This is a genomic window from Rhizobium sp. BK619, from assembly GCF_014195245.1.
Taxonomy (GTDB): Bacteria; Pseudomonadota; Alphaproteobacteria; order Rhizobiales; family Rhizobiaceae; genus Rhizobium; species Rhizobium acidisoli.
The window spans coordinates 394055-451170 of the sequence record NZ_JACIBH010000004.1; the positions used below are offsets into that span (position 1 = coordinate 394055).

The 57116-nt window shown below is 59.8% G+C and carries 52 protein-coding genes (2 of these 52 running past the window's edge); 21 read left to right on the forward strand and 31 right to left on the reverse strand.

What is annotated here, in order from left to right:
- On the forward strand, positions 1-291 hold the 3' portion of the coding sequence (locus tag FHX14_RS10025) for a bifunctional 2',3'-cyclic-nucleotide 2'-phosphodiesterase/3'-nucleotidase (protein ID WP_003587054.1). Its footprint begins 1698 nt before the window's first position; 291 of the gene's 1989 nt are visible here — the last part of the coding sequence; its start codon lies off the left edge, out of view; its stop codon occupies positions 289-291.
- A 37-nt stretch (positions 292-328) separates the two neighbouring features.
- On the opposite strand, the gene FHX14_RS10030 is transcribed toward FHX14_RS10025, so the two are convergent.
- Positions 329-1297, reverse strand: a complete 969-nt coding sequence (locus tag FHX14_RS10030; protein ID WP_003587057.1) for a LysR family transcriptional regulator — start codon at positions 1295-1297, stop codon at positions 329-331.
- A 137-nt stretch (positions 1298-1434) separates the two neighbouring features.
- On the opposite strand from FHX14_RS10030, the gene FHX14_RS10035 reads away from it, so the two are divergent.
- The gene (locus FHX14_RS10035; protein WP_003587059.1) at positions 1435-2049 is read left to right on the forward strand and encodes an FMN-dependent NADH-azoreductase; all 615 of its coding nucleotides are present in this window, start codon (positions 1435-1437) and stop codon (positions 2047-2049) included.
- Between the two features lie 52 nt (positions 2050-2101).
- On the opposite strand, the gene FHX14_RS10040 is transcribed toward FHX14_RS10035, so the two are convergent.
- Positions 2102-2677: a TetR/AcrR family transcriptional regulator gene (locus FHX14_RS10040; protein ID WP_003587061.1), complete on the reverse strand. Its 576-nt coding sequence runs from the start codon at positions 2675-2677 to the stop codon at positions 2102-2104.
- Positions 2678-2785: 108 nt separating this feature from the next.
- Between FHX14_RS10040 and FHX14_RS10045 the strand changes: the two genes are divergently transcribed.
- Positions 2786-3562 (forward strand): SDR family oxidoreductase, encoded by a 777-nt coding sequence (locus FHX14_RS10045; RefSeq protein WP_003587063.1) that lies wholly within the window; start codon positions 2786-2788, stop codon positions 3560-3562.
- A 40-nt stretch (positions 3563-3602) separates the two neighbouring features.
- Here FHX14_RS10045 and FHX14_RS10050 read toward each other — a convergent pair whose 3' ends face one another.
- The 4 genes from FHX14_RS10050 to ilvA form a co-directional block, all read right to left on the reverse strand.
- On the reverse strand, positions 3603-4793 hold the full coding sequence (locus FHX14_RS10050) for an MFS transporter (RefSeq protein ID WP_003587065.1): 1191 nt from the start codon (positions 4791-4793) through the stop codon (positions 3603-3605).
- A gap of 180 nt (positions 4794-4973) precedes the next feature.
- A complete protein-coding gene (locus FHX14_RS10055; RefSeq protein WP_080589092.1) occupies positions 4974-6245 on the reverse strand; it encodes a GGDEF domain-containing protein in 1272 nt (423 codons plus the stop codon).
- Positions 6246-6499: 254 nt separating this feature from the next.
- Positions 6500-6826 carry an HlyU family transcriptional regulator gene (locus FHX14_RS10060; RefSeq protein WP_003587069.1) on the reverse strand — a complete coding sequence of 109 codons (327 nt, stop codon included), beginning with the start codon at positions 6824-6826 and terminating at the stop codon, positions 6500-6502.
- A gap of 37 nt (positions 6827-6863) precedes the next feature.
- Positions 6864-8114 (reverse strand): threonine ammonia-lyase, encoded by a 1251-nt coding sequence (gene ilvA, locus FHX14_RS10065; protein WP_184376988.1) that lies wholly within the window; start codon positions 8112-8114, stop codon positions 6864-6866.
- Between the two features lie 192 nt (positions 8115-8306).
- Here ilvA and FHX14_RS10070 point away from each other — a divergent pair, with 192 nt between their 5' ends.
- Positions 8307-8663, forward strand: a complete 357-nt coding sequence (locus FHX14_RS10070; protein ID WP_184376989.1) for a VanZ family protein — start codon at positions 8307-8309, stop codon at positions 8661-8663.
- A gap of 480 nt (positions 8664-9143) precedes the next feature.
- Here the strand turns inward: FHX14_RS10070 and FHX14_RS10075 are convergent, their stop codons facing one another.
- The 3 genes from FHX14_RS10075 to FHX14_RS10085 all read right to left on the reverse strand — a co-directional run bounded on the left by FHX14_RS10075 (position 9144) and on the right by FHX14_RS10085 (position 14071).
- On the reverse strand, positions 9144-9362 hold the full coding sequence (locus FHX14_RS10075; protein ID WP_164009146.1) for a hypothetical protein: 219 nt from the start codon (positions 9360-9362) through the stop codon (positions 9144-9146).
- A 25-nt stretch (positions 9363-9387) separates the two neighbouring features.
- Positions 9388-11319 (reverse strand): hypothetical protein, encoded by a 1932-nt coding sequence (locus FHX14_RS10080; protein WP_184376990.1) that lies wholly within the window; start codon positions 11317-11319, stop codon positions 9388-9390.
- A 757-nt stretch (positions 11320-12076) separates the two neighbouring features.
- Positions 12077-14071, reverse strand: coding sequence for a hypothetical protein (locus FHX14_RS10085; RefSeq protein WP_184377033.1), 1995 nt, complete (start codon positions 14069-14071; stop codon positions 12077-12079).
- A gap of 379 nt (positions 14072-14450) precedes the next feature.
- On the opposite strand from FHX14_RS10085, the gene FHX14_RS10090 reads away from it, so the two are divergent.
- From FHX14_RS10090 to FHX14_RS10115, 6 genes are all read left to right on the forward strand, one after another.
- On the forward strand, positions 14451-15227 hold the full coding sequence (locus FHX14_RS10090; protein ID WP_184376991.1) for a competence/damage-inducible protein A: 777 nt from the start codon (positions 14451-14453) through the stop codon (positions 15225-15227).
- 108 nt (positions 15228-15335) lie between these two features.
- Complete coding sequence (locus FHX14_RS10095; RefSeq protein WP_184376992.1) at positions 15336-16178, forward strand: universal stress protein; 843 nt, start codon at positions 15336-15338, stop codon at positions 16176-16178.
- Between the two features lie 226 nt (positions 16179-16404).
- Positions 16405-16899, forward strand: coding sequence for a xanthine phosphoribosyltransferase (gene gpt / locus FHX14_RS10100; RefSeq protein WP_003587084.1), 495 nt, complete (start codon positions 16405-16407; stop codon positions 16897-16899).
- 190 nt (positions 16900-17089) lie between these two features.
- Positions 17090-17680 carry a hypothetical protein gene (locus FHX14_RS10105; RefSeq protein WP_184376993.1) on the forward strand — a complete coding sequence of 197 codons (591 nt, stop codon included), beginning with the start codon at positions 17090-17092 and terminating at the stop codon, positions 17678-17680.
- A gap of 590 nt (positions 17681-18270) precedes the next feature.
- Positions 18271-22086 (forward strand): vitamin B12-dependent ribonucleotide reductase, encoded by a 3816-nt coding sequence (locus FHX14_RS10110; protein ID WP_184376994.1) that lies wholly within the window; start codon positions 18271-18273, stop codon positions 22084-22086.
- 196 nt (positions 22087-22282) lie between these two features.
- Complete coding sequence (locus tag FHX14_RS10115; protein ID WP_184376995.1) at positions 22283-22942, forward strand: hypothetical protein; 660 nt, start codon at positions 22283-22285, stop codon at positions 22940-22942.
- 358 nt (positions 22943-23300) lie between these two features.
- On the opposite strand, the gene FHX14_RS10120 is transcribed toward FHX14_RS10115, so the two are convergent.
- From FHX14_RS10120 to FHX14_RS10130, 3 genes are all read right to left on the reverse strand, one after another.
- Positions 23301-25751: a tetratricopeptide repeat protein gene (locus FHX14_RS10120; protein WP_184376996.1), complete on the reverse strand. Its 2451-nt coding sequence runs from the start codon at positions 25749-25751 to the stop codon at positions 23301-23303.
- The gene (locus FHX14_RS10125) at positions 25748-26596 is read right to left on the reverse strand and encodes a hypothetical protein (RefSeq protein ID WP_184376997.1); all 849 of its coding nucleotides are present in this window, start codon (positions 26594-26596) and stop codon (positions 25748-25750) included. The genes FHX14_RS10120 and FHX14_RS10125 overlap by 4 nt, the downstream gene beginning before the upstream one ends.
- 811 nt (positions 26597-27407) lie before the next feature.
- Positions 27408-28295 carry a LysR family transcriptional regulator gene (locus FHX14_RS10130; RefSeq protein ID WP_184376998.1) on the reverse strand — a complete coding sequence of 296 codons (888 nt, stop codon included), beginning with the start codon at positions 28293-28295 and terminating at the stop codon, positions 27408-27410.
- A 135-nt stretch (positions 28296-28430) separates the two neighbouring features.
- Between FHX14_RS10130 and FHX14_RS10135 the strand changes: the two genes are divergently transcribed.
- Together FHX14_RS10135 and FHX14_RS10140 are read left to right on the forward strand one after the other, a co-directional pair.
- Positions 28431-29540, forward strand: coding sequence for a mandelate racemase/muconate lactonizing enzyme family protein (locus FHX14_RS10135; protein ID WP_246713371.1), 1110 nt, complete (start codon positions 28431-28433; stop codon positions 29538-29540).
- A gap of 13 nt (positions 29541-29553) precedes the next feature.
- Positions 29554-30489 carry an NAD(P)-binding domain-containing protein gene (locus tag FHX14_RS10140; RefSeq protein ID WP_184376999.1) on the forward strand — a complete coding sequence of 312 codons (936 nt, stop codon included), beginning with the start codon at positions 29554-29556 and terminating at the stop codon, positions 30487-30489.
- Positions 30490-31725: 1236 nt separating this feature from the next.
- On the opposite strand, the gene FHX14_RS10145 is transcribed toward FHX14_RS10140, so the two are convergent.
- Together FHX14_RS10145 and FHX14_RS10150 are read right to left on the reverse strand one after the other, a co-directional pair.
- Positions 31726-32994 (reverse strand): patatin-like phospholipase family protein, encoded by a 1269-nt coding sequence (locus FHX14_RS10145; protein WP_184377000.1) that lies wholly within the window; start codon positions 32992-32994, stop codon positions 31726-31728.
- 87 nt (positions 32995-33081) lie between these two features.
- Positions 33082-34413: a hypothetical protein gene (locus tag FHX14_RS10150; protein ID WP_184377001.1), complete on the reverse strand. Its 1332-nt coding sequence runs from the start codon at positions 34411-34413 to the stop codon at positions 33082-33084.
- Positions 34414-34728: 315 nt separating this feature from the next.
- Here FHX14_RS10150 and FHX14_RS10155 point away from each other — a divergent pair, with 315 nt between their 5' ends.
- Complete coding sequence (locus tag FHX14_RS10155; protein WP_184377002.1) at positions 34729-35199, forward strand: MEKHLA domain-containing protein; 471 nt, start codon at positions 34729-34731, stop codon at positions 35197-35199.
- Positions 35200-35249: 50 nt separating this feature from the next.
- On the opposite strand, the gene maiA is transcribed toward FHX14_RS10155, so the two are convergent.
- The 4 genes from maiA to hppD form a co-directional block, all read right to left on the reverse strand.
- On the reverse strand, positions 35250-35882 hold the full coding sequence (gene maiA / locus FHX14_RS10160; RefSeq protein WP_184377003.1) for a maleylacetoacetate isomerase: 633 nt from the start codon (positions 35880-35882) through the stop codon (positions 35250-35252).
- Entirely contained in the window at positions 35879-36904 is a 1026-nt protein-coding gene (locus tag FHX14_RS10165; RefSeq protein ID WP_179610726.1) for a fumarylacetoacetate hydrolase family protein, read from the reverse strand. Before FHX14_RS10165 ends, maiA begins: the two co-directional genes overlap by 4 nt.
- Before the next feature lie 18 nt (positions 36905-36922).
- The gene (hmgA, locus tag FHX14_RS10170) at positions 36923-38284 is read right to left on the reverse strand and encodes a homogentisate 1,2-dioxygenase (RefSeq protein WP_184377004.1); all 1362 of its coding nucleotides are present in this window, start codon (positions 38282-38284) and stop codon (positions 36923-36925) included.
- Positions 38285-38348: 64 nt separating this feature from the next.
- Positions 38349-39458 carry a 4-hydroxyphenylpyruvate dioxygenase gene (gene hppD / locus FHX14_RS10175; RefSeq protein ID WP_184377005.1) on the reverse strand — a complete coding sequence of 370 codons (1110 nt, stop codon included), beginning with the start codon at positions 39456-39458 and terminating at the stop codon, positions 38349-38351.
- Positions 39459-39587: 129 nt separating this feature from the next.
- Here hppD and FHX14_RS10180 point away from each other — a divergent pair, with 129 nt between their 5' ends.
- Positions 39588-40088 (forward strand): Lrp/AsnC family transcriptional regulator, encoded by a 501-nt coding sequence (locus tag FHX14_RS10180; protein ID WP_003587110.1) that lies wholly within the window; start codon positions 39588-39590, stop codon positions 40086-40088.
- Positions 40089-40124: 36 nt separating this feature from the next.
- On the opposite strand, the gene FHX14_RS10185 is transcribed toward FHX14_RS10180, so the two are convergent.
- On the reverse strand, positions 40125-40586 hold the full coding sequence (locus tag FHX14_RS10185) for an Lrp/AsnC family transcriptional regulator (protein ID WP_012557411.1): 462 nt from the start codon (positions 40584-40586) through the stop codon (positions 40125-40127).
- 124 nt (positions 40587-40710) lie between these two features.
- Between FHX14_RS10185 and FHX14_RS10190 the strand changes: the two genes are divergently transcribed.
- Positions 40711-41502: a phenylalanine 4-monooxygenase gene (locus FHX14_RS10190; protein ID WP_003587114.1), complete on the forward strand. Its 792-nt coding sequence runs from the start codon at positions 40711-40713 to the stop codon at positions 41500-41502.
- Between the two features lie 47 nt (positions 41503-41549).
- Here FHX14_RS10190 and FHX14_RS10195 read toward each other — a convergent pair whose 3' ends face one another.
- The 7 genes from FHX14_RS10195 to FHX14_RS10225 form a co-directional block, all read right to left on the reverse strand.
- On the reverse strand, positions 41550-42557 hold the full coding sequence (locus FHX14_RS10195; RefSeq protein ID WP_052636364.1) for a L,D-transpeptidase family protein: 1008 nt from the start codon (positions 42555-42557) through the stop codon (positions 41550-41552).
- Between the two features lie 72 nt (positions 42558-42629).
- A complete protein-coding gene (locus FHX14_RS10200) occupies positions 42630-43520 on the reverse strand; it encodes a hypothetical protein (protein ID WP_003587118.1) in 891 nt (296 codons plus the stop codon).
- Positions 43521-43628: 108 nt separating this feature from the next.
- Complete coding sequence (locus tag FHX14_RS10205; protein ID WP_003587119.1) at positions 43629-43943, reverse strand: hypothetical protein; 315 nt, start codon at positions 43941-43943, stop codon at positions 43629-43631.
- A gap of 91 nt (positions 43944-44034) precedes the next feature.
- A complete protein-coding gene (locus FHX14_RS10210) occupies positions 44035-44616 on the reverse strand; it encodes a BA14K family protein (RefSeq protein ID WP_184377006.1) in 582 nt (193 codons plus the stop codon).
- Complete coding sequence (locus FHX14_RS10215; protein ID WP_003587121.1) at positions 44613-44780, reverse strand: hypothetical protein; 168 nt, start codon at positions 44778-44780, stop codon at positions 44613-44615. Before FHX14_RS10215 ends, FHX14_RS10210 begins: the two co-directional genes overlap by 4 nt.
- Positions 44781-44827: 47 nt before the next feature.
- Positions 44828-45646: a DUF1236 domain-containing protein gene (locus FHX14_RS10220; RefSeq protein ID WP_184377007.1), complete on the reverse strand. Its 819-nt coding sequence runs from the start codon at positions 45644-45646 to the stop codon at positions 44828-44830.
- A 111-nt stretch (positions 45647-45757) separates the two neighbouring features.
- The gene (locus FHX14_RS10225; protein ID WP_184377008.1) at positions 45758-46156 is read right to left on the reverse strand and encodes a DUF1236 domain-containing protein; all 399 of its coding nucleotides are present in this window, start codon (positions 46154-46156) and stop codon (positions 45758-45760) included.
- A 200-nt stretch (positions 46157-46356) separates the two neighbouring features.
- Here FHX14_RS10225 and FHX14_RS10230 point away from each other — a divergent pair, with 200 nt between their 5' ends.
- Positions 46357-46653, forward strand: coding sequence for a hypothetical protein (locus FHX14_RS10230; protein ID WP_054185739.1), 297 nt, complete (start codon positions 46357-46359; stop codon positions 46651-46653).
- Here FHX14_RS10230 and FHX14_RS10235 read toward each other — a convergent pair.
- The 3 genes from FHX14_RS10235 to FHX14_RS10245 all read right to left on the reverse strand — a co-directional run bounded on the left by FHX14_RS10235 (position 46642) and on the right by FHX14_RS10245 (position 51324).
- Positions 46642-49416, reverse strand: coding sequence for an EAL domain-containing protein (locus tag FHX14_RS10235; protein WP_184377009.1), 2775 nt, complete (start codon positions 49414-49416; stop codon positions 46642-46644). The two genes, FHX14_RS10230 and FHX14_RS10235, sit on opposite strands and share 12 nt — an antisense overlap.
- The gene (locus FHX14_RS10240; RefSeq protein WP_184377010.1) at positions 49413-50363 is read right to left on the reverse strand and encodes a FecR domain-containing protein; all 951 of its coding nucleotides are present in this window, start codon (positions 50361-50363) and stop codon (positions 49413-49415) included. Before FHX14_RS10240 ends, FHX14_RS10235 begins: the two co-directional genes overlap by 4 nt.
- A gap of 118 nt (positions 50364-50481) precedes the next feature.
- Positions 50482-51324, reverse strand: a complete 843-nt coding sequence (locus tag FHX14_RS10245; protein ID WP_184377011.1) for a methyltransferase domain-containing protein — start codon at positions 51322-51324, stop codon at positions 50482-50484.
- Positions 51325-51486: 162 nt separating this feature from the next.
- On the opposite strand from FHX14_RS10245, the gene FHX14_RS10250 reads away from it, so the two are divergent.
- From FHX14_RS10250 to FHX14_RS10260, 3 genes are all read left to right on the forward strand, one after another.
- On the forward strand, positions 51487-51663 hold the full coding sequence (locus tag FHX14_RS10250; protein ID WP_003587132.1) for a hypothetical protein: 177 nt from the start codon (positions 51487-51489) through the stop codon (positions 51661-51663).
- 63 nt (positions 51664-51726) lie between these two features.
- Positions 51727-53115 (forward strand): sensor histidine kinase, encoded by a 1389-nt coding sequence (locus FHX14_RS10255; protein ID WP_003587135.1) that lies wholly within the window; start codon positions 51727-51729, stop codon positions 53113-53115.
- Between the two features lie 2 nt (positions 53116-53117).
- Positions 53118-53738 (forward strand): response regulator transcription factor, encoded by a 621-nt coding sequence (locus FHX14_RS10260; RefSeq protein WP_003587137.1) that lies wholly within the window; start codon positions 53118-53120, stop codon positions 53736-53738.
- A 31-nt stretch (positions 53739-53769) separates the two neighbouring features.
- Here the strand turns inward: FHX14_RS10260 and FHX14_RS10265 are convergent, their stop codons facing one another.
- The gene (locus FHX14_RS10265) at positions 53770-54273 is read right to left on the reverse strand and encodes a hypothetical protein (protein ID WP_184377012.1); all 504 of its coding nucleotides are present in this window, start codon (positions 54271-54273) and stop codon (positions 53770-53772) included.
- Between the two features lie 308 nt (positions 54274-54581).
- Between FHX14_RS10265 and FHX14_RS10270 the strand changes: the two genes are divergently transcribed.
- Both FHX14_RS10270 and xth read left to right on the forward strand, forming a co-directional pair.
- Entirely contained in the window at positions 54582-55076 is a 495-nt protein-coding gene (locus FHX14_RS10270) for a hypothetical protein (RefSeq protein ID WP_184377013.1), read from the forward strand.
- A gap of 9 nt (positions 55077-55085) precedes the next feature.
- Entirely contained in the window at positions 55086-55877 is a 792-nt protein-coding gene (gene xth, locus FHX14_RS10275) for an exodeoxyribonuclease III (RefSeq protein ID WP_184377014.1), read from the forward strand.
- Between the two features lie 13 nt (positions 55878-55890).
- Here the strand turns inward: xth and FHX14_RS10280 are convergent, their stop codons facing one another.
- Positions 55891-57116 carry the 3' portion of an FAD-binding protein gene (locus FHX14_RS10280; protein WP_054185732.1) on the reverse strand. 859 nt of this gene lie beyond the right edge of the window, so 1226 of the gene's 2085 nt are visible here — the last part of the coding sequence; the start codon falls outside the window, past its right edge — the gene reads right to left on this strand; it ends in the stop codon at positions 55891-55893.

Genomic DNA, 57116 nt, shown 5'->3' on the forward strand with positions numbered 1-57116 from the left:
AACAACTACCGCGCCGGCGGCGGCGGCAGTTTCCCGGAGATTTCAGCTGATAAGGTGATCTTCCAGGCGCCGGACACCAACCGCGACGTCATCGTCCGCTATGTCCACGACCAGGGCACGATCAATCCTTCGGCCGATGCGAACTGGACCTTCAAGCCGCTGCCGGGCACGACGGCGACCTTCGAGAGCGGCCCGAAGGCCAAGCAGTTCCTCGCTGCGGTCAAGAGCGTCAAGATCGAGGATGCCGGCGACGGTGCCGACGGCTTCTCGAAGTTCAGGCTGGTTCTCTAACCGGAAGAAATACGAAGGCGCGTCGGCCGCGCCTTCCTTATTCAGCCGCGAGCGGGATTGCGGGTTCACGCAGTTCCGCGATCTGGGCGTGGAAATCCGCCTGGCTCGGGCAATGGGTAAGCCGGGTGCGGAAGGCGTCGATCATCCAGGTGGCGGCAGGTCCGGGCGGGTTGGCGAGCTGGCGCATCGAATAGATGGGATACTCCCCCTGTTCGTAGGCATCGAGATCAAGATGGACGAGCGCGCCGCTCAGGAGATCGTCATGGATGAGCGACGCCGGGAGGCCGCCCCAGCCGAGGCCGGCCTTGATCAGCTGATGCTTCGTGGTGATATCGCTGACGCGCCATGTCTTGTAGGACAGCACGTTGAAATCGCGCCCCTTCGTCAGGCCCGACGCATCGGTGACGACGAGCTGCACCTCATCGCGCACGTCGCCGAGCGTCAGCGACCGGTCGAGCCCGGCAAGCGGGTGGTTAGGCGCGGCGACAGGCATCATGAAGGAGTGGCCGATGCGCTCGGTGACGACCGAATCGTCCTGCTTCAGAACCGCTCCGCCGATCCCGATCGTCGCCTTGCCGCTCATGACCAGATCCATAACCATTCCGAGCTCACCGACATTGAGGTTCAACGAGACGGACGGGAACATCTCACGGAATTCGTGGAGCACGTCGACCACGGCCTTTGACGGCACCATAACGCTGATGGCGACGGAAACCTCCGCTTCGAGCCCTTCCTTCAGGCTCTTGACGCGCGCCCGCATGACCTGCAGATCGCCGAGGATACGGCGCGCATCCTCCAGCATCGCCTTGCCTGCCTCCGTCAGCTTTGGCTGGCGGGCGCCGGAGCGCTCGAAAAGCGGCACTTCAAGCTGCGCCTCCAGATTGGCGATCGTATAGCTGACCACCGACTGAGCCCGGTTCAGCGCCCGCGACGCAGCCGAGAAGCTGCCGGTCTCGGCAACGGTCAAAAACACCTGCAACTGGTCCAGGGTTGGGTTCGGAAGCATATCCATCCATTCCATCGATAGTTTCGATCGACATTATCACCGTTTTTTCGATAGCAAGCCAGACCTATTTTCCGCTTCGAGACTGCGGCTCACCTCCCAAAACGGGCCGACAAATCCAATTCGAAAGGAAATGCACCATGTCGTCCATCCTTCTTCTGACGTCCAGCCCGCGTGCCGAATCGCTCTCGACGCCGATCGCCGTCGAACTCGCCGAGAAGCTGAAGAACCAGAATCCGGGCAGCGTTCTCGTTCGCCGCGACCTTGCCGCCAGCCCGCTGCCGCATATCGACGACCTCTTCACCGGCGCGATCCGTAAGCCGGCCGAGGCCCGCACCGCCGAGGAAGTCGCCGCCGTCAAGACCTCCGACGAACTCGTCAATGAACTCTTTGCCGCCGACACGATCGTCATCAGCACCGGCCTCATCAACTTCAATATCTATTCGTCGCTGAAGACCTGGATCGACAACGTCGCCCGCGCCGGCCTGACGTTCAAGTACACGGAAAGCGGCCCGGTTGGCCTGCTCACCGGCAAGAAGGTTTACGTGGTGCTCACCTCGGGCGGCGTCTACTCGCAGGGACCGGCTGCCCCCTTGAACCACGCCGTACCGTACCTGAAGTCGGTTTTCGGCTTCCTCGGCATCACCGACATCGAGACCATCTACGTCGAAGGCCTCGCCTTCGGTCCTGAAGCTGCCGAAAAGGCCATCGACGCTGCCAAGACGCGCGTCCAGGAAATTGCGCTGGCCGCTTAATCGGTTCTTCAACGCTTATTATAGTGCAGCGGCCGGCATTCGCCGGCCGTTGTCATTTGTCGATAGCAGCGACAAAATCCCGGACCGTCTCGAGGATTTCGGCCGACAGAGCCTCATCGGAGGAAATCCTCGCAAGACCGACGCCGCCGGCCATCATCGCGAAGGCGATTATCGCCTTACGTCGACTTTCGCCTTCGTCCACTCCCGCGGCCTTGCTTGCCAAAGCTTCGAAATTACGCCGGATCCCGGCAGTCGCGATCGCCCTCGCCTTCTCGCCGCTGCGGGATAGATCGGAGGTCAGCGCGGCAAAAGGACAACCTTCACCGGGATTGTCGCGATGATAGGCGCTGACATACCGATCGGCGATATCGGCCGCGGTCATCTCCGCCGGGTTCACACCTTCGGCCTCAAGCCCGCGTCCCCATGAATCGAAGGCGAACTGGACTGCCTCGGCGACGAGATCGTCGCGGGAGGCGAAGTGCTTGTAGAAGCCGCCGACAGTCAGGCCGGCCTCCTTCATCAGGTCGGCGACGCCGATACCGTCAAGCCCCTCCTCGCGCAGCCGCCTCGATGCGGTCTCGACGATCTTCTCGTGCGTCTTCTGTTTTTCCAGTTGCGAACGCCCCATCGGAATTCTCCTCCGCATTGCCTCTTGACTCATGTAGATTACAAGCATAATCCTTGTAGATAACGATCATAATCCAGATCGTTGCCATTTCCAAGAGGAGCATGAATCATGCGTCTAAGAAACAAGGTCGCGCTGATCACCGGCGGCAACAGCGGTATCGGTCTTGCGACTGCCAAGGTCTTCATCGACGAGGGTGCAAAGGTCGTGATCACCGGCCGCAATCCCGAAACGCTTGCCGCGGCCGAAAAGGCGCTTGGGGCGGGTGTCGTCGCGCTGAAGGTCGATGTCACCGATGCCGCCGCCACCGAGAAGGCCTTTGCGGAAGTCGCCGCAAAAGTCGGCAAGTTCGACATCGTCTTCGCCAATGCCGGCATCGGCGGCGCGACACCACTCGGTGACACGTCGCCGGAGCAGTTCAATCAGATCATCAGCACCAATCTGACGGCCGTCTTCTTCACCGTGCAATCAGCCCTGCCGCATCTCAGCGACGGCGGTTCGGTCATTCTCAACGGTTCGGTGCACGCCGTGCTCGGCGCTCCCGGCTGGTCGGCCTATGCGGCGACGAAGGCCGCGGTCCGGGCGATGACGCGCAACATGGCCTCCGAACTCGCGCCGCGCGGCATCCGCGTCAATCAGGTGACACCAGGCGGCACGAAGACGCCGATCTGGTCGCCGATGGCCCAGACAGAAGATGCGATGTCGGCGCTCGAAGCCCGCATCGGCGGCATGAGCCCGCTCGGCCGCATGAGCGAAGCCGACGAAATCGCCAAGGCGGCGCTTTATCTCGCTTCGGATGATTCTGCCAATGTCACCGGCATCGAGATCACCGTCGACGGCGGCATGACGAGTGCCCCGTCCGGCGCCAAGATCTTCCGCGCCGCGTAAGTGAGCTGGGGCCGGGCAAGTCGAACTTACCCGGCCTCGATCAGCTGTTCCTTGCGCGGCGGGCCACACGAAACAGAACGATTGCCAAATTGGCGACGGCAAGCAGCAGCAGGACATGCAGCATGGCTTCAATCCCGGAGGAAACGATCAGGTTGCCGGCGATCAGCGGAAAGCCGAAGACGCCGATGAAATAGGACAGCGAGAACAGGAGAAGCGATTGCGGCATGAGACCTGCCGGCGCTTCATTTGCGGCCAGCCCGTTGATGACGGAATAGGTTAGCCCATATCCCAGGCCCAGCATTGCCGCGGCTCCGAGATAGGCCAGCTGACTTGATGTCACCACCAGGAACAGCAGGATGGATGCCAGCGTCAGGCTCGTCAGCACCAGAAGCGAATAGAATGGATCCTTCTTGACCACATATCCCGCCACGAACAGCCGGCTCAGAATGGCGGCGGACATGAAGCCGATGAAGAACAGCGAATAATCGAAACCGTGCGCCTTGGCGTAGCTGGTCTGAAAGCTGGAGAGCCCGCCGAAAATCGCGCCGCCGATGCCGACCATGGCGATGGAATAGATCGCCCGCGACCCGATCACCTGACGCGCAGCGGCAAAGGAGATCTTGTTGACATGCGGCAAAATCTTGCCGGCATTGGTCAGCCTGAGATGCAGCAGGAAATAAAGCGCGCCGCCGACGAGGCTGGAGAGGAATGCAAAAGCGAAGGCCGTCTCGATCGGCAAGGACCAGCCGGTGGCAATGCGGCCGATGATCGGTCCGGCGCCGATGCCCGACATCATCGATCCCGACAGCAGGGCGAAGAACCTGATGCGGTGCTCGGGTTCGGTGATCGCCGCGACCAGGATGGGGCCGAGCGCATAGAAGGTGCCCCAGCCGATGCCGAGGACGAAACCGACGGTCATCAGGCTCAACCCGGCCGCGGGAACCGTGGCAAATCCCAGCCCCGATGCCGCCAGAAATAGTGCTGAAACCGCCACCGCCCGCGCCGAGCCGATGGCATCGGCGATGTGGCCGGACAGGATCACGAGAATGACGGTGCTGACGGTCGCGGCCGAAATGATCAGGCCGGCGAGCGCCTCATTGCCGCCGCGCTGCCCCACCAGCACCGGGATCAGAAAGGTCACCCCATAGGCGATCGACAGAAGAAACCCGCCGACGCACAAAACGGCAAATTCGCCGCCATCGACCTTCGTTCGCACAGCTGTATCACTCATGTCTCCACGCCCCTCGCAGGAAAGCTCATCCATTGCGGCAATGGAGATCACGTTTGCAACAGGCTAACAACCCGTTTTTATTGTCCTTATAACATATTGAAAAATCATGATGTCGGCGGCAGATGTTTCGGTTTATGCAACATCACAAACACCGGCAACCCACGCACTGCGTTGATCGGGTCAACCGAGTTTCACGACACCGGAACGGCCGACGACACAATTGCGGCCACTCTTCTTTGCCGCGTAGAGCCTGCCGTCGGCAGCCGTCAGCACGGCGGTGAAATCGACGCCGTCCTCGTCGGCGGTCGCCACGCCGATGCTGACCGTCACCGGCTTGTCATCCGGCGTCTTGACGCTGGTGGCAATCGTCCAGCGCAGCCGTTCGGCAAGCAGCAAAGCTTCCTCGTGATCGGTGCCTGGGCAGACGGCGACGAATTCCTCGCCGCCGAAGCGGAAGATGCGGTCGCTCGAGCGCAGCGTCGTACCGAGCCGGGCGGCGATCGCCTTCAGCACCTCGTCACCCTGAAGATGCCCATAGCCGTCGTTGACATCCTTGAAGTGGTCGGCATCAATGATGAGCACCGTGGCGTAGAGACCCTGCCTCATCGCCTCACGCATCATCAGCGGCGCCTCCACCTCCATGCGCGTCCGGTCATAGACGCCGGTCAGCATGTCGCGGCCGGTACGCTCCAGAAGATCGTTGTAGCGCTCGCGGAACGTCAGGTCGCCGAATACGTCGCTGATCGAACGCGCGGAGACGGCCTTGCCGCCGCGGCGAATACGATATTCATAGATTGCAAACATTGCCGCATAGAGGCAAACGGCAAGCATTTTCGCCTTCCAACCTGCCCAGAATGCGGCGATCGGCACATCCAGGAAATAATTCAGCGCCGCAAAGAAGCCGATCTGGTCGAAGGTCAGCAGCACGAAGCCCGAAATCAGGAAACGCAGGACGACGCGCCGACGGAAGAAATCGCCGAGCTTTTCGTAAAGCAAAATGATGCCGAGCGAATCGACATAAAGCAGCGCCGTGCCCCAGACCATCAGCCAGCCCATCTCCTGGAGGAAATCGACATCCGGCGCGTGGGCGGGCGACATCTGCAGCGGCAGGTGCAACTGCAGCACCCAGGCAATGCCGACGGTGAGCAGGTTGCCGAGGAACAGGCCATAGATCGGCTGGCGCACCGTCGCGGCATCTTCCTGCCGGTAAAGCATCAGGATCATCATCAGCTTGCCGGAGAAGAAGACCGACGAGCCCGGCGACACGTCGCCGAACGGCAGCGCGACATAGAAGACCGCCGCCAGATAGGTTTCCATGAAATGCATGACGCCGAGCGCCGTCAGGAAAACCCCGAGACCGAGCCGATGACGGAAATGCAGAAGCGTCACCATCAGCACGAAATAGGCGACGGCTTCGACGACGAAAAGAGCGAGGTTGAGCGTCTCCATCACCATACCCCGGCTTCAGGCCGGCGCCCTGGACGGAACGCGGGCGCAACGGTCGCGACAGCGGATGCTTTGGTCGATTGTCCGAAAAAGTCAAACACGAGGGCGGCCCTGCATATGCTGCAGGCGATACCTTTGACTGCAATCCTTTAAGATTGCGTGAGCGAGATGCCGATCCGCGGCAGCGTCGCCGCGTCACAGGATTGAAAAACAAGAATAATTGCGGCCGGCATCAGGTATGGATGCGGCGGATCCCGGTCTCAGACCTGACGAAGCTTCTCGCCGTCACCAAAGAGTGACGAACCATGCTGATCGATAATCTGCTGCGCCTTGCGCACCGTGCATTCGAGCGCATCGTCGGAGGAGGAAAACAGATCGGCGCGGATGAAATTGCGCACCAGCACCTCGTCGCCGACCTTCTTTTCGATGCGGCCGGCAAGGCGATACTGGCTGCCTTCCCTGCGCGGCTCCGCATAGATCGTGCAATCATTGTAAAGCTGCGGCTCGCCGGAAGGGCCTGCCGCTTCGGACGCCGGTTTGCCGCCGCCGGAGAACATCGAAAAGAGATTTGAAAGGAACGAAGCCATGATCCGCCTTTAGCACGATGGCATTGCTGTCGCCAAGTCAAATGATCAGGTTGGCGAGGATCTCGTTTTCGGTGATATCCTCGTAACCCATGCCGGCGGCTTCGAAATTTCCGATCAGCCGGGCGAAATTCTCCGGCGCCTTGGTTTCGATGCCGATCAGGATCGAGCCGAAATTGCGCGCCGATTTCTTCAGATATTCGAAGCGGGCGATATCGTCGTCAGGGCCGAGCAGATTGAGGAAATCCCGAAGCGCGCCGGGGCGCTGAGCGAGCCTGAGGATGAAGTATTTCTTCAGCCCTGCGTAACGCATGGCTCTTTCCTTTACGTCAGGCAGGCGCTCGAAATCGAAATTGCCGCCGGAAACGATGGCGACGATGGTCTTGCCGCGGATCGCCTGGGCGTCCATCGCAGCGATCGCGGTCAGCGACAGAGCGCCTGCCGGCTCCAGCACGACGCCTTCGACATTCAGCATCTCCTGGATGGTGACGCAGATGGCGTTCTCCGGCATCAGCTGCACTTGGCTTGCCGGGAAATCGCGAAGGGCGGCGAAATTCAAGTCGCCGATGCGGGCGACGGCGGCGCCGTCGACGAAGTTGTCGACCTTGGCAAGCGTCGTCACCTCACCTGCCTCGATGCTGCGCCTGAGGCTCGGCGCGCCGGCGGGCTCGGTAAAGACGAAGGCCGATTTCGGCACTGTGCCGTCGAGATAACCGGTGATGCCGGCGGCAAGGCCGCCGCCGCCGACCGGCAGGACGACCATGTCAGGCACCGTTCCCTCAGGCAGCTGCTGCATGATCTCAGCGGCGACGGTCGCCTGCCCTTCGATGATATCGGCATGGTCGAAGGGCGGCACCATGACACCGCCGACCGCCTCGACATGGTCGCGCGCGGCCTGGTAGCACTGGTCGAAGAAGTCCCCGAACAGCCGGATGGTGATGAATTCGGCGCCGAACATGCGGGTCTTGTCGATCTTCTGCTGCGGCGTCGTCACCGGCATGAAGACGACGCCCGGCACGCCGAAATGGCGGCAGACGAAGGCAAAGCCCTGGGCGTGATTGCCGGCCGAGGCGCAGACGAAGGTCTTGCTGGAAGCACCCTGCCCGATCGCCTTGCGGAAGAAGTTGAAGGCACCGCGGATCTTGTAGGAGCGCACCGGCGACAGATCCTCGCGCTTCAGCCAGATATCGGCCCCGTAACGCGCCGAGAGATGATCGTTGAGCTGCAGCGGCGTTGCCGGAAAAAGGCTGCGCATTGCCTCTTCGGCGCTTTCGACATCAAGTCTCGTCACGGGCGTGATCCATTCTCATAACTATACCGCCGCTATGGCACAGGCCGGCCGGCATGGGAAAGGCCGCTTCGGCCGTTTACGGTTCGGCCCCGGCCCTGTTTGCGAAAGCTTTTCTTAAGCCAACCGCGAAATAGCCGGCACATGAACTGATTTTAACTGTCAATGAAAAGACGAGCCACTAAATATGAAGCCATGATCATGTTCAAATTCGCAAGACCGCTCGCCTGGCTGCTGCTCGCCTTCATCATCTTCGTCACGGTTTCGCCGATCGGGCTGAGGCCGGAGACCGTTACGACTGTCGATACCGACCGCGCGAGCGCCTATATTCTTGTCGGCCTCGCCTTTGCGATCGCCTATCCGAAACAGTGGAAATTGGTGGCCGTGCTGCTGATCGCGGGTACCGTCGCCATCGAATATCTGCAGTACCTCTCGCCGACGCGCCATCCGCGCCTGCATGACGCCGGCATCAAGGCCATGGGCGCCGCCATCGGACTGCTGGCCGGCTGGGTGATCAACAGGTGGCGCGAGACGCTGATTATCTCGGGTTAGAAACCACGCAACTCCATGGCCCAGAAGAACAGCGGTATTGCAGCAATCGCGGTTCCCAGAACAAGCGCGACACTGGTCTTGAATATCCGGATGCGCCGAACCCTGGCACCAGTCCAATCGTAAACCATCGCCTTACTCCCACAAGACAACACTTACTCAACCGCCGCGGCGCAATCCTTACACCGAAAATGCTCTTGTCAAGCAATAACACGCTTATATCCACAATATACATGCATATTCAACCGGTATTATGCAGTTGAAGGCAGGCAGAATCGAACCCGCGTTACCAGGGCCGATAGACTGTCGCTGAGATCCGTTACACTTGATCGGCGCTGGGAACGACTATGATCCCGTCAGGCAGCGCCGGCTTGATGCTCGGCGGCGAGGAGGTCAATGCCCCTCGCCGTCTCTCGCGCTTGTGCACGAATTCCTAAGACCTCAATCCGGAACGCAATGGCGCCATGGCGCCAATCATCAAGCCTAGCCGTCATAATGGCCGGAGAAGGCCGCTTCCGCAGACTTGACCGTGACAGCCACATTCACGCCCTTTGTCACCGTCGCGCCGGTGGCGCGAAGATCGGTCACCACCTTCAGGCCGCCCGCCTTGGGGGCCGGGAGCGGCAGTACGGTACCTGCGTCCAGATCAGCGACCCAGAGCCCGTCTTGACCTTCAACACTAATAACAACAACTGTAGCCATGTTTTTGCCCTCTAACGATTGATGTTTAAAATCCAGCTTTCTTCAGGCCTTCACGATAAAGATCTTTATGCCATTGCTCTTTACTTGGTACTGCGGACAACCACTTGTCCACATCGAAGTCCGGATTGCCTTCACGAAACCTTCTTACGAAGATCCGCGCCTTGTCCTGATGACCCAACATGGCCCAATTTGCAGCGGACAACCTATCCGCTAAATGAGGATCGGCCATCTGCCCGATATAGTCCAGCGAAGCTTCGAATTCGCCGAGGGCATAGTTTGCTCCCGCAGCCGTCCAGAAATAGGTGTCGGGACCGAGCGGGTTCAGCTCGATTGCCCGCTCGATCTTTCGCAAGGCCATGGCGGGAAGCGAACAATGAACCAGCGTGTCGGCGTAGTCGGCAATCACGTCGGCGTAGTGTGGCGCGAGGCTTTCCGCGACTTCCATGGCTTCGGCACTTTCATCGAACGCGCCCTGCAGCAATTTGGCGACGCCGAGCTCGCGATAGCCATCGGCGAAATCCGAGCGCATCCCGGTGACCTGCTTGGCGAAGGTCTCCGCCAATTGCAAAAGATCGATATCTCCCCGGGCCGTCAGCAACCATTCCTTGGAGTAGGTCCGCGCCATCGAACTTAGCGCCGGTGCGAAATCGGGGCTGACGCTGAGCGCGGCCTTCATTTCCTTGCGGACGCGCCGCAGGTTCGGAAGCGTCAACCGCGCCAGGTGCCGCCTGCCGACAAGATATCTGTGGTAGGCAACCGGGTTCAGGTCTTCGCGCAACGCCTCATGACGCTCGATTTCGCTGGACACGGAGAGAGCGATCTGCCGGGCAACAACTCTCCTGTCTCTGGCGAGATCCATACGATCGAGGCTGAACCTTTCGGCCCAGACGATCTGATTCTGATCGAAAAAGATCAGTTGGGCAAACAGCGTCACCTCATCGCCCATATTGCTGATCCGGGTGTCGAGGATATAGTTGACGCAATGGCGTTCGAAGAAAGCCTTCTGCGTCTCCACCTGGTGGCCGATTTGAACCGCCGAATACGGGGCTATGACCTCCAGGCTGTTGAAGACGCAAAATCCGATGGTGATATCCTCCACCAAAGACGCGGCTAAAAAACCGGCTTGCGGCCGAGCGGATTGATTTCTGGGGGGAAGCAGCACCAGGCGGGGAATGGCAATGCGGATATCTTCGGGCTCAAGGGGAAGAGAGGCCTCAAGTTTCGCCGTTGACGACGCGGATGGCGGGCGCAGGAAATTCGCGTCACCGTCGTCGGACCCGGTGCGCGCGGTGCTGCCTTTCGATGTCGCACTGCGCCGCTGTTCAAAATAGCTCCGAAGTAATTCGACTTCCCCTTCCGCCTTGAAGATCTTTATCAGCAGTTGCAGCGTCTCCGGATCCTTCGGCTCGGTCCGAAACAGGATAACCGCGGCCTTCCTCAGGAGCTCGGCGTCCTTTCGCGACGGGGCCAGCTGCGACGCCGTTCTCAAAGTATTGGCGAGAAGCTCGTTATGGTAATTTTCACGTTCGGCGAGCCAATGCTGAAACTGGCGGTTATGGCTGTGAACCGGCTCGAGAAAAGGCTGGTTCATCAGCGTCACCAGCTGTCTCAACCGGGAGAACGGCTCAACCTCTTCCCCCTCGCCGGCCAGCAGCATGTCGGACGACAGTGCCCCCCGGTCGAGAGTGAGCACGTTGCCCTGAGATGAAAGGATGTTTACCCCGAGATCGATTTGACGGGCCTTAATTCTCGAAATCACCTTCCGTAAAGTCGACAGTGCAACGTCCCGGTCGGCCTCGCCCCAAAGGAAGCGAGCCAAGGTCGTTCGATCCGCCGAACCTTGATCGGTTGTAAACAAGTAGGCGAGAAGCAGCAGGCCTTTCTCGGGAAACGCAACAGCGCTCCCCTCCTCGTCGACGAGCTGCAACCTCCCGAAGGTCTTCAGAACAAAAGCCATTTTGCCTTTTAAGTCACCACATGTCCCGGCGCTCACAATGAAAAGTGAAGTGCACGTATTGCAACAGTAAAAATCACGAACTCTACCCCAGCCAGCACTTTGTCCCAATGTCCTGCGAAATTCAACAAGCTTCTGTCGCAAGGGTTGTGTTAAGTTTTCTACGCTGACCGGGATGAAACTCACAATCGACTGTCACGCCCTGCATGGGGACAGCGTTAATTTAAGACTTCCTAATGTTCAGTAGCTTGTCGGAGCTTTGATCGGCGCGCCGGAGTGTCGCTTTACTCCCGAATACGGCTGGACATTCGAGCGACCGGGTGATTGAGGGCGTCCAGACTTTGAAATGGAATCGCACCTCAACACTGAATATCGGTTGAGAATGCCGCCTCTCTTTGTTAGCAGGGAGAACCACGCGGACGTGGTGGAATCGGTAGACACAAGGGACTTAAAGCAAAATTGAGTGCACTGGCGGAAACGCCTGATGTAGAACTGCTCAAAGTCGGGGAAACCTGTCAGATGGCAATCCCGAGCCAAGCCCCGCAAGGGGAAGGTGTAGAGACTAGACGGGCAGCACCTAAGGCAGACGCTAGGGTGAAGGTATAGTCCAGACCACAAACGCCGGAAGGCGGCGGCGAAAGCCGTAGCGGTAAGAAAATCCCTCGGCCTAGGCTATGCGGGTTCGACCCCCGCCGTCCGCACCATATGCCATTATCAGGCCACCGATGAGACGATGGACGTCACCGCAGGCCTGTAGGTTTCATTGCGAGGGAAAACCGTTGAACCGGTACAGTTCCCACCCAAACCCGTCTTTCAGCAGCAAGGTCGAGTCCGGCAACATTCTCGATATGGTTTTTTCCGCCAACGCAAACTTGGCGGCGCCGATGCGATCGGCCAACAACGGCTGTTTCTCCGTCTCCCGGATAAAGTACCGGATGTTGTCGCGTTTGACGAAGGCGTCCACGTCATTTTCGGAATCAGGAAATATATAGGGCGGCAGCAACCATCCCTTATCTCTACCGCCCGTGTAGGCGGCCTCATATAAGGTGCTGCCCGTGTCGAACGGTTGAAATACGGTCCTCAAATCATTTGCCGCGACATAGCGATAGATGATGTAGCCTTCACGCTGGGCCCCAAGAAAATCATCGAGTTTTTGCCGGCCGATCAGGACATCCATGACGCCCTGCTCCATCCAGGAATATGGCTGCCGATTGGGGCGGTAGATGAATTTGACGGCAGGACGACAGAAAACCACAAGAGCGATAACCGCCACTGCAAACGTAAACAAATGGCCATTGATGGCCCTGTGTCCGGCCCGCACGCGTCCAGACATATCGAACACAAAGCCACCCGGCTGAGTGATTTTACTCATTGCAATTTTTTCCACGATCAGGCTCGCGCCGATGTAAGCAATAGAAAAATACAACAAATAGGCCGGCGTCGCCCAACGGATGTGGTTGAACATGACGGCGTACCAGATGATGAACATCGCAGCAGTTATCGCGACAAGCACAAATATCCTTCTGAACGACGCGAGCAACGCACCAATGATCAGGATGAGAGCGACGGTCGCATATTGGCGGCGATCCAGAAACCAGTCATGCAGGATGAAGAAGAAGTCGTGCCAGCCCTGGCGGGTCGTCAGATCGGTCACGAAAACCCGGTTTGCCGGATCGAAAGCACGGCCGAGTTCAAGCCTGTAGTTCGCTATCCACTGGTCTGAAAGTCCGGGATGCCCGAAAATGAATGGATAGATAGGGTTACCGAGCAGGATGAGATTTTTGATGTACCAGTAGCCCGCAAGGGATAAGAACGCGGCCAGGCAGGTCAAAAAAAGCGAAAACGACATTTTGCCGCGATAGATCGACGGCAAGAGCGCCGAACCGATCAAGCCAACCATCTGAAGCTCGGTGTATTTGCCACCGACTGCCCCGCCCAAGAGCAAAGCACAAGAGACGATCTCGGAGGGCCTGCGGGTCTCAAGGTAGCGCCAGAGATAGAGGACAGCGGCAACCGAAAAACAGGATCTGGGAAGGTCTGTCAGAGGAACTGCCGCGCCTGGTGTAAAAAAGCCCTGGAACGCGATCAGATAGAAAACCAGCAACAATCCAGCCGCCCGCCAGCGGTGCGAACAGCTTGTGAGCAATAACAAAAATCCGAGGAAAATCGCCGCGTTCATCAGACCCGCCGCGAGCCAGTGATCGACGAACAGCAATGCACTGGCGAAAAGCACATTGAAGAAAAGCGGTATGTTTCCGTAAAAATTGCTGTCTATCTGCGGCGTGACAAATCCACCATGGGAAACGATGCTTTGCGCGAGCGGAATCTGAAAAGCCCAAACGTCCGCTGATCCTGCCGGGAAAAGCGCTGTTACCGACATTACCCCAATCAAGCCAATCAATGCGGTGGACGCCAAAAGGGGAAACGGATTGCCCTTGGCAGTCGCCGCCACACCCATCACCGCCAGATTGCGCAAATCGACAAAAATCGCCAGAACATCGTTCCGTCGCCAGATCATTAAAATTGCGGCAAGAGGCAGCACGATGTCTATGCGCAGCAGATGGATCACTCCGAGAGCGGTTGCCAAACCACCGACGAGAGCGATCCCCGGCAAGATACCGCTTAAGAGCATATCCGTTGCGTCACGAACAGGCGGATGAACGCCGCGATTTAGCCAAAGCACAAGAGCGCGATTGAGGGTCAGGCCAAACAGCAAAATCGCTGCAATGACCAACCAGGCGGCAACGACAGTCATGACCGGATGTATTCCTCTCACCTGTTGCGCTTCCCGCTTCATCAGCGGCATCGATGCAGCTCGCAAACCCTCCGATGGGAATGAAATTCGACCCGGCGACGACCAGTCACGGCTCGCTCTCGATTCCCATCACCACGGCCGGAGGGATCATTCTCCCAGCCGCCACTGGCATGGCTCGGCATAAATGGGAAATTTTCCCATTTGTCAATTATTGACGAAGGGAGACCTGCAGCCGTCGCGTAAATGATTGAATTTATTAGTGGGAGCGAGATGGAGCACGATTCCGGGAGACGCTTCACTTTTCGGCATCATGCTCGGCTGTTTGCAAAGCGGCCGAAGGGCGCTACCTATTCACCAGCCTCACATCACGGAACATCCCATGAGCCACGCCACCGTTGTTACCGCCGCCATGCTCGCCATTGGCGACGAACTTCTTTCCGGCCGCACCAAGGACAAAAACATCGGCCACCTCGCCGATCTGCTCACTCTTTCCGGCATCGATCTCAAGGAGGTGCGCATCGTCGCCGACGATGAGGAGGCGATCGTCGAGGCGCTGAACGCGCTTCGCGGCAAATATGATTACGTCTTCACATCGGGCGGCATCGGGCCGACGCATGACGACATCACCGCCGATGCCATCGCCAAGGCATTCGGGGTGCCCTGCGAATATGACGAAACGGCGATGATGCTGCTGGCCGATATGTACCGGCGCCGCGAGATGGAATTCACCGAGGCGCGCCAGCGCATGGCGCGCATGCCGCGCGGGTCGGTCCATATTGCCAATCCGGTGTCGACGGCGCCGGGTTTCATCATCGGCAACGTCCATGTGATGGCCGGCGTGCCGCAGGTCTTCCAGGCGATGGTCGACAATGTGCTGCCGACGCTTCGAACCGGAACGCCGGTGCTCTCGCTCGCCATCGCCTGCCCTTACGGCGAAGGCGAGATCGGTACGCCCCTGACGGCGATCCAGAAAACCCATCCGGAAACCAGCATCGGCTCCTACCCCCGCTATATCGGCCAGAAATTCTCGACCGAGATCGTTGTTCGCGGCCGCGCGCAGGCGGCAATCGATGCGGCCGGCGCCGCAGTGCAAGACATGATCGACGCCATCCGCCAGAGGAAGGACATCGCCGAAAACCATTCCGCCGAGGCTTGAGGACAATGCCGGAACCGGGGATCAAGCTTGATCCCCGTCAAGGAACGGAAGGACGGTCCGGTGCATTCCTTCCCTCGCGCACGCCATTTTCAGCGCAAGGAGATTGATATGTCTTACAAAACCATTCTCGCCATTCTCGATACAGCAGACAATAGCGCCGCCGTTGCCGATTTCGCCTTCGCCATTGCCGCCGAAAGCGGCGCGCATGTGATCGGTCTGCATGCCGAAACCATCTCCGCCGTGCCGCTGGTGGCGCCGATGGAAATCCCCGATCCCGTCGCCGTGCAGGCGCTGCAGGACATGGCGCATGGCGAGACGATCGCCGTGGAGCGGATCTTTCGCGCCAAAGCGCAAGCATCAGGCGTCTCCTCCGAATGGCGCAGCTTCACCACGTCGACCGGCTACGGCTCCGCACCGCTGATCGAAAGCGCGCGCAGCGCTGATCTCTTGATCGCCTCGCAGGCCGACCCGGCCAAACCCTCCGACAGCCATGTCGACGTCGACAGCTTTCTCTTCGAAACCGGCCGGCCGGTGCTGATAATCCCCTACATCATCCGTCAGCCGAAGCCGATCAAGCGTGTGCTGATCGCCTGGAACGGTTCGAAGGAGGCAGCGCGCGCGACCTTCGACGCGTTGCCGATCCTGAAGGCGGCCGACGCGGTGGAAATCTTTTCGGTCGATCCGGCCGACACGGCGCTGCAATCGCCGCTGACGGCAGGCCCCGATATCGCCGCGACACTTGCCCGCCACGGGGTGAAAACGACGCTTTCAACCGCCCGAAGCGTGGATAAAAACACCTCGCATGTCATCGAGAACCGGCTTTCGGACGACAGCATCGATCTTCTGGTGATGGGCGCCTATACCCATTCCTGGCTCTGGCAGATGATCTTCGGCGGCACGACGAGGACCTTGCTGCACTCGATGACGGCGCTGACGCTTCTGTCGCGTTGATCGGCGGCTCTTGCCTTTTGCCGGCAAATTCCGTTAATTGCGCCGACCGATGACGGCTTCCAGCCTCGGCACAACTCGCGCAGTGCAGCGCGCGATCTCGCGCAGTGCAGCGCGCGAACTCGCGCAGTTGCAACTCGCGCGATTTCTTGTTTTGCCGATCGCCGCCTCAAGCCCGTCCGGTCGCCGGCAAACGGCGTGTTTATTTATCATGCCGCGGAGCAGCCCGATGTCCCTTCCCGATAAAGCCTTTCCCGTCTCCTGGGATCAGTTCCACCGCGATGCGCGCGCCCTTGCCTGGCGGCTTGCCGGCCTCGATCAGACGTTCAAGGCGATCGTCTGCATCACCCGCGGCGGCCTCGTTCCGGCCGCGATCATCTCACGCGAACTGAACATCCGGCTGATCGAGACCGTCTGCGTCGCCTCCTATCATGACTATGTGAACCAGGGCGACATGACGCTGCTGAAGGGAATAGCGCCCGAGCTTGCCGAAAACGGCGGCGAAGGCGTGCTCGTCGTCGACGATCTGACGGATACCGGCAAGACCGCCGTCCAGGTGCGCACCATGCTGCCGAGGGCGCATTTCGCCTGCGTCTATGCCAAGCCCAAGGGTGTTCCCACCATCGATACCTTCATCACCGAGGTGAGCCAGGATACCTGGATCTACTTCCCTTGGGACATGGGCTTCACCTACCAGGAACCGATCGCCAAGGGCCCCCGCTGATCGCCGATCAGAGCGCGTGATCATCGTATTTACCACTTGAAATTGTTCCAGATTTTGTCAGCCGGATTTCCCGAATCCGCTATCGGGATCTGCACATCTATTTTACCTTATGCTCATATAATAAGTGACGTGCGAATCATCTCAAATTGCGCTTAAAGCGTGCAGAGACGATACGGTATGGGGAAACAAGATGGCTGGGTGGGGGCGTAGAAGAGTGAGCATGGCCGTCGGTCTGGCGGCATGTCTGTTTCTCCAGGCGCCTGCCCGTGCCGAGCCTGCCTATGTCCCCCTGGTGCGCGACTATGTCGAGACGCGGATCCGGCCGATGGTGGAAGCGCCGCTGGTGCTGAAGGCCATCGCCGAGCAGAATGCGGAATTCGGCGATGTCAGCGAAATCGACATGCGGGTCCTCGACGAGACCTACCGGTCGGAGGTCGATCGGCACCATCTGCAGATGGTCCAGCTGCTGCTCGACAAATCCGTGTCGACTTACTTGAAAACCAGGCAGGACGCCTCGCAGGGAGCGATCGTCGAATTTTTCGTCACCGACAGTCACGGGCTGAACGTCGGGCAAAGCACCATCACCGCCGACTACTGGCAGGGCGACGAGGAGAAATACCTCAGAACCTTCGCCGACGGCTCTCGAGAGATCTTCATCGACCGGGCGGAACGCAACCAATCCACCCAGATGCTCGAAACGCAGGCGAGCTTCGTCGTCATTGACGAAGCGGATAAGCCGATCGGCGTCGCCACGGTCACCATCGCCATCGACGCGCTCTGAAGAGGGCCGAATTGCGCACCGAATCGGCATGCGCATTTGCACGGGAAATGCCATCGCAAGATTTGCCGCGGGACGCTTTTTTGTAGTTCCGGCATTTTCCTTAGCCGGCAGCGCCTGCAAGCCATTGTAATTTCAGAGCTCCCCGGCTTTCCCCAATCTCCACAGGCGCATCCACAAGATGTTGTGGTTAGCAATCAATTAACGGCCAGCCCTTGACGGAATCACCCATTTCAAACTTACTGTCCCTGATGTTGCGGCGGCGACAGGACCGGAGGTAACGAGACCGGTTCCCTATTGAAAATTAGGACGCGGAATCAGGGCGATGTGCCGGGAACGGTGTCAGGCCTGACAGGATCTCTGCGCGATTTTCAGCCTCCAAAAAAAGTGACGTCGGGACTGGCGATAATAAGCTGTTAATACTATATTTAGCGTTTGCAGCCACCATCACCACAAGATACAGGAAGGACATCTCCGGATGACACCCCTGTGACAATACGGAAACGAGACTGGCTGCACGACGACAATGTGCCGCCGGATAGGAATTTTGCGCCCCGGTCGTGGGGACTGGGCGCCAACACGAGGTCAAGACCATGCGCATCGAACGTCGTTTCACGAAGGCCGGCCAAGGCGCCTATGCGGATATCGAATTCCGCAAGGCGACCAGCGAGATCAAGAACCCCGATGGTTCGATCGTGTTCCGCCTCGAGAATATCGATGTTCCCGCCCAGTTCTCCCAGGTCGCGACCGACGTTCTGGCGCAGAAGTATTTCCGCAAGGCCGGCGTCCCCACCCGGCTGAAGAAGGTCGAGGAAAACGACGTTCCTTCCTTCCTGTGGCGCTCCGTTCCCGACGATACGGCGCTGAAGACCCTGTCGAAGGATGAGCAGACCGGCTCCGAGATCGATGCGCGCCAGGTCTTCGACCGTCTTGCCGGCACCTGGACCTATTGGGGCTGGAAGGGCGGCTATTTCTCTTCGGAAGAAGATGCAGCCGCCTTCAAGGACGAGCTTGCCTATATGCTCGCCACCCAGCGCGTCGCGCCGAATTCCCCGCAATGGTTCAACACCGGCCTGCACTGGGCCTACGGCATCGACGGCCCCGGTCAGGGTCATTTCTACGTCGACCCCTTCACCGGCAAGCTGACCAAATCCAAGTCGGCCTATGAACATCCGCAGCCGCATGCCTGCTTCATCCAGTCGGTCGAGGACGACCTCGTCAACGAAGGCGGCATCATGGACCTCTGGGTGCGTGAGGCGCGCCTGTTCAAATACGGCTCCGGCACCGGCTCCAACTTCTCGATGCTGCGCGGCGAAGGCGAAAAGCTTTCCGGCGGCGGCCGCTCCTCTGGTCTGATGAGCTTCCTGAAGATCGGCGACCGCGCCGCCGGCGCCATCAAATCGGGCGGCACGACGCGCCGCGCCGCCAAGATGGTGGTCGTCGATATCGACCATCCCGATATCGAGGAATACATCAACTGGAAGGTCAAGGAAGAGCAGAAGGTGGCGGCCCTCGTCACCGGCTCGAAGATCGTCGCCCGCCACCTGAAGGCGATCATGAAGGCCTGCGTCAATTGCGACGGCGGCGATAACGGCGATTGCTTCGATCCCACCAAGAACCCTGCCCTGAAGCGCGAAATCCGCGCTGCCAAGAAGGACCAGGTTCCTGAGAATTACGTCCAGCGCGTCATCCAATTCGCCCGCCAGGGCTACAAGGATCTCGAATTCAAGACCTACGACACGGATTGGGATTCGGAAGCCTATCTGACGGTCTCGGGCCAGAACTCCAACAACTCCGTCTCGATCAAGGACGACTTCCTGCGCGCCGTCGAAAATGACGGCGAATGGAAGCTGACCGCCCGCAAGGACGGCCGGGTGATGAAGACGCTGAAGGCGCGCGATCTCTGGGAAACGATTTCCTACGCCGCCTGGGCCTCGGCCGATCCGGGCATCCACTTCAACACGACGATGAACGACTGGCACACGTCGCCGGCCGGCGGCCCGATCCGCGGCTCGAACCCGTGCTCGGAATACATGTTCCTCGACGACACGGCCTGCAACCTTGCCTCACTGAACCTTCTGCAGTTCAAGGACAAGGCCACCAAGCGCATCAACATTGCCGACTACGAACACGCCGTTCGCCTGTGGACCGTCGTGCTCGAAGTCTCGGTCATGATGGCGCAGTTCCCGTCGAAGCGCATTGCCGAACTCTCCTACGAATATCGCACGCTCGGCCTCGGCTACGCCAATATCGGCGGCCTGCTGATGTCGTCGGGCATTCCCTATGACTCGGCCGAAGCCCGCGCCATTGCCGGTTCGCTGACCGCGATCATGACCGGCATCTGCTATGCGACCTCTGCCGAAATGGCTGCCGAGCTCGGGCCCTTCCCGAACTTCGCGCCGAACCGCGAGAGCATGCTGCGGGTCATCCGCAACCATCGCCGCGCCGCTTACGGCGAAACTTCAGGCTATGAAGCACTGTCGATCGACCCGGTCGCGCTGATCCATTCGGAAAACCCGGATCAGGATCTCGCCGCCCACGCCAAGTCGGCCTGGGACAAGGCGCTCGAGCTTGGTGAACAGCATGGCTACCGCAATGCCCAGGTCTCGGTCATCGCGCCGACGGGCACGATCGGTCTCGTCATGGATTGCGACACCACCGGCATCGAGCCCGACTTCGCCCTCGTCAAGTTCAAGAAGCTCGCCGGCGGCGGCTACTTCAAGATCATCAACCGCGCCGTGCCCGACGCGCTGCGCACGCTCGGCTATTCCGAAAGCCAGATCGCCGAAATCGAAGCCTATGCCGTCGGTCATGGCAATCTGAACCAGGCGCCGGCAATCAACCCCTCGACGCTAAAGACCAAGGGCTTCACCGACGAGAAGGTGGAAGCGGTCAACGCTGCGCTGAAGAGCGCCTTCGACATCAAGTTCGTCTTCAACCAGTGGACGCTCGGCGCCGACTTCCTGAAGGAGACGCTGAAGGTTTCCGACGAACAGCTTGCCGATATGAGCTTCAGCCTGCTCGACCATATCGGCTTCTCGAAGAAGGACATCGAAGCCGCCAACATTCATGTCTGCGGAGCGATGACGCTGGAAGGCGCGCCCTTCCTGAAGGCCGAGCATCTGCCGGTCTTCGATTGCGCCAATCCCTGCGGCAAGATCGGCAAGCGCTACCTCTCGGTGGAAAGCCATATCCGCATGATGGCGGCTGCCCAGCCCTTCATCTCGGGCGCGATTTCCAAGACGATCAACATGCCAAACGAGGCGACCGTCGAGGATTGCAAGAACGCCTACCTGCTCTCCTGGAAGCTCGGCCTCAAGGCCAACGCGCTCTATCGCGACGGCTCGAAGCTGTCGCAGCCGCTCAATGCCTCGCTGATCGAAGACGAGGACGATGAGGATGCGCTGGAGGAACTGCTGCAGGCGCCCGTCGCCGCCCAGGCCGTCACTATCACCGAGAAGATCATCGAGCGGGTGATCGAACGTGTGTCGCGCGAACGCGAGAAGCTGCCGAACCGCCGTCAGGGCTATACCCAGAAGGCCGCCGTCGGCGGGCACAAGGTGTATCTCAGAACCGGCGAATTCGGCGACGGCCGCCTCGGCGAGATCTTCATCGACATGCACAAGGAAGGTGCTGCCTTCCGCGCAATGATGAATAATTTCGCCATCGCCATCTCGCTCGGCCTGCAATATGGCGTGCCGCTCGAGGAATATGTCGAGGCCTTCACCTTCACCAAGTTCGAGCCGGCCGGCATGGTCATCGGCAATGATGCCATCAAGAACGCCACCTCGATCCTCGACTATGTCTTCCGCGAGCTGGCCGTCTCCTATCTCGGCCGTCATGACCTCGCCCATGTTGATACGTCGGATTTCTCCAACACGGCGCTCGGCAAGGGCATCCAGGAAGGCAAGACCAACCTGCTTTCCACCGGCTGGACCCGTGGCTATAAGCCGACGCTCGTCTCCGGCACCGGCGGCGAACGCCAGGCGGGCGAACCCAAGGGTGCCGCCACCGCGGCCCCTGCCCGCGCCGCTTCCACCGGCACCGTAACCGCCTTTGCCGGCAGTGCTGCCCGCAAGCTGGAGCCGACGGTCGCCATCTCCACCTCCGAAATCGTCGCCTTCAAGCGCGACTACGAGGAGCGCGCCAAGGAATTGGCCGAAGAGATCGCCGAAGAGGTAACCGAGGAAATCACCAGCGACGCCACCGCCCTCTTCTCCGACAAGGCGGCAGCGGACGCGGCAACGGCCAAGACCGAAGCCAAGAAGGTGGAAGCCGAACGCCGCCAGCGCTCGATCATGCAGGGCTATACCGGCAACATGTGCTCGGAGTGCCAGAACTTCACGATGGTGCGGAACGGCACTTGTGAGAAGTGCGACACGTGCGGTGCGACGAGCGGATGCAGCTGAGCGGGCTTATTGTTTCGGGGAGCTGACAGCTAAAACCGCATGGTGTTAGCCAACCTACGTAATCGGGATTTTCCGGGCGCTTCGGCGTCCGGAATTTATACAGGAACAAACAGACAACAAAGACGCCTACCAAAAATCAGCATGCAAATGGCGCTCAGGACACCTTGAGCGTCCTCCGTTCTCGAAGGGATTGGCGATGGCATCTGTAAAGACATTTGGCTTCTCTTTTTTGCTCAGGTTGGTTTGCCTTAGTCCCAAACCGCAGAAACGGGCAGTCCGCGAACGACACAAACCTAGCAAAAGCGGGTTCGATTACCACCGAAGCCTCCGACTGCGAATTCAACAGATCGCCTTCGAGGGACTGTCTGATGCACAGGTTTTAGCTTCAACCGATCAGATAACAAAAGCCCCAGAGCGAGCTTCGGCCAAACGAGGGCTCGAAAGATTTTTCAAATGGCGAGAGGACAATCCAGGCGCGCTGGCGACATGTCCTGCTCTCACCTTTTTGAGTCCCAGAGGCTTTTTCAAAGTCACCTTTCAACCCGACTTCCTGTTGGAGCTCGACGGGCGGCGAACCGCTATTCATGTTTGGAATACTCAGCAGAAGCTGAGCGGTAATCTTGTAATGGCGGCATTGTGGGCCGTGGCGAGTCGGTTTCCACCTCAAAATCGGCCGGATGATTTCGCAGTACTATCTTTGCAAGACGGGAGGTTTTATCGCTGGTCGGACGCGACCAAGGAGCATGCCCTTCTTGGCGAAAATCTGCTCACAATGCTGGACACACAGTGCGAGTTGGCACGGACTGAACTTGGTCTTCCGGCGATTGGTCCCGAAGCTCCACTGCCGATAGCGTAAGGCGCGATGACGATTTAGCGATTTGGGATTCCCACGGCGGAGCAAATAAGATCCAAGGCTAATTTAGGAAATTGACCATGAACTGTGATGCACTTCGGGATGACTAGTGGGAAAACCGAAAGGAAGAAGTGGAGTTTGCAATGGGAGAATCAATCAGGTCATTCTGTCAGAGCAAGATTACGGTATCAGTCTCAGTAGATAGCTGCTTTCGCGAAGTTGAACCTCGAGCCGGGCTTTCGCCCAACGAAGTCGGAGTTCGCTATAGTTCGAGGGGAGGATTCGTTGGGCCGGCTGTTCCCAATGCAGGAAGGCAAGCACCAAAAAATTTCAAGATAGTCCTTCACTGCCGGGCGAAAGATCATGCAGCCAGTTGGAGCACCGCCTCTTCACTTGCCTGAATCAGCCACGCCCGATCACTGTCGCTTGCAGTACCAACTGAGATCACGCTGTCCAAGTGGCCCTTAATTTCCATCAGACGTGGGGACATTGACTCTTCGGCAGTCTTCACTTCTTCCGCAGCACTTTCGAAACGTCCCGCGAACGCAAATGAAATGCCTCGCAAGAGCACATGAATAGGCTCGTCAGAATCTTTCAGGTATTCCGGAATCGCGTTGTACGTTCGCATCTGCAGCTCGCAACATGCCAACGACGCTTGGAATTGCTTTCTGAGCCGATGGAATGGCACACTGTTCACGCCATGTGAAAAGATATGCTGCGCGGTGGGAACATCTCCGCGCTTCAGATGCCACATTCCTTTTACATGGTATGTAAGCCATTCATTGCGCGTCCGTAGTCCCTTGTATATCAACAAGGGCTCTGCCTCCTCGAACCGACCTTGAGCGATGAGCGCACTAGCTTTGGCAGCCTTTGCGGAAACATAACGCGGCTGTCGACCGAGAACGGCATCATAGGCCTGCAAGGCATCATCGTACTTCCCAAGCAGCTTCAAGAGACTTGCGCGTCCGTTGAGAGCCGGCAAGCTGTATGGAAAATCGTGGACGTTCTGATCGTAGAGCTGAAGCGATCGTTCAAACTGCCCTGCTCGCTTATACGCGTTTGCCCGCCCATTGCGTATACTTACATCCAAACCAAAAACGAGTACCGCTTTCTCGTAAGTTTCAATTGCGCTGGCATAGTCGCGAGCATCCAACTGCGTATCGGCCGCTCCAGTATGCGCAAGTGGTTCGTAAGGAAATTCCAACTGTGCTTTGCTGTAAAGGTTTAGTGCCTCTTCGATTTCGCCACTCTTCCTATGAAGATCGGCCAGGCCTATCAGCACCTCAACTGAGGTGGGGAATATCTCGACCGCTCTTTTGTAAAGGTCGCGAGCAACCCCGAACTCTCCCGCATGCTTGTAGATCTCTGCTTCCCCGCAATACCCCTTCGGATCGCCCGGCCAAGCCGTTTTCGCAAAAACGAATGCCTCCTTGGCCTCTTCCAATTGGCCTAGATATTCGAGTGATCTAGCATATCCGGTTTGGAAGGCGATCTCGTCGGGAAAGGCCGCCTTCGCCTCCTTGAAAGCTTCTAAGGTTTCGTCAGGTTTCCACATTTCTCGGAGAGTGGAACAGTAGCCCACCCAAGCAGCGATGGAGTAGCCCCGATCTCGCGTGTTTGATCGAGCTTCAGCGAACAACTCAAGAGCGCGATCGAGATTGCCGCTCTCCTTTGCAACTCTTGCTAGGCCGATTTTGCCGTAGACATCCTCTCCAACTGCCGAAGCAGCGCGGAATTCTTCTTCTGCGTCTAGTAGACGATACAGGTAGAGATAGGTGTCGCCTAGCAAAGCTCGTGCCCAGCCATCTTGAGGCCTCACTTCCCTGGCCCGTTCGGCCCATTCAAGTTCGAGATTGTGAAGACCTCTGCGCCTAGCTTCCGTAGCAAGATTCGACAGCGACTTTGCAGCATATTGGCTCGATGCCGCCTGAAGCTGCGCTTGGATAAGCTGGTCCGCGAACCGCCGAGCGATCTCTACCTCGCGGTTATCCAGCCGTTCTAGGATTGACTGAATCTGTGCATTGACCGATTGGAAATGCACACGACGATCACTCGAATGATGATCATCATCGTCGAGCTCGTAGGTTTCGCTTTCGAGTGCAAAATCATCTAATTGCCTCAACTTGCGGCCAACCCGAGCACTGCTGAATTGGCTGACCCAACGCGTAGAAATTTCGCGAGAGTCCGGAAGGTGTTTGAACGCGCGGATACAGGCGAAGGTCACCTCGCTTGTTGTTATTTCGCCAAGACTTAGCGCAACTATATGTCTGAAAATCCCTGAGTGTATCGCGGACTTCTCATAACTGCACTTCAACTCCTCCGAACTGAAGTGGATCCTATCGAACGCCATACGAACGCGAGAAATCGCATCCTGATGGGAGCCGATTTGCTTATATAATTCACGAGCCGCTACAGAGTGTCCGAAATCAAACTCTTCAATCTCAGGAAAATCAGGATACGGGATTGAATAGGTGATATTCAAAACATGCTGCCTCACCCCATTTTCCTTAAGGAGTGTTTCAAGGAGCGAAGCAGCTTCTAGGGTGGCTTCTGCGTCGATGTTTTCCAGAATGATTTGTAGCATTCGCAAAGCTCGATCACGCTGGTACCCGCCGAGAAGTACATCAAAGCACTCAGTATAGTCTTTGACCTTCATTCGTACGATATCGTGTGCGCCCTCCAGAAGGCGCGGGACCGACGAGAGACTCGCGCGATGCAAGACTTCCGGATTATCTGCATCAACGAACTGGACCAAGGAACCTTGGATTAAAACGGCACGGGCGGCGCTACCTGAAACGAGCGCATCCATCATAACTCAACAGCCTCCGCGCCGAGAGAATCCAACTCTCGCTGTATTCTCTTCCAAATTATGCGATCTTCAAACGTTCTTGGCTTTCGCCCAACAACCTTATCTATCGCCCGCCGATTAACGCTACCATATATGTGAACCTCGATAAAGTCGCCGTCTCCAGTTCCGCCTTGATCCGTTTGGAGGATGCTGGCATGGTCTTCGATAGTCGTATTGCTATCTATCCTTGAATGCAATTTTGCGACCGCTAGATCGGACTTGGTCTCCCAGATGGCACGATACCCGGGCGGAAACGGCTTATTCATAAGTATTTGATGGCGCTCAATGAAACTGTGGGGATTTTCCTCGAACAATGAAGCTCGGTGCGCGATCATTTCGTCTTTCAGGATAATCGAGAAGCCGCCGTACCCGGACATGCCTTCTTGAGACAAAGTAAGGCAGGCAAATATGATCTCATTTTGAAAGTTTGGATAAAGGGCACTTTCGTACTGTGTGCGGACCCTATCCCACTCGTTTTCCTCAGGGTCGCGCGCTCCCGCATGAACCTGCGCCTGGTAACTCGTATAGTGGTTCCGGTCGCCCTTTATCAGATCGTCGATCACATGGAGATTTCGAGCTATTGCCGCCCTCGCCCCCTCAACGCTTTCGGCGAAGGAGGCCAACTGGGCGCCGCATTGACGAGCCGCCGCAGAGACCTGCGCGTCGGCCACCCGCTTTTCAAGTGCAGCAACCTCTTCACTGGACGACGCGAGCCGAACATTCGGGAAACCGCAATCACGCCCGCATGCGGGGCAGTCCTTTCGATTGGAGGGCACCACCGACTTACACTTGCAAATGATGTCCGGCACGACTGCGAATCCTTCGACCATATTCAACGCCAAGTTTACTACGGCAACGTCCTTTCTCCCGCAAGATGGGCCGAGGGTTGAAGTAACGATCCTAAAGAAACTTGGTTCAAACGGGTCGCAATTACTGGCGAATCTTTTGCTTAAGGCTTCCTGGAGACAAGGGCATGCTGGCTCTGAGGTACCCAGGCACCGCCGTTTCGCATGCTTACAGCGCCGCGCGTCTTTTCAGATGCGTAAGGGGCGCTGCAACATTTTGATCTATCGTGCTTGCCGCTGATTTCACCATCATCTGACCGTATAGCATAGGTGCGGCCCTATAATTGGGCCGGTATTCTTTTTCCATAAAGTTCAAAGTCACTATCGGGAGAGGTGTGATGACCCTGGTTTGACGGTGCAAGTCAATTTCAAAGGGGAGCTGATCCATGAACGGGCCGATAGCGATCATGCCAGGATTCAAGTTGCGGTGAGTTCAATCACGACGACGCCGGACATCCAGGATGTTGTCGACCACAATAAGGATACTGCCGATCAGGCAGGATGCGGGTTGAAGGGCTAGGAGGAAAACCTGTCGCTGTCGGTCGCCGGAAAAACCTGCGGTCCTTTCAGCTTCGCTGCCGAGGAACCCACCTTTTCGATGCCGTCTGATCCAAGGAAATCAGCTTCGCTTCGGCGCTTTCCCACGATCTGGACGAACATCGCCTGACAAAGCGCCGTTAATACCTTTAGAAAAGCCTATCATCGAGCTACTCGATAAGCTCATCTTCGTCCGCTCTCGGCGAGCGGTGGAATATTTGATGGGACGCGTCGGGCATCACGCCACGCCGCCAGCGATCTGGCGCAGTCCGTCGGCGACGGCGATGACAGCTCTGTCGTTGCGGCTGTCCGGCAGCATCCATGCCGTGATCGAAAGGCCGAGCGGCACCGGGCGGTCGAAGGGCGCGACGAGGGTGCCGCTGTTCAGATGAGGCTGGATCAGCGATTGCCGCCCCATCAGAACGCCTGCGCCGGATAGGGCTTCCTGCACGGCGACCGCATAGAGTGAGAAGCCGGGGCCGGTCGGGATCACCGGGCTGTCGGGCATGGCGGATTCCGCCCAGATCCGCCAGTCCTGCCAGACCACATCCGAGATGCAGTTGACCGTTGCAAGATCGGCGGGATCGGCAAGCGCTTCGGCCAATCCCGGGATGCAGACCGGCAGCAGCTGTTCGTCCCACAAGGCGATCTTGTCCGGGCTGGGCTCGGCATAGAACAGGCACAGATCGAAGGGCGTGCGCTTGAGATCCGGCGGCTCTTCGAGCGCGGTGACCGAGATATCCACGTCGCGCAGCGCCGCGCGCAGAGGCAGCAGGCGCGGCGCCAGCCACAGCTGGGCGATTGCCGGCGAGGTGACGATATGGACTTTGCGCGGGGCCGCATGACGCCGCAGCTCGCGCACCGCTCCGCCAAGCGCATCGAAGGCGGCGCTGAACCGGGGAGCGACGCGCTGTCCGAGGGCAGTCAGGGTCACGCCCCTCGCCTGCCGGTGAAACAGCTCGGCGCCGAATTCGGCCTCCAGCGCCTTGATCTGCGCGGCCACGGCGCCCGGCGTGACCATCAGCTCATCGGCGGCGCGGCGAAAGCTGCCCAGCCGGGCGGCGGACTCGAAGGCGCGCAGCGCATTCAGCGAAGGCAATCTGTCGAAGGGCGGCGCGATGGACATCAAAATTGAGGCCTAGATTTTCTGACCCTTTTATCGCTGAAAACTGGTTTGTCGCAAGTCCGCCCGCATGAAATCTTGGTTCACGCAGCAACCAAGTCGCGCTGCCTCAAGCGGAAGCGACATTCAGCAGGGATGATGACAGCCATGAAGATTTCGGCGATCGAACTTTACGAATATGACCTGACCTACTCCCACGGAACCTATGTGATGTCCAAGGGCCGGTCGGCGAAACAGCAGCCGTCCAATCTCGTGCGGGTCATCACCGACGGCGGCATCGAAGGCTGGGGCGAGGCTGCAACGCTTTCCGGCAACTACCTGCCGGTCTTTGCCGGCAGCACGCGTGCAGCACTGCGCGAACTCGCGCCGCTGCTGATCGGGCAGGATCCGCGCAGAAGCACGCATCTCCAGCGCCTGATGGCCAGTGTCCTGATGGGGCAAGCCAATGCCAAAAACGCTTTCGACGTGGCCTGCTGGGATATTTTCGGCAAATCCGTCGATCTGCCGATCTCGGCGCTGATCGGCGGCGTGCTGAGCACCGAGCTGCCGATCTTCGAGGCCGTTCCGCTGTCCTCGACCGAGGAAAGCCTCGACTATGTCAGCAAGCGCAGCGCTGAGGGCATCATGCGCTACCAGATCAAGATCGGCGACGATCCGGTGAAGGACGCCGCGCGTGCCCGCGCCATCGTCAAGGCCTTCCCGGATATCTTCTTCTTCGTCGATGCAAATGCCGGATATACGCTGCTCGAAGCCCAGATCGCCATGCGCGCGCTTGAAGATACGAACCTCTACGTAGAGCAGCCCTGCCGGGATCTCGCCGATTGCGCCATGCTGCGTAGGAGCAGCGGGCTGCCGATCGTGCTGGATGAAGCGATCCTCACCCATGCCGATCTCTATCGCGCCAAATACGAGGTGAACGCGGCTGCGGTCAACATCAAGCTCGGGCGCCTCGGCGGCATCACGCCGGCGGTTGCCATGCGCAACGCGGCGCAGAATCTCGGCATGCATTTCTGCATCGAAGACGTGTGGGGCGGCGATGTTACGGCGGCAGCGGTGTCGCATGTCGCGGCCAGTGCCTTCCCGGAAAATCTGATGCACACCTCGTTCTTCAACGATTGGACGAACGAGCATGTGGCCGGCTATCAGCCGCGCACGCGCAATGGCCGGGGTGCGGCCCCGACCGGCCCCGGTCTCGGCATCACGGTCGACCGCTCGCTGCTCGGCGCGCCGGTGGCCAGCTTTTCCTGATGGAGGCCACGCCATGCTCCCTGCTCTGCTGACCTATGAAGCAAGCGTATCGAAGCTGAGCTGGCCCGCTGCGGTCGACGCCTTGCGCCGCGGCCATCAGCGGCCCCGGCCAGAACAGGGAGACCTGCTGCTCGGCTCGGACGATGCAAGGCTTTTGAACCGCGCCGCCCGGATCGAAGGTCTGGGCTTTGCGGTCAAGGCGGACAGCGTCTTTCCCGGCAATGCCAAAAGAGGGTTGCCCTCGGTTCAAGGGGCGGTTCTGCTGTTCGATGCGGATTGCGGGACTGTGCGGGCGGTCATCGATAGCCGGCTGGTCACGCATTACAAGACGGCGGCGGATTCCCTTCTCGGCGCGCAATGCCTGGCGCGCGCCGACAGCCGCCATCTGGTCATCCTGGGGGCCGGCGCCGTCGCCGCCACTCTCGCGCGGGCCTACGACGCCGCCTTTCCCGATATCGAGCGGATCTCGATCTGGTCGCGCCGCCCGGAACGGGCCGAAGCGCTTGCCGCCACGCTTGGGGATCTGCGCGCTAAGGTCACGGCCGCTGCCGATGTGGCGGACGCGGTTCGGACGGCCGATATCGTTTCGGCTGCGACGATGGCCCGTTCCCCGATCCTTCGGGGCGAATGGGTCCGCCCCGGCACCCATATCGATCTGATCGGCGCCTTCACGCCCGATATGCGCGAGGCGGATGACGCGCTGATCGCCGCGGGACTGGTCTATGTAGACTTCATGGAGACGGTGATGGACCGGATCGGCGAGATCATGCAGCCGATCGCGACCGGCGCCATCGAACGCTCCCATATCAGGGGAGATCTCTATGATCTCGTGGCAGCGGGCACGACGAGCCGCCAGTCCGACGAGCAGATCACCGTCTTCAAGAATGGCGGCGGCGCGCATGTCGATCTGATGATGGCGAGCTATGTCGTCGATGCGGTCAATGCGTAGGTGGAACGCCGCCAGCGCTCGATCATGCAGGGCTGGCGGTCCAATCCGTCTACGTCCCGGATTTCATCGTCAGCTTTAGAGGCTATGAACTGGACGCCGCGGATATTGCGGTTCAACACGGCACCGCAACGAGAGCTGATGAAATGCCACAGCGTCTACTTGACTACGTTAAGGTCGAAAGTCACGTCGCGAACGACACCGTCTCCATAAGACTCCCTGTAAGTTGCCTTGTCAGGGCCGATGTATCCGGCTGCAGAAGTGTAGTAAACAACCATGCCTGGAGCTTTCACCCCAGCGCATTTGGGAAACTTTTTCGAATTCGCAACGATCTCTTCCGGTACGATTTCGAGTTTACCATGCGTTGGCGGAGAGACTGTTCGAACGTTCGGACGGGTCGATTGTGAGCAATCGGCTTTGAGGTGCCAAGTCTGCCCCACTCGCGTCCGTTCAGCGCTAACCGCAGCAAGGCTCCTGTTCTCCGTGGTAATGCCGCCCGAGGTCGTCGTACAACCCGCCAGCGTCGGAATTACCAGAGCGGAAAATGCCGCAGCCAAAGTTCGCATCATCGGTCTCCTGTTGCTTATGAGCATGCGTACCGATGGTGTCTAAACGCGTCAATCGCGTGAGGCATTGAGCCGCAGGAGCCATGGCTATGTGCATTTCCTCTTTCTGCGGAGATCGCGCGAGAGCCGCTGAAGAGCGATTGATCCTGACCTGATCTCCATCTGTCATTTTGAACGATGGTGACGAAATCGTATTCAGAATACCTGGCCGCCGCCTCAGCAAGACCCTTGTTTTTCTGCACAGCGAGGGCGGGATCTCAAAGCGGGATTGAGATCGGACGCGTTATCCGATTTCTGGGCTTCGCCATGGCGACCCCGCCGGGGTTTTATACGCGTCAGCTTGCGCCGTCACCTGGCTCACCGGCTGGGCTCGGTTTCTTCAGCCCGAATTCAATATCGGCTTTCATGCCGCCTGTCGCTTAGTGGATGGGGCAACCTGTCCCCGCGTCGCGCGTCTCGGGACTCGTGTGCCACTTACTCGATCTCGTCGCGCCGCCCGCACCAGGCTGAGACGCTTGCCGCCACGCTGGGCAATCTGCGCGCCGAGGTCAGCGCCGTTGCTGACCAGATCACCCGTCTTTCAAGAATGGCGGCGGCGCATATCTCGATCTGATGATGGCGAGCTACGTCGTCGATGCGGTCAATACGTGGGTCCTGCAGCGCAGATGGCGGTTTAGAACGGCAGGAAGCCGAACAGACGTTTGCTGGCGCTCGCCGCCCAGGAGGGCTTCACGCTCCCGGCAGTCAGCGGCGGGCCGGACGAAGGCGCCAGCGGCGATTGATAGAAGTGATTGAGCATCGCGTCGCAGACATAGTGCCCCCAATTCGTCAGATACTCCGTTTCCTTCGCGCCGAGAAAATGAAGATAGGTGCCGACGTCGGAGGGAATGACCGACGACGGCGGCAGCGCGTAAGACGCATAGGGCGTGAGTTCGGCCTCCTTGCTGTCGATCGACCAATAGACGCCGCGCGTACTCGCGCGCAAAGCCGATTTCGAAGGAGCGTCGAGGCCGAGCATGTCGGCCTGTTTTGCTGCCTTGAAGCCACCGATCAGGTCTCGCCGCCGCAACGACCTCACCTGATTATCGGTGGTATCGAGAACGCGCTTCAGCTGGGAGAGATAGTTCCAGTATCCGCGGGTGGAGGAGCGCCAAGGCGCGCCGGCATCGCTGACAAGCAGGCAATCGCAGCGTTTCTGCGCCGGCTCGATGCCGTGATTATCGTAAACGCCGCCGTCGCTGAGGATTGCCCGGCCCGGCGCAACGGGTTCGCCGACGGTGTCGTCGAGTTTTTCCCTCTCCCATGAAAACTGCGACAGGTCCAATCGCAGCGGTGACAGCACGGGCGGGAATGCCGCCGAAGCTGCAACCGCAGTCGCGAGCGACAATGCCGGATGAAACGACACGCCGATCCGGTAATCCGCAAGATAGCGGTTGGACATGCGGAAGAGCGAACCGGTGCTGAGATTGCTGGAGCAGAAGACGAACCAGGGCGATCCCGGAAGATCTCTCAGGCTTGGCGACTTTCCATCGAACAGATGCCGCTCATAGAGTTTGGCGGCCTCCTTTGCCGCACTCGAGAAGGGATTGACCACGCCCTTCAGGAAGCTCGGCCCATCTGCAAAGACCTGGCTGAAGGCCAGAATGCGATCGACATATTCGGTTCTGAAGTTGACGGCGACACCGTTCTCAAAGACCAGCCGCGGCCAGATATAGGCGAGCAAGCCGGAGGCGATCGATCCGCCTGAGACCGAGGAGATCATATCGAGCTTCGCCAGAAGACCGGCCTCGTTCAGCCTCGCCAGCGATCCCGCATGAAAGAGCATCGCCCGATAGCCGCCGCCGGAAAGGCAGAGGCCGAGTTGGAAGCGCTCGACGGGCTTCTCGGGTTCGTCAGAACCCGGCATGCCGGTGTTCGATCGGGAATGCTCGTTTTCTGACATGCTCGGCCTCACTCAGGAATGTGAGTTTCCCAACATTTTTTGCTCCGCGCAAACTGCTGGTTGCTCGCCTCTGGCCTCGCGCGCTACTTACTCGCCATACCGCTTGGAGTTGGCATCGCATTTGTGCCACGCCCACTCCATTCCGGCTTCGCCTTCATGGCCGTAGCACCAGTCGACGCGATCGAGCAGCGGACCGAGCGCGTCGCGCCGTTTGCACGCCCGTAGCGTCGCGGCGCCCTCGCGGTCAAGGCTGCCGCGGCAGATGTCGTCCAGTCCTATCCACTGATCTATCAGACGATCCGGCGCCTTGGCTTCCTTGTCCGTGGCGAGCACCTTTCCGGTCTCGGACTCGATCTGCAGAGAGGCCGTGTTCCAGACGAAGGAGAACTCCGCCATCCCCGAGGACGTCTTGCCCGTGTTCTTGTTTCGGGCAAACCACTCGACAATTCCTGACATTTCGCATTTTCCGGCACAGCTCGCAGTCACGGAGCCGGGCTTGACGCTGTAGACGCGCTCCGGCCAGCGTTGCGCGAAGGCCGCCTTGTCCTTCAGGATGACGTCTTTGTCGACCGAAGTTCCGAAGAAGGAAACCTCGTCGGCATAGACGTCCTTCATGAAGGCAAGCGCCGAGGCGCTGTCTTTCGACCATTCGTCGTTATATCGGTTGGCGAAATCAACCGCGTCCGTGGTCAGGTCGCCGGGTGTGGATGCGGCAGCCTCCTCGGAAGCGCTTGGGTCCTCCGACGGCATGTCGGCGGGTGTTGCGCTCACCTGCGCGGCGTCCGATGGCGGCGACGCGCTTTCCTGCGTCAAGGACATGTTCTCGGGCGTGTTGATGTTCCAGTCCCGCATTTCCGCGGCGGTGAGATACCTGATGTCGGTGCTGTCGATCGACAGGCTGAGCTGCAGCAGATTGGGGCTTACCCCCATGTCGGTAAGATATCCGATGATCTCGCCGGTCACCACTTGAACGGTCGAGACTGCCAATTTGCTGTCCGTGGCGCCATCGCCGGATAGGGAAGCCCGATGCACGCCGATGGAGCCCGGCTCGGCAAACCTTTCAACGCCACCGACGAAGGCGAAGGCGCAAGCCGATGCACATTCCTTGGCTCTGATCTGGATTGTTCTTGCATTCAGCGCGCGGATAGCGCGGCCGAACTTGATTGCAGTGTTAACGTTTCCACCGGGTGAGTCAAAGGTGATGTAGTCCGGTCGGTACTGCTTGTATTCGTCGACAAGCTTCGTCGGATCGTCGGAGAATTCGAATACGCCCTTTATCCCCAGACCACGCTCCCCCGGGGCGCCGTCCAGACGTTGATAGGAAATTGCTGCATGTCCCTCTCCGGCCATGGCGACGAACGCCAGCAGCATCGCTATCGACGAGACAAATTTGCGCATTCTTCCCCAGCCCTCGAGCACCTGTATTTCTCCTGTCGTCATTCGCAGCCTAGCTCGGCAGCTCTGTACCCGTGAAGCCCAATCTCATCGGCGACCGCCGACGCCGATTACGGTCAGAAGAACAATGGCTTCAGAGAATGTTGATAGCGACCCCAGCAGCTTAAAATCAATGCACAACGGGTGATCTTCTGGCAAGCGTCACAATCAGAAGTGTTGCGACAAGGTAAATGCCGGCACCCGCTGGGAAGCGTCTCGTTTCGCAAAGCATCATGGACCTGTGCGGTGAATATCGGCTATGTCGCCTTGCATCAAAGCTTTTGACCAGCGAGGCCTTTCGTGACTTCTCCCTATGACAATCACGCCCTCGACCTGACCAGCGATCTCGATTTTTTCTCCCTCCTGACCGGCAGCTACCAGCGCATTGTCGGCCGTCGTCTTGTCCAGGACGGGCAAGGACCGGACTGGCTTTACAACGATGCGCCTTTCGTGGTCCTTGCCCACAATTCCCTGCCCGATCCGCGCTTCATCTACGCGAACCGCACGGCGCAGAGCTGCTTCGAATATGGCTGGGATGAATTCGTCTCGCTGCCGTCGCGGCTTTCGGCGGAGCAGCCCGATCGCGACGAACGTCAGCGGCTGCTGGATAGCGTGACGCGCGACGGTTTTGTCGAGAATGGCCGCGGTATCAGGATCGCGAAATCGGGGCGTCGTTTCTGGATCGAGAAGGTGACTGTCTGGCAGCTGATCGATGAAACGGGCAAGCGGTTGGGCCAGGCTGCGACATTTTCTTCGTGGCGGGACGAGTAGTCTGACCGTCCGTCCAGCTGCCGGAGGAGCCTCTGCCCCCGGCGGCGACCTCACGGCTTCACGCGGTCAGGATGCGCTGCCTGAAACGCCGGCAATTCGGCGCACCGGGCATCGATATCGACTATGCGCCTTAAATCGCTCAGATCGACGCCCCAGCGGCGGGCGTTGTAAACTTGCGGAACAAGGCAAAGGTCTGCCATCGTCGGCGCGTCGCCAAAGCTGAAGGCGCCGTCATGTCCCCCTATCATCGTCTCCAGTTTGCGGAGCCCGTCGGCGATGAAGTACTGCATCCATTCCTCGCGGACACCTTCCTTTTCCGTCACCGCCATGAGATGGGCCACGACATGCATGTTGCAGATCGGATGGATGTCCATGGCGACCGCATAGGCCAGTGCGCGCACATGCTGGCGGCCGGCGCTATCGGATGGCAGCAATCCGCGGTCCGGCCGGAGTTCGGCCAGATATTCGATGATGGCAAGCGACTGCGTCAGCGGCCTTCCATCGATTACCAGGGTCGGCACGAGCCCCTGCGGGTTGAGCGTGAGATAGTCCGCCTTCCGATGCGCTCCCTCCAGCAGGTTGACCGGCACCGTCCTGTAGTCGATCTCCAGCAGGTTGAGCGCGATGCGGACGCGGTAGCTCGCCGACGATCGCCAGTAGTCGTAAAGAACGACCTCGCTCATTGCGGCCCCTCTCCTCCATAACGTTCGACGGTCTGCTCGATCGCCCCGAAGATCGAATGGCCGGCACGGTTCTTCATTTCGATGCGGACCTGGTCGCCGAACCGCATGAACGGCGTCTTCGGCGCGCCGGTTTCGATCGTCTCGATCATCCGGATTTCGGCGATGCAGGAGTAGCCGTCCCCTCCCGTTTCGACCGGCTTGCCCGCTCCGCCGTCCAGCTTGTTGGAAACCGTTCCCGAGCCAATGATGGTTCCGGCCGCGAGACTGCGGGTTTTGGCGGCATGGGCGATCAACTGGCCGAAATCGAACGTCATGTCGATGCCGGCATTGGCCTTGCCGAACGGCCTGCCGTTCAGGCTGACAAGCAGCGGCCGATGCAGTTTGCGGCCATCCCACGCCTCCCCCAGCTCGTCCGGCGTCACCGCCACGGGCGAAAATGCCGAGGCCGGCTTGGACTGGAAGAAACCGAACCCTTTGGCCAGCTCGTCAGGGATCAGGCCGCGCAGCGATACGTCGTTGACCAGCATCAGCAGCCGGATGGCGCCGCTCGCCGCTTCCGGGTCCGCCCCCATGGCAACGTCGCCGGTGATGACGGCGACCTCGCCCTCCATGTCGATCCCATAGGCCTCATCGGCCACCAGGATCGGATCGCGCGGCGCGAGGAAAGCATCCGAGCCGCCCTGATACATCAGTGGATCGGTCCAGAAGCTCGCCGGCATTTCGGCGCCGCGGGCCTTGCGCACCAGCTCGACATGGTTGACGTAAGCGGAACCGTCGGCCCATTGATAGGCCCGCGGTAGAGGTGACGTAGCGTCATGTTCATGAAAGCGGATCGTCGGCTGGGCTCCGGTCTCGATGCCTTCGGCAATCAGCTGAAGTCTCGGCGCGACATGCTCCCAGTCATCGAGCGCTGCCTGCAGGGTGCGGGCGATATGGCCGACTTCCGAGCAGCGGGTCAGGTCGCGGGAAACGACGACGAGTCGGCCGTCCCTGGTTGAGTCCTTCAAGGTCGCAAGTTTCATGTTCCAATTCCGATGCTATCACTTGATACCGGGGGTGCCGTCGAACTTGCGCTCCAGCCCGTCCCAGCATTCGAGATAGTCGTCCTGCAGCGTTTCCAGCTCGGCCGCATATTTCGTCAGCTGCTGCGGGTATCGGGTCTCGAACATGAAGGCCATGGTGTGGTCGAGCTTCACCGGTTTGAGCTCGGCATTGGCTGCCTTTTCGAAGGCGAGCGCGTCCGGCCCGTGGGGAAGCATCATATTGTGCAGGCTCATACCACCAGGCACGAAGCCCTCCTCCTTGGCATCATACTGGCCGTGGATGAGGCCCATGAACTCACTCATGATGTTCCGGTGGTACCAGGGTGGACGGAATGTGTGCTCGGCGACCAGCCAGCGCGGCGGAAAGATCACGAAATCGACATTCGCCGTCCCGGCATCTTCGGTCGGCGCGGTCAGAACCGAGAAAATCGACGGATCGGGGTGATCGAAGCGGATGGCGCCGACCGGAGAAAATGTCCTGAGGTCATATTTGAACGGGGCGTAGTTGCCGTGCCACGCCACCACGTCGAGCGGCGAGTGGCCGATCTCCGTGACATAGAATTTTCCGCACCATTTCACGTGCACGCGACACGGCGTTTCCTTGTCCTCGAAGGCGGCGACGGGTGTCTTGAAGTCGCGCGGGTTCGCCAGGCAGTTGGCGCCGATCGGCCCGCGGTCCGGCAGCGTGAATTTGGCGCCATAGTTTTCGCATATATAGCCGCGCCAGACCGCCTGCTCGCCGGTCTTCAGGATCTTGAACATCATGCCGCGTGGGATGAGGCATATTTCCAGCGGCTCGACGTCCATGATGCCCATTTCGGTGAACACCCTGAGAGCGCCGAGCTGCGGCACGATCAGCAATTCGCCATCGGCATTGAAGAAGTAATCGTCGACCATGTCCTGGTTGAAGACATAGGCATGCGCCGACATGCCCACCTGGGTAGCGGCATCGCCTGCCGTCGTGATGGTCCGCACCCCTTCCAGAAACGTCAGTTTCTCCTCGGGTGCGGGGATGGGATCCCAGCGAAGCTGGCCGAGAGGCAGCGAATGCTCGTCGAGGCAAGGCGCGGTCTTCCAGAGCGGGTAGGAAGCGTTGGAGAAGCGGCGGGTGTGGCGCACGCTCGGGCGAATGCGGTAAAGCCAGGACCTTTCATTTGTCCCGCGCGGCGCAGTGAAAGGCGAGCCGGAAAGCTGCTCGGCATAAAGACCGTAATTGCATTTCTGCGGGCTGTTCTGACCCTGCGGCAAAGCGCCCGGAAGCGACTCGGTCTCGAAATCATTGCCGAAGCCCGGCATATATTTCAGCGTGCTTGCCGTCGCAGCTTCACAGCCGGAAGCCTGGATCGATGTCTGGTCCATTGCTCAACTCCTCCCTCATTCCCTCCAGCGCCGCGCATCGTTCAGAGACGCGGCGCTCAGGAGTTTACTCCGCTGCCGTCCCGATGACACCACGCTTGATCTGATCGGCCTCGATCGACTCGAACAGCGCCCGGAAGTTGCCTTCGCCGAAACCTTCGTCGCCCTTGCGCTGGATGAATTCGAAGAAGATCGGGCCGATGACGGTTTTGGAGAAGATCTGCAGCAGGATTTTCGTCATGCCGCCATTCACCACGCCCTCCCCGTCGATCAGGATGCCGTGCTTCTTCATGCGTTCGATCGGTTCGCTATGGCCATTCACTCGTTCATAGGACATGTCGTAATAGGTCTCCGGAGGACCCGGCATGAAACGCAAGCCGTTGTCGGCGAGCCTGTCGGTGGCGCCATAAATATCCTCGGTGCCGACGGCGATGTGCTGGATGCCCTCGCCCCGGTACTTCTTCAGATATTCCTCGATCTGGCTGGTGTCGTCCTTCGATTCATTCAGCGGAATGCGGATCTTGCCGCAGGGCGAGGTGATGGCGCGGCTGACGAGACCGGTGATGCGGCCGTCAATGTCGAAGAAGTGGATCTGCTTGAAGTTGAACAGCTCGCGGTAAAAATCCCACCACTTGTCCATATTGCCGCGGAAGACGTTGTGGGTGAGATGGTCGAGATAATAGAAACCGATCCCTTCGGGTCGCGGATTGCGCTCACCCAGCCAATCGAACTCGGCCTCGTAAGCCGACCCCTTCGCCCCATAGGTCTCGACGAAATAGAGCAGCGAGCCGCCGATGCCTGTGATGGCCGGAACGTCGAGCATCTTGTCGTCGCCTTCATAGGGGACGGCGCCTTTCGACACGGCATGGTTGAAAGCATGTTTGGCGTCGACGACACGCCACGCCATGGATGCGGCGCAGGGACCATGTTGGCCGACAAAGCGGGCGGCATGGCTGCCGGGCTCGGCATTGACGACATAGTTGATGTCACCCTGGCGCCAGACGGTGATGTCTTTCGTCTTGTGCCTGGCGACCGCGACATAGCCCATGCGCGTGAAAAGTTCGCTGAGCTTCTCGGGTTCGGGATGCGCGAACTCGACGAATTCGAAGCCATCGGTGCCGGCCGGGTTGTCCGCGGTGATTTCGGATGGCGGCGCATCATGCGGGAAAGGACCCATTTTTTCCTCCTGACGAGATGGAGTTTGACTGCGCAAAGTGTGGCGCAAAACACGTGCAAAATCCTTGCATTCTTCATGTCAGGAGAAGATATTATGCACGGTTCGTGAGCATTCTGGAGATTTAATGCAATGGATGAACAGCTCGACAAATTGGATTTGCGCCTGCTCGAGGAACTGCAAAAGGACGGCAGATTGACGAATAACGAGCTGGGCGATCGCATCGCGCTTTCACCCTCGCAATGCTCGCGCCGGCGCACGCGGCTGGAGGCCGAGGGCTATATTCGCAGCTACCGAGCCTATCTCGATCGGGAGAAGCTGGGCCTGGATATGCTGGTGGTCATTTCCGTGACGCTTGCGACCCACAACAGAGACAATGCCCGCCGATTTTCCCAGTTGATCAACGGGCTGCCGGAGGTTCTCGAAGCCTATGCTTTGACGGGTGAAATGGACTACCACCTGAAGGTGGCGGCCCGCGGCCTCGCCGACCTTTCAAAATTCGTCAACGACGTTCTCCTGCCGCACGAGTCGGTCCAGCACGTGAAGACCTCGATCGTGCTCGACACGCTGAAGACATTCGAGGGCTTTCCCGTCCACATGCCGGGCAGCCGGCATGGCGACAGCATGCGATAAGTTTGAAGACATCCCCTGCCTCGCCGGCGGTAGGCGTCAGAGCGGCAATTCGGTCGAGAATTTCAATTCGCGCAGCACGAAGCTCGAGACAACTGTGCGCACATGCGGGTTGCGCATAAGGTAGCGCGTCATGAAGGCTTCGTAGCTTTCGACGTCCCTCGCCCGGATCTTCAGCATATAGTCGAAGGCGCCCGACAAGGCGTAACACTCCATGATCTCCGGCCGCTCCAGCACCACCGCAGCGAAAGAGGCGACCGCCTCCTCATGGTGATCTTCCAGCGTCACGTGCGCGATCACGCAGAGCTTGAGATCGAGTTTGCCGGGATCAAGCAGCGTCACGCGCTTGCGGATGACACCGTCGGCTTCGAGTTCCTGGATCTTCCGCCAGGCCGAACTCTGCGACATGCCGGCCTTCTCAGCCAGATCTGCCAGCGAAAGGCTGCCGTCGGCCTGGATGAGCTGCAGAAGGGTGCGGCGAAAGTTCCCAGTTTCTTTCATTTCCGGCCCCAGGTTCGGGAAAATTTGCCACCATTATCGCAAGATCCAAGATGAAAGAAAAGAAAATCCGCCAAAGCTGGAGGATAATGGCAGCCATATCGTCATGCTCCGGGAGGATCAGCCTATGACCAAGGAAAGCAGCTACACCGCCAAACTGCCCGGCCCGGACGGCCTTTATGACTACACAGCCGAGGAAGATGCGATCTGGGGCGAACTCTACCGGCGCCAGATGAAGATGCTGGCCGATACCGCCTGCCGCGAATATCTGGACGGCGTCACGCTGCTGGGGCTCAAGCCGGAGAAGGTGCCGCAGCTTCTCGATGTGAACAGACGCCTGAACGAGACCACCGGCTTCGGCGTCGAAGGCGTGCCGGCGCTCATCCCGCCCTCGCGCTTTTACGAGCTTCTGTCGCAGGGCAAATTCCCGCTGGCAACCTTCCTGCGCCGCCGCGAGCATATCGATTATATCGAGGAACCGGACCTGTTCCACGAGGTGTTCGGCCACTGCCCGCTGCTGACCAACCAGAGCTATGCCAATTTCGTCCGCCATTTCGGTGAAACCGCCGTCCGGCTCGGCAAGGGTTATTCCTGGCATCTGTTCCGGATCTTCTGGTTCACTGTCGAATTCGGGCTGATCAACACGCCGCAGGGACGCCGCTGCTTCGGCGCAGGCATCGTCTCATCACCAAGCGAAGCCAAGGCGGCAACCGAAGGCACGGCCTGCGAGTTTCGGCCGTTCGATCTGCTGAGCGTGCTGAGGACGCCCTACCGCATCGATATTCTCCAGCCGATCTACTACGTCATCGACAGCTTTGCCGATCTGGAGGCGATCGTGGAACAGGATATCGAGGGCACGATCCTCAAGGCGAAATCGCTCGGTGATTTCGCTCCCGCTTTCGAAGCCAAGGCTTCGTAAACGCCGACGGGGTGAAACGAGGGTGGGGATTGACGATCTCTCCTCGCTCACTTCGGAGCGACTGAACTTCGATTGACGAAATCGACCAGGACGCCCGGCTTGACCATGCCGGCCAGTTCTTCAACGTCCCAGTTCGTCAGCCGCACGCAACCATGCGAGCCGACCTTGTCGATCAGCTTTGGCTCAGGTGTCCCGTGTATGCCATAGGTCGGCTCTGTCAGATCGATCCAGACGGTACCGACCGGACCGTTCGGCCCTTTCGGAATGGTCAGGACCTTGTCGTTCTTTCCCTGCTTGAAGTTGCGCTTCGGGTCATAGCGGTAGACCGGCATTCTCGCGACGCCCTTGACCTTGTGTTTGCCCGACGGCGCCGGGTTGTCTTCGCTGCCGATCGTCGCGGGATAGACTGCAAGCAGCGCTCCGTCCTCGGCATAGGCGAGCACCTGGCCCGTCTTCCTGTCGGCCTCGATCCTCTTGACCTTGCCTTTCCTCGGGGTACCGGGGTTGACCACCCACACCGTATCGCCAGGCGCAAACTGCGAAGCCGGGTTGAGCGCATTGACGAGATCGATACCCATGTGGAACCGCTCGGATAGCTTTTCCGCAACGCTGGTATATCCCAAGCTCTGCATCTTGGCCTTCTCGCCATAATCCTCGGGTATCCGATCGACGAGGCCCTTGGCGTCGTCCGCCGAGACGACATAGCTCTCGATGATCGGTATCGAGGCACCTTCTTCCAAGCGGGAAACGACGTCCGGGTCCGCCCTTCCATCGATGGGAAGCTTGTTCATCGCCTCGAAACCGGCCACCGCCTTGTTGACGTTCTCGCCGGTGAGCCCGTCGATGACACCAGGAGATGCGCCTGCCCGATCAAGGAGGACCTGGAGGCGGACGATTGCCGGGTCCGGATCGTCGGACGAGCGCTTTTCTGTTTTGATTGATGCAATCGAAGCGGCGTTGATTGCATCGGGTTTGAGTTCTGCCGCGACACCATCGCCAACGGAGATGATCAAAGCGAGCAGCGACATCGGCAGGGCTGTTTTCATAGACGACAAATGGCCGTCGCCGAAACTTGTTCCATTGAGCAAGTATCCTCGGACTTTATGCTTAGCCACTTATGTCCTTCTTCAAATCACGGGCGTCTTCCCACGCCTCCTGGCTTCGCGCGATCTTGCCGCGCGGCGCGCCGGCCTTAGTTCCTCGATCGTCGGCAGCCACCACTCGGCACCTTGAACGGGAGGCGTTTTCGCAGGCCAGGTGCGGACGAGTTCTTCGAGCGTGGGCGCCCGCCAATATCCCCAGACGTGATCCTCGGTCACGCCGGGATAGACGTCCGCGACGCTATCCGGGTCGGCCAGTTCGCCGGTGATATAAGTAAAGATGACGATGCCGTAGGAGACGGCGACCGGTCTTCCCAGCGGCGGCAGATCGTCACCGGGCAGCGGGTAGCGATGACGCTTTCGTTCCGCAGAGCGCAGTTTGCTGCGCATCTCCTGTTCCGTCCCTTTCCTCTCCTCGGCCCGGCGCCGTCTCTCTTCCGGCTCGTTTCTGCGAGCCGCCGCTTCGATATCGGGCCATCTGCGTCTGAGGTCCTCGTAGGATCGGAAGGGAACGTGCCATAGTCTGAGATCGCCGTCCCACCGGGAGAATGGCACCTCGCGCAGTTCGTCGACGACGGTTTTCGAGTATGGCGTGCGGATTCGAAAACCTGCTTTGCCGAGTTGAAGATATGGGCTGTCGATCGGATCGAAGGCAAAGGCGTCGCGCCCCTTCGCATCCGCATGGGCGTCGGCTTCGGCCTCCAGCTCGGCAAGCCATTGCCCGATGCGGCGCGGCGCCGTCCGGCCGGGAACGAACCAGGCCTTGCGGGCATCGCTCCAGCGGGCACGCGGGAAACGCTTTCGGAACTGCTCGACAGTCATCCTGTCATAGGGGAAGGATACCTCGGCGCCGGGCTTGGGGTCGTCATCGCCCGCCGGCGCCTCGTCACGATCTGCCGGGGATTTCGTTTCGGTCATGGACAGAGAACGCTTGCACGACGGGATCTGTTTCCGGGGGACAGCCGGAAGCGACTAAATTTTCACTCGGAAAAACGAGACCGCGATAAGACCGCAGGCAATTCCTCTTCAATGAATTGTCTTCAATTGCGTTTCCGCATGTGAAACATCCTGCAGTGTCGCCATGAGCTTTTCAAACTCGTTCAGGACACGATTGAATTCGGCGTCCGGCATGCCGGTGATCTCCGCTATCGTCGAGGAAACGGAGGCGATGAGCCTGTCGATCCAGACACAGCGGTCGGCCGGCACATGGCCGAGAACCTCATGCCGATGGGTCTGCAGCTCGCGCAGAATGCGGACGATAAGGGCGCCCCGGTCCGCCCTGCTCAGGAACCGGAGCCTTGCCTGCGCCCTCTGGATTTCCGTTACCAGCGTCGTCGCCATCCCCTGATCTCCGACCCTCAACGCAACCGATATCACAACCGTAGCGTTTGCAACACGGACTTTGGTCCAACATCGCGCGGCGCGGCCACGCTCAATTGCTTGTCGCCAAGAGCACAGATGCGTCGCAATTGCGCCGCGGGCCGTCCCACGGCTGATATGTATTGTCTTCGGGCCGATACGACCTGTAGCGAGCGGCGCACCAGGCCGCCGCCTGTGCATTGACTGTCGTGTCCGCGCCTTCATCGGCCGCGGCGACATCAGGCTGGTGCGGCGAAGAACAGGCGCGGATTTCGCCACTGTAGGATCGATAGCTGTTGGTCGCAGGATCGAAGGAGCGGTAACGTTGCGCGCACCAGGCAAGGTGTTCGGCCGAAAACTTTGGTTGCGGCACCAAGGGTTCGGTTGACGAGCCGATGGGATCCGGCTTCGCCCTTGCCGTCATGACGGCCGGCGCCTCGGTGACATAGCTGGAATAGACGGGCGCAATCCGTTCATAGCCCTGCTGATGAGGCTCGACTTTGACCGGCCCTGTCGTCCAGAGATCGGGCTCGGCGAGGTTCTGTAAGGCATACGGCTCGGAATCCGCCGCGACGTGGGAGGCAACGGATGCGACGGCTATGCAGGCCCCGACCGAGCTGACGATGCCGAAGGCGACAGATGCGAGGCCATTCATTGTCCCGCTCCCTGCTGCTGCACCTGTGGAACCCAGACGCGCCCGGCCGTGCTGCCCTGCCGGCTGTCGGTGACGACAAGCACGGCGAGGATACCGGCGATCGCCAGCAGGATGACGACCAGCGGCAGAGCCAGACCAGTGGATTTCTCTTCGGAATAGATCATTTTCCTCTCCTCATCCCGGCGGCGCGGGGGCCGCCGGGGGCCGGCTGCTAGGCCGAAATGATGTAGACGATCGTCAACGCAGAGGGATCGACGATGAAGATCCGGCCGTCGGCGAGGATGAAGAAACGATAGGCCTTGTACTGCGGAACGATTTCCACGATCCGCGGCGGCAGCGGCTCGAGCCTGATCTTCTTCGGGATGGCCGTGCCGACCGAGACCGTGAAATTCGTCTCACGAACCGGCTCGACATGAACGTCCTTCACGACAGTCCGGATTTCCGTCTGCTGCTCGACCGAGATGTTGACGTTGGTCGTATTGTTCGTCTCGGTCTTGGTGGTGTTCTTGGTGTTGCTGTCGACCGACGTGTTGTTGTTCTCGACGTTCGTCTTGCTGTTGGACTGGGTCTCGGTCGAACTGCCGGAAGACTTCGCGGCATCGCCGGATTTTTGGGTTTCGCCACCGGTCGAGGTGCCGGTGGATGTCTGGGAGTCCTGGCTGGCGGCAGGCTTCTGGCTTTCCGTCGAGGACTGTTTCGACTTAGGCGTCTTCGAGCTGTCGGAGCTTCCGGACTGCGTCTTCGCGCCCGGCTCGGTTGCCGTCTGACCGGAGGATCCTTCGGCGGCGGTCCCAGAGGATGCGCCCGACGAGCTTCCGTCAGAGCCCGAAGGCTGCTGTGCGCCCTGACCTGTCGATGCGCCCGCACCGCCCGCTTCCGGCTGCTGCGCGGCACCGCCGCTGGACTGGTCGTTCTGAGCCGCACCCTTCTTGGGAAGGATCGGTGCATCCTGCGCCGAGGCTGAGATGCCGATTGGCGAGACGCCGATCGAAAGTGCCGTCATCAGGACGGCGAGTATCTTGGTCTTCATAACAAACTCACTGATTTTGGCCGCACGACGTCGCTGCTGCGCGCCGTGCGGCTGTTCTAAACGATGATTTCCGGAGTAAGCCGCGGCAGAGGGGCCGCGGAGAGGGTCAAGTCACCTGATGACCTGGATAACCTTGCGAGAAGACGGTTCGACGATGACACGTTCATCGTTGACCACCGCATAGGCATATGTCGGATCATCCGGAATGGGCGTCACGACGACCGTTTCCGGCAGTGGCTGTCCGACGACAACCTTCTCCTTGACGACCACGCGCGCCGAAGGTGCCGGAGCCTCGCGGACATAGGTGACGACCTTCTGCGGCGGCGGATCGATCGCGGTGCCGACGATGGCGCCGGCAACACCGCCGACAGCAGCGCCAACGGGGCCACCGACAATCGCTCCGGTGACCGCGCCGCCGGCTGCACCGTTGACGGTCGAGGACTGGGCGAATGCGACGCCCGACATGAGGGTCGCGGCAGTTGCCGCACAGACGATAAGCTTGGAGAGCATATTTTCCTCCTTCTGTTTTGAAGCGGCCTTGGTGACCGCTGCCAAACCAACCAGTTAGCGGCGTGGTCGTTCCACGCCCCGGACCTCAGTCCGATCGATCCCGGCCTTTGGTCCTAAACGCATTTCAATGTCCGTTGCCGGCGCTATTTTCGGATGGAAAGGAACCGGTCGTACGCGGCATAGGCAGGAGACTGAAGGAGATGGCACGATCCAACCGCAGGGAGGCGGGCCGCAGGCGCCTGGCGATGCGTCTGCCGGAGATGCGGAAGCTGATCATGGAAGCGCGCGATCCTTGGCAGCTCCAGCTCTTCGAGGCCTACCAGATGGCAATCGAAGCGCGCGATTCCGTTCGCAAACGACGGTTCGATCCGAAGCTGGTGCAAGAATATGACGAGACCTGTTTCGAGATCGAAAAACATGTCATCCGGGCGATCCACGAACCTTCCCTCGGACTTACGACCCCACAGCGCAAACCCGGCGAGCCGTCAGGCCGATAGACGTGTCTGGACATTCCATTTGGAAAGCATGCGTAGAGCCTCGTCCGGCCTCCCGAAGAGATAGCCCTGCCCCGTCTCGCATCCGAGCCGTTGCAACGCTTCGGCCTCCAGCTCGGTTTCAACACCTTCGCCGACCACCTGCAGGTTCAAGCCGTGCGCCAACGAAATGATGGCGCGGACGATCTCCAATACAGTCGGACTTCCGTTCATTCGCCGGACGAAGGACTGGTCGATCTTAAGCTTGTCGAGTGGAAGATCGGCAAGGTAGCTCATCGACGAGTAGCCGGTGCCGAAGTCGTCCAAGGCAATGACGACTCCTGCTTCGCGAAGCACGCGCATCTTTGCGATCACAGCTCCGCCTTGGCCGAGGAAAGCCGACTCCGTCAGCTCGAGGCACAGGCGGGAAGAAGGAAGCCCGCTGTTTGACAAGGCCTCCTTCACATCGGCCTCGATGTCGGACTGCTCGAACTGAAGTGCCGAGACGTTGACGGCGACGCCGAGTTCACCGGGCCAGGCGGCCGCCTCCGTGCAGGCCTCGAACAGCGTCCAGCGGCCGATCTCGCAGATCAAGCCGGAGGATTCGGCGATCGGGATGAATTCGGCCGGCGATATCAAACCGAACTCGGGATGGTTCCATCGGATCAGGGCTTCGGCACCTAAAAGGCGCCCACTCGCAAATTCGATCTGCGGCTGGAACAGCAGGAAGAACTGCCGGTCCCGGAAAGCATCGCGCATGTCCCGTTCCAGCCGGCGTGACCGGGCCTGGCGAACGGCAGCGGAAGGATCGAAAGAAGACCATCGCCGGCCTGCCAGGGCCTTCGCAGCATCGAGCGCGGATTCGGCGGCGTTCAGGAGCGCGCCGGGGGCGGCATCTTCCGAGCTGGCTATTCCGACGTGGACCGAGATCGGCACGGCCGAACCGCGGAGCTGCAGAGGCTCCTCGAACAGCGCCAAAAGACCATTGGCAAAATCCTCAATCGGACGTGCGTCCGTCATCGAAGTGGCGATGCCAAAATGGTCACGGTCCAGTCTTGCCAGCAAATGCCCGGCGAATGCATCACCGAGTCTTGACGCGACGGCTTTCAGGAGTTCGTCGCCGACGTCGCGCCCAAGCGTGGCGCAAAGCGAGGAGAAACGTTCGATATCCAGCACGGAGACGAGGATATCGCCCTCGAGGGTTGCCAGCCGATATGCAAATTCCCGGCGATTGAGCAGTCCGGTGAGTTCGTCCAGCTCGGACAGAGTCTTCAACCGTTCTTCATAGTCGTATCGCGCGGTGATGTCCCGGATGATGAGGCAACCGGCAAATCGCGACCGCGCCGCGGCCGGATGCGCATTCGGCTGTTCAATGGGCGAAATCGTGACGGATGCCTCGTAATGCGTCGCCTGCGAACCCTTATTGCCGGCGAAGTCGACAAGGGCCGTGTGCACCTTGGCCGGTTCGGCGTCGTGCTCTGAAACCAGCCTTCGCACGATGTCGATGATGGCGGCGTCGGTGCTGGCGAGAATTGAGGCGCCGATCTCGGCTCGCAGGACCGCCTTTGCGGATTCGCTCGCCTCGACGATCCTGAGATCGCTATCGAATGCGACGACACCGTCCGAACTGTCGGCGATGATCCTTCTCATCAGGCGCCGGGTGTTTCGAGCCTCGGTATTGGCGATGGCGACAAGCATCCGGCCGAGGTCGACGCGCTCGTTCAGGGCAAGCATCCACGCAAGCAGCAGCGTCAACCACGGCACCGCCGTTCCGACAAGGATCGCGTACCGCCACTGCAGCAGGAATGCGCCGATCTCGCCGACGGCAACGATGGTCAGTGCGACCGCCATCATCGTGACAAGGCCGGTTGAACGGCTGCGGATGACGCCGACGATCAGCAGGGCCGCAAACAAGAGTTCCAGCGGAACCTCATCGACCATCCTGAGGAAACGGTTCTGGAGCAGCGTCTCGGCCGCGAGCACGTGAATGAGCGGGCCGGCGATGGCGCCGTAGACGGGAACGGCGAAAATGTCTTTCAGCTCGGCTGCCGATGCCCCGACCACTACCGAGCGGTCTCTGATTGCGTCAGCCGGCACGGTCCCGTTCAGCACGTCGGACAAGGAGAATGTCGGAACGGTGTCGGGTCTTATCGAGTAGTCGATCAGCAGGGAACCGGCACTGCCGTCGATCCTACCAATGGCTGCTGCGGCGGATTGGGTGGGGTTTCCATCGAGCTGGCTTCCCAGATCGAAACGGCGGACGATCCCGTCTGCATCCATCGCGACGTTGGCGAATGCAGGCCAGGCATTCTGCAGGAGCTGCGGGATCGGCCTTGTCACCGCGGTTTCAGACGATGACGCCATCTCCTGCTGCCGGAACACCGGCAGAAGGACCCCTCCTCCGGATCTCGCGAGCGCCGCCGCCAGACGCTCGTCCTCCTCGGTGCTGGAGAAGGCGCTGAAATCGACGTCGAGGAAGACGTCCTTGGCGCCGGAGGCGACCAGCTTATCGAGCAGCGTCGCGTAGATGTGCCGCGGCCAGGGCCATGTGCCTACGGCATCGAGGGAGTGCTTGTCGATTGCAACGAAGACGATGTTGCCGGTGGCGGTGCGAGGCGCCCATCCGAAGCGCTTGGCGAAAAGACTGTTGTTGATCCCCTGCAGGAGGCCGACACTGGATCCGGCCATGGGCAGCGCCAGCATGACGGCGATCAGCAAAAGCCGAACCGTGTTCGTGCTGATGCCGTTGGAGAGGTGATCCCCAGCCGCCTTGGCCCTATCTCTCACTTGTTCTTGCCTTTGCCGTTTCCGCCGCCGTTGCCGTTGCCGTTGCCACCGCCGTTATTATCGCCCTTGCCGCTGTTGCCATTGCCGGAATTGCCGCTGCCATTCCCACTGTTACCGCTGTCATCGGAATGACCGTTGCCATTGCCGTTGTTGCCGTTTCCGCCGGAATTGCCATTGCCGCCGCTATTGCCGTTTCCGCTGTTGCCGTTGCTGCTGGAATTTCCGTTGCTTTTGCCGTTACTACTGCTGTCATCGTCGCTCGCGTTGGAACCGCTGGTCTTGCTCGCTGCCGAAGAGCTGCTCTTGGCCTCGGCGGTGGCACCGGAGAGTTTCGTGGTGCCGACGGCCGGAATCTGGGCGACCGACGGCGCAACCGAGGTGATCTCGGGCTTGGATAACCGGCCCGCCACTGTCATGCCGGCCTTCTTGTCGACAGTCGCGCTCTGACCCGGCGCCACATTCGACCGCTGGCCGCTGGCAAAGGAGGTGACCTGGACCAGGCCGCGATCCACGGCGACGGACGCCTTCGTCCTATCGGCCGTCACATGAAAGATCGTTCCTTTCACAACGGCCGCGAGGTAGGGCGTCTGTACGGTCGTATGCGGCTGGCTCCGCTTTTCGATTTCAAGGTCCAGCGAACCGACCTGCTGGTAGATCTGCGTCTTCATCGCAGCGGATTCGTTGGTGCAGATGGCGGCAAGCGTGTTTGGCTGGAAGGTGATGCTCTCGACACCCCTGGCAAGCTGAACCCGCCCACGCGGACCTGTGGAGACCCATGCCCGGTTGGGAACCACCTCGCCGGCGCGCAGGTCCTGCCAGTTCGTCCTGTCGACGGTATACTTCACCTGATCTGTCGCCTTGACCACCCGCCAGTCGTCGGCAGCAGCAAAGACGTCTGTCGGCAGCAAGATCAATGCTGCGATCAGAATTCGAAAAATTGTCGACATGAATGCTATTCCCTCGGCCTTCGGACGAGTGAAGCATGTTCCAATTAAGAATGATTATAAAATGGGAGGATGATTGTAGGAATTGTATGATTAATGCGCCGGCACTCGGCCGAGGGAATTACGAAACGCGGCCGGCGACGACCAAGGCGCTCATGCCGCCGCTAGGACGAGTTCCGTGCCGCGCTTCCACGCGCTCGGCCACCTGGTCGACGATTTCGGACATGCGTTCCGGCGCCCGCCATTCGATCTCACCCCGCAGAAGCGTGCCCTGGCAGAAGGCGGCTGCGACGTCGTGCGCGCTGGCCGCGACGGAGGTCAATTCGAGCCGATCGCAGGTCACTGCCTCAAATCCTGCCGAAGACATCTGCGCCTTGATGGCGCCGGGGTCGAAGTAGGAGTATGGCAAGCGCCGGAGAAAATCCGGAGGGTCGGATGGGAAGAGACCTGCCAGGCATTCGTCGACACAGCTCGCGAAGTCGTTGGCCGAGAGTGAATCCCACGTCGAAAGCAGAAACCGGCCTTTGCTGCGCAACACTCTTTCAGCCTCGCTATAGGCCTTCACCTTGTCGGGAAAGAACATTGCGCCGAACTGGCAGATGACGAGATCGAACATCTCCGGCGCGAAGGGAAGATTTTGCGCATCGGCGTGCATCCAGTGGGTCCGCGACATCGTCACCGTCGGCGCGCCGATGTCGATCATCGCCTGGCTGAGGTCGGTGGCAACGATTTCCGTTGGCGGATCAAGCGTCGCGCGCAGGGCGCGCGTCAAGGCGCCCGTCCCCGCAGCGAGTTCGAGAACGCTGCCAGGTTTCGACTGGTCGGCGGCGATCGCCATCTCTGCCGCATAAGGCTCGAAGAGGATCGGCACCAGGAGGGTCTGGTAAAGCTCGGCCATACCTTCATCGAATGGTGGGGCAGAGGTGGCGGGAGCGCCGTTTTCGATGTCAGCAGAAATTGTCACTCGCAAATCTCCAGAACCCCGAACCAGTCAGTGCTGAAATATGACTGAATCTGGTGACGTCTACGGGGCCCGGACCTAGGTCCGAGGCCTGTCAGACCGAAGTCCCGGGGGTGGAACGCGGACAGGACCGCGTCGTTTGGAAGGGGTGAAGGAGATCCCGATATGGCTCAGACTAACAGATCCCGTGTCAATGACGCCTGCAACGTGTGCGTCGTCGCCCTTGTCGTCGTCCTGGCGGCTCTTCTCTACGTTTTCGGTGCAGCCATGTCCGGCGATACGCTCCAATTGACGAAAAGCATAAGAGGCGCCGAAATCTTCGATACCAGGGATGTCCCCTGACGCCGTCTGGAAAAATTTCGAGGAAGCGATAGGTTAGTCGGCAAGGCTCTTACCGGTATCACAATGAATTGGCTTCGCCGCTGGAATGCCCGCTCACTCGCCTCGCAGTTCTTCATCGCGGGTGGTTTGATCTCGATTGCCGCCATGTTCCTGGTGGGCCTTCTCGTTACCCATCTCATCGAGGAGGCAGTCATCTACAATTCCGGTGCTGCGACGGCACTCTATGTCGACAGCGTTGTCGCGCCGCTACTTCCCGACATGCAAACGGCATCATTCCTCGACGAAGGCAGCGCCCAGGCTCTGGACGAAACGCTTGGTCAGGGCGCGCTCGGCAGGCGACTTGTTTCGTTCAAGCTGTGGCGAAGCGACGGCACCATTCTCTACTCGAACGAAAAGGAACTTGTGGGAAAGACGTTTGCGGTCAACGACAAGCTTCGAAAGGCCTTCGCAGGGTCTCTCGTTGCGCGCTACGAAATCGCCGACGATCCGGAAAGCGAAAAAGAGCGTGCGCTCGGCAAGCCACTGATGGAAATCTACAACCCTGTGCTCCAGCCATGGTCCGGACAGGCCGTCGCCGTCATTGAATTCTACGAGACCGCGCAAGGACTAGGCGACAGTCTGACCAATGCCAGGCTCCGAAGCTGGGCCGCGGTCGCCGCTCTGACAGCAATCTTTTTCCTTATTCTCGCGGTCCTGGTGTTTCGGGTCAGCCGCACGATCGAGGCGCAACGGAAAGATCTCAAGGAACGGGTCAACGACCTGTCTGCGCTGCTGGCGGAAAACCGCGGGCTGCAGCGGCGGCTGCAGCGCGCCTCCCAGCGCGTGGCGGCGCTGAACGAAACATATCTGCGGAGCATCGGCGCCGATCTGCACGACGGTCCGGCCCAGCACATTGCCTATGCCTCACTGCGGCTGGACAGCGATATGTTGATCAATGCGTCGACCCCGCCCGAAGCGCGCGAAAAGGAGCTCGCGTGGATACGTTCGAGCCTTGCCGAGGCGATGACCGAGATCCGCAGTATCTGCAGCGGGCTGGTGCTCCCGCAGATCGAGAAGTCCTCGATCACCGAGATCGTCGCCCGTGTGGTCGAAGCGCATCAGCACAAGACCGAAACCCGTGTCGAAACAATTATCGACGACGATGGACCCGAACCCGCGCCTGCCGTAAAGATCTGTATCTATCGCTTCGTTCAGGAAGCCTTGAACAATGCCTATCGCCATGGCGGCGGTATTCAGCAGACCGTAAGCGCCGTCTCGCACAACGGTCATGTTCATGTCGAGGTCAGCGACCGCGGCGATGGCTTCGACCCGATGGAGGTGAGGCCGACAAGCCTCGGCCTGGTCGGGCTGCGCGAACGGATCGACAGTCTGGGAGGATCCTTCGACGTGAAGACGGGCGAAGGAGGGACGACGGTGACCATGACCTTCGAGCCTATGGAAGTGGGAGATTAGACATGACATCCATCACGATCGGCGTCGTGGACGACCATCCGCTTTTTCGCGAGGGCGTAACCCGGAGCCTCTCCGAGATCAGCGACTTTGCCGTCGTTGGGGAAGGCGCCAGCAGCGATGACGCTGCGATGATCGCTGCGAACAACCATCCCGACATCATGCTCCTCGATGTCTCGATGCCCGGTGGCGGGCTGTCGGCGATCAGCGACGTGCTGACGCGGAGCCCGGCAACGAAAGTGCTGATGTTGACGGTATCCGAGGAGGTGGACACGCTGATGGCAGCCCTGCAACGGGGCGCAATGGGCTATGTTCTCAAAGGTGTCGGCTCGCGCGGTCTCGCCGAAGCCATCCAGACTGTGCTGAGCGGATCACGCTATATCTCCCCGACAATGTCGACAAAGGTCATGGAGAATTCGCTGAATGGCGGCGCCACCGAGAAGAACGGTCTGACGCCACGGGAACGCGAGGTGATGGATCTCGTCGCTCAAGGCTTGTCAAACAAGCATATCGGCTTGCGTCTCAGCCTGCAGGAAAAGACGGTGAAGCATCATATGACGCAGATTTTGAGCAAGCTCGGCGTTTCGAACAGGACTGAAGCGGCTCTGCAATGGCGCCAACACTAGATCAGTTGACCACATCCCCGCTTTAGGCTTTTTAGCGGAGGTAGCGGCCTAGCCGGCGGGCATCGTTTGCCGTCGCTTGCCGGCTTATGATCGTCCTGCCCTTTCCGTCCTTCATCACGTAGCGGCCACGCCGCAGGGTTTCGGTAATGCCGTTCGCATGGCGGACGTCGATCGAGCCATCGGACGCTTCGGTCGCTGTTGCCCCCGATTCCTGCGAGGCGCTCGCGGAGGAAGAGGCAGAGGATCCGGCACTATTGCCCGAACCGCTGTTGCCGTTGCTGCCACTATTGCCGTTACCATTGCCTCCGCCGTTGCCGTTGCCGCCGCCGTTGCCGTTGCCGCCGCCGTTGCCATTTCCTCCGCCGTTGCCGTTTCCATTGCCATTCCCGTTATTGCCGTCCTTTGCCTGGGCGCTTGCTACCTTAAGATCAGGAAGGAAGCCGTCGAGGTTGAATGTGGCCGGCGATGCGGCTGCGACGAGAGCAATGGCCGCGCTGCCGCCCAATCTCAGAAAATCACGTTTCGAGAATGTCATGCCATAGCCTCGTCCGCTCTTCGCCGTCTTACGCAATATAGACGCGCGCCAATTTTCGCCGTTCCGGCGGATAAATGCAACCGGACCTAGGTACTAGATCGGGCCGGACTTTGGTCCCGCCCGCCGGATTGCCAAGGCCATCAGCGAGGAAAAGTCCGAACGATTATCCCGGGCACTGGATTGCGCAGCGCGCCATCGGCGATATTTGCCTCCTCGTCAATACATGGCCGCATCAGGCGAATGCATTTTTCTGGAACTTCTTTCCTCGTCACCGATTTGATTGTCGAAGAGCAACAGAGGAAATAGTGATGGCAAACCCGAACGAATCCCCCGCGGTCCAGTCCCTGCGAAAAGAGCAGGCAGAGCAGCAAAGAAGGGCTCGAAAGGGTGAGCTCGACAGAGGCATCGAGGGCACCTTCCCGGCCTCCGACCCAGTGTCGGCCACCCATACCTCGATCCCTGCCGGCCGCAGCGATATCGAGGCGGCCGAGCGGGTGAAGCGGGAGCCCGATCCCACCAGGCTCGACGAGGCCTATCCGCTCGTCGACCAAGCGCTGCGATCCACCGGCGAAACCGGCGGCTTCTCCGAAGGCTCCGATTTCGATCGCGAAAGGCGCGCGCTTCAGAGAGAAGCCGGCGGCGTGGCGGAAACCGCTTCGGAGGTGGCTTCGGGGACGACCCGCCTGGCGAAGGCGGAAGCGCGAAGCTTTGTCCAGGACGTCGAAGACCGGATACGCCAGCAGCCGTTGACGGCGGTCGCAATCGTCGCCGGCATTGCCTTCGTCTTCGGAGCGACGCGTTGAGCGATCAGCGTGAAAATCGCAACCTATAACGTCAACGGGATCAATGGACGGCTGGCCATCCTGTTGCGCTGGCTCAAGGAGGATGCCCCTGATGTGGTCTGCCTCCAGGAACTGAAGACAGACGACGCCGGGTTTCCGCTAGAAGAAATCGAACGATCCGGCTACGGCGCCGTCTGGCACGGGCAGAGATCCTGGAACGGGGTCGCCATATTGGCGAAGGGCAAGACACCGATCCTGACTCGGCGGGGTCTTCCCGGCGATCCCGATGACAGCCACAGCCGCTATATCGAAGCCGTTATCGACGGCATCGTGATCGGATGCCTCTATCTGCCGAACGGCAATCCCTTCCCAGGCGCCAAGTTCGATTACAAGCTCCGCTGGTTCCGTCGCCTGTACGACTACGCCGCCGAACTGCTGGAACTCGAAGTGCCGTCGATCCTGGCCGGCGACTTCAACGTCATGCCGACGGAGATCGACGTCTACAAGCCCGAACGTTGGCGCGACGACGCGCTTTTCAGGCCGGAAGTTCGCAAGGCCTATGCCCATCTCGTCGGCCAGGGCTGGACCGACGCCGTCAGGCATCTGCATCCGGACGAGCGCATCTACACCTTCTGGAAATACTGGCGCAACAGCTTCGAACGCGACGCGGGGCTACGGATCGACCACTTCCTGCTCAGCCCGGCCGTCGCGCCATGGCTTCGATCGGCGACCGTCCGGAGAAAGCCGCGAGGCTGGGAACATACCAGCGATCATGCGCCCGTCATGATCGAACTCGACGTTCCCAGCACTGCAGCCGTTTGAGCCGAGATGGCGCTCATTCATCCGCGCCGAGATCATAGATGCGGCCTGTCAGCCAGGCCGGCCAGTCTCGCTCGAAGAAGGATTTGGCATCTTCATCCAAAGTGCGGTTCGCCCGCGTGGAAAGCCTGATCTCATCGCCCTTAAGCCGAACGACGATCTGCTCGCGCCTATGCGCCTCGCTTTCCCTGCGGAAGCGATATTCCTCCAACGGGCCTGCGTTCGCATGCGGAAGGGATTCGCCCTCGGCATCACATATCGCCCGCGCTCCGCGGCTGCCGCCGCCATTGCGGATGAAGAAGTCGAGCGCAGTGAGCACCGCTTCCGAGGCGAGCGCCATATGCCGCCACTGCACGCCCCGGACCGCCTCGGCGGCGCGGCCGTAGGCGATACCCTCCGCGCGAATGTCGGCATTCAGCTTGCGCGCTTCCATCAAGGCTTGGCCGACGCTTTCCTGATCGCAGATGATGCCGGCCTTCTCGCTCATCCGCGCCTGCACCTCGGAGCGGATCGACTTGACGGTGAGCGGGCTTTCGGCGCGAAGGACGGCCAGCAGCTTTGTGATGCCTGCTTCTGCGATCGCTGAGATCTCGCCCGCGGCGGCCCGCTTCGCTCTTCCGCTGGCGCTGATATGCTCGGCCGCCCGGGTGCCGAAGACTTGCCCGGCATTAAGCGCCGCGCCACCGGGCCGCGTCACGCCATGTGTGCCCGCCGCTTCGCCGACCGCGTAGCAGCCGGCAAGATTGCTGCGACCCCATGTGTCGACCATCACGCCGCCGTTCATGTGCTGGTTATTGACGGCGAATTCCAGCGGCTCGGCGGCAATGTCGATCTTGTAACGGCGGTAAAGTTCGATCGCGAGCGGGTTCATGTGCTTCAACCGATCGATCGGCATGTCCTGGCCGGCGCCGGCCTTGCCGAGATAGAGGCGGACGTCTTCGTCCAGCCTTTCCAAACTGAACGGCTGGTCACCCGGCACCGGCAGCGGATTGCGATTGAAGTCCATGAAGACGCGCCGCCCCGCGACGGTTTCGCGAGAGATAGCGAGATCCACTAGGCTCGATCCGAAATCGAGCATGCGGGTCGCATGAAACGGCCATTGATAGCCCTTGCGGAAGACGTTCGACGCCAATTCCTGCGTGCTGCGGTAATATTGCGCCAGGAAGTGATGTTCGATGCCTTCGGCATCGACCGAGTAGATGTGCGGGATTGCCTGGACGTAAGTGCCCGACAGATTCCACG

What these genes read in the sequence shown, in the direction of transcription:
- FHX14_RS10030 (WP_003587057.1), bottom strand. Translation starts at nt 1,297, where the DNA reads ATGCTTCCGAACCCAACCCTGGACCAGTTGCAGGTGTTTTTGACCGTT.
- FHX14_RS10035 (WP_003587059.1), top strand. Translation starts at nt 1,435, where the DNA reads ATGTCGTCCATCCTTCTTCTGACGTCCAGCCCGCGTGCCGAATCGCTC.
- FHX14_RS10040 (WP_003587061.1), bottom strand. Translation starts at nt 2,677, where the DNA reads ATGGGGCGTTCGCAACTGGAAAAACAGAAGACGCACGAGAAGATCGTC.
- FHX14_RS10045 (WP_003587063.1), top strand. Translation starts at nt 2,786, where the DNA reads ATGCGTCTAAGAAACAAGGTCGCGCTGATCACCGGCGGCAACAGCGGT.
- FHX14_RS10050 (WP_003587065.1), bottom strand. Translation starts at nt 4,793, where the DNA reads ATGAGTGATACAGCTGTGCGAACGAAGGTCGATGGCGGCGAATTTGCC.
- FHX14_RS10060 (WP_003587069.1), bottom strand. Translation starts at nt 6,826, where the DNA reads ATGGCTTCGTTCCTTTCAAATCTCTTTTCGATGTTCTCCGGCGGCGGC.
- FHX14_RS10070 (WP_184376989.1), top strand. Translation starts at nt 8,307, where the DNA reads ATGATCATGTTCAAATTCGCAAGACCGCTCGCCTGGCTGCTGCTCGCC.
- FHX14_RS10075 (WP_164009146.1), bottom strand. Translation starts at nt 9,362, where the DNA reads ATGGCTACAGTTGTTGTTATTAGTGTTGAAGGTCAAGACGGGCTCTGG.
- FHX14_RS10080 (WP_184376990.1), bottom strand. Translation starts at nt 11,319, where the DNA reads ATGGCTTTTGTTCTGAAGACCTTCGGGAGGTTGCAGCTCGTCGACGAG.
- FHX14_RS10085 (WP_184377033.1), bottom strand. Translation starts at nt 14,071, where the DNA reads ATGACTGTCGTTGCCGCCTGGTTGGTCATTGCAGCGATTTTGCTGTTT.
- FHX14_RS10090 (WP_184376991.1), top strand. Translation starts at nt 14,451, where the DNA reads ATGAGCCACGCCACCGTTGTTACCGCCGCCATGCTCGCCATTGGCGAC.
- FHX14_RS10095 (WP_184376992.1), top strand. Translation starts at nt 15,336, where the DNA reads ATGTCTTACAAAACCATTCTCGCCATTCTCGATACAGCAGACAATAGC.
- gpt (WP_003587084.1), top strand. Translation starts at nt 16,405, where the DNA reads ATGTCCCTTCCCGATAAAGCCTTTCCCGTCTCCTGGGATCAGTTCCAC.
- FHX14_RS10105 (WP_184376993.1), top strand. Translation starts at nt 17,090, where the DNA reads ATGGCTGGGTGGGGGCGTAGAAGAGTGAGCATGGCCGTCGGTCTGGCG.
- FHX14_RS10110 (WP_184376994.1), top strand. Translation starts at nt 18,271, where the DNA reads ATGCGCATCGAACGTCGTTTCACGAAGGCCGGCCAAGGCGCCTATGCG.
- FHX14_RS10115 (WP_184376995.1), top strand. Translation starts at nt 22,283, where the DNA reads ATGGCATCTGTAAAGACATTTGGCTTCTCTTTTTTGCTCAGGTTGGTT.
- FHX14_RS10120 (WP_184376996.1), bottom strand. Translation starts at nt 25,751, where the DNA reads ATGATGGATGCGCTCGTTTCAGGTAGCGCCGCCCGTGCCGTTTTAATC.
- FHX14_RS10130 (WP_184376998.1), bottom strand. Translation starts at nt 28,295, where the DNA reads ATGTCCATCGCGCCGCCCTTCGACAGATTGCCTTCGCTGAATGCGCTG.
- FHX14_RS10135 (WP_246713371.1), top strand. Translation starts at nt 28,431, where the DNA reads ATGACAGCCATGAAGATTTCGGCGATCGAACTTTACGAATATGACCTG.
- FHX14_RS10140 (WP_184376999.1), top strand. Translation starts at nt 29,554, where the DNA reads ATGCTCCCTGCTCTGCTGACCTATGAAGCAAGCGTATCGAAGCTGAGC.
- FHX14_RS10145 (WP_184377000.1), bottom strand. Translation starts at nt 32,994, where the DNA reads ATGTCAGAAAACGAGCATTCCCGATCGAACACCGGCATGCCGGGTTCT.
- maiA (WP_184377003.1), bottom strand. Translation starts at nt 35,882, where the DNA reads ATGAGCGAGGTCGTTCTTTACGACTACTGGCGATCGTCGGCGAGCTAC.
- FHX14_RS10165 (WP_179610726.1), bottom strand. Translation starts at nt 36,904, where the DNA reads ATGAAACTTGCGACCTTGAAGGACTCAACCAGGGACGGCCGACTCGTC.
- hmgA (WP_184377004.1), bottom strand. Translation starts at nt 38,284, where the DNA reads ATGGACCAGACATCGATCCAGGCTTCCGGCTGTGAAGCTGCGACGGCA.
- hppD (WP_184377005.1), bottom strand. Translation starts at nt 39,458, where the DNA reads ATGGGTCCTTTCCCGCATGATGCGCCGCCATCCGAAATCACCGCGGAC.
- FHX14_RS10180 (WP_003587110.1), top strand. Translation starts at nt 39,588, where the DNA reads ATGGATGAACAGCTCGACAAATTGGATTTGCGCCTGCTCGAGGAACTG.
- FHX14_RS10185 (WP_012557411.1), bottom strand. Translation starts at nt 40,586, where the DNA reads ATGAAAGAAACTGGGAACTTTCGCCGCACCCTTCTGCAGCTCATCCAG.
- FHX14_RS10190 (WP_003587114.1), top strand. Translation starts at nt 40,711, where the DNA reads ATGACCAAGGAAAGCAGCTACACCGCCAAACTGCCCGGCCCGGACGGC.
- FHX14_RS10200 (WP_003587118.1), bottom strand. Translation starts at nt 43,520, where the DNA reads ATGACCGAAACGAAATCCCCGGCAGATCGTGACGAGGCGCCGGCGGGC.
- FHX14_RS10205 (WP_003587119.1), bottom strand. Translation starts at nt 43,943, where the DNA reads ATGGCGACGACGCTGGTAACGGAAATCCAGAGGGCGCAGGCAAGGCTC.
- FHX14_RS10210 (WP_184377006.1), bottom strand. Translation starts at nt 44,616, where the DNA reads ATGAATGGCCTCGCATCTGTCGCCTTCGGCATCGTCAGCTCGGTCGGG.
- FHX14_RS10215 (WP_003587121.1), bottom strand. Translation starts at nt 44,780, where the DNA reads ATGATCTATTCCGAAGAGAAATCCACTGGTCTGGCTCTGCCGCTGGTC.
- FHX14_RS10220 (WP_184377007.1), bottom strand. Translation starts at nt 45,646, where the DNA reads ATGAAGACCAAGATACTCGCCGTCCTGATGACGGCACTTTCGATCGGC.
- FHX14_RS10225 (WP_184377008.1), bottom strand. Translation starts at nt 46,156, where the DNA reads ATGCTCTCCAAGCTTATCGTCTGTGCGGCAACTGCCGCGACCCTCATG.
- FHX14_RS10230 (WP_054185739.1), top strand. Translation starts at nt 46,357, where the DNA reads ATGGCACGATCCAACCGCAGGGAGGCGGGCCGCAGGCGCCTGGCGATG.
- FHX14_RS10240 (WP_184377010.1), bottom strand. Translation starts at nt 50,363, where the DNA reads ATGTCGACAATTTTTCGAATTCTGATCGCAGCATTGATCTTGCTGCCG.
- FHX14_RS10250 (WP_003587132.1), top strand. Translation starts at nt 51,487, where the DNA reads ATGGCTCAGACTAACAGATCCCGTGTCAATGACGCCTGCAACGTGTGC.
- FHX14_RS10255 (WP_003587135.1), top strand. Translation starts at nt 51,727, where the DNA reads ATGAATTGGCTTCGCCGCTGGAATGCCCGCTCACTCGCCTCGCAGTTC.
- FHX14_RS10260 (WP_003587137.1), top strand. Translation starts at nt 53,118, where the DNA reads ATGACATCCATCACGATCGGCGTCGTGGACGACCATCCGCTTTTTCGC.
- FHX14_RS10265 (WP_184377012.1), bottom strand. Translation starts at nt 54,273, where the DNA reads ATGACATTCTCGAAACGTGATTTTCTGAGATTGGGCGGCAGCGCGGCC.
- FHX14_RS10270 (WP_184377013.1), top strand. Translation starts at nt 54,582, where the DNA reads ATGGCAAACCCGAACGAATCCCCCGCGGTCCAGTCCCTGCGAAAAGAG.